Origin of the sequence: Acetobacter sp. DsW_54, from assembly GCF_002153575.1 — a bacterium.
Classification (GTDB): domain Bacteria; phylum Pseudomonadota; class Alphaproteobacteria; order Acetobacterales; family Acetobacteraceae; genus Acetobacter; species Acetobacter fabarum.
Map to the genome: position 1 here is coordinate 1 of NZ_JOPD01000024.1, position 57,671 is coordinate 57,671.

Below are 57,671 nucleotides of genomic sequence, written 5' to 3' on the forward strand. Positions count from 1 at the left end.
GGCGGCGGCGGCGGAGGGGGTGGCGGCGGCAGAACGCGCGTCTGAATGGGCGGTCTGGCCGGCGGGGGCGGGCTGTCACCATTCCCCATCCCGTAGATCAGTCCCCATATGCCCAGCACATGCATGATCAGCACAAGCAGGAACGCAATCACACCAACAGCAGCACTTGCCCGAAAGGCATACTTTGCCGAACCTGGCTGCTGCTCAGGGTTACTCATTCTGGCCCTCCCTCTTCAAGCCGCCAAACAAAACATCTCTGTTTCGCTTTCAGCCACGAAAAACACTCAGGAATTTTAATCTGGCCATATGGCTCAGAACCGGCACGCCTGCTGACATACCTTTATCCATTGGGCTGATTGGGCAATCTGGCACGGCAGATGTCAAGCAGGTTATATGAGAAAAGTTTGCATATGAACTTTATGAAGTTAAGTACTTTATAAACACGAAAAAAGGCGGGCCCCTGCAAGGAGCCCGCCTTTTTTACCATCCCGCGTAACGGACCGGACCAAACAGCCCCGGCCTACTGCGCGCTGGCACTTGCCTCCGAGCGGGTTGCCCCTACGCGCATGGCCAGTGCTGCCGCCATAAATGCGTCCAGCTCCCCATCCAGAACGGCATCGGGGTTGCCGGTTTCAACACTTGTGCGCAGGTCCTTGACCATCTGGTAAGGGGCCAGAACATACGACCGTATCTGGTGCCCCCAGCCAATATCGGTCTTGGCGGCTTCAGCTTCAGCCGCTGCCGCCTCACGCCGTTGCAGTTCGGCTTCGTACATCCGTGCACGCAGCATCTGCATGGCCGTAGCGCGGTTCCTGTGCTGGGAACGGTCTGTCTGGCACGCAACCACAATCCCGGTAGGAATATGGGTGATACGGATAGCGGAATCCGTCTTGTTCACGTGCTGACCACCCGCGCCGGAAGCACGGAAAGTGTCCACCTTCAGGTCCGCGTCATTGATTTCAATTTCAATTGAATCATCAATAACCGGGTAAACCCAGACCGATGCAAAGGACGTCTGGCGGCGGGCGGCTGCATCAAAAGGAGAAATGCGCACAAGCCGGTGCACACCTGCTTCGGTCTTCAGCCAGCCATAGGCATTGGGGCCGGAAACCAGAATGGTTGCGGATTTAAGCCCGGCCTGTTCGCCCTCCGAGCTTTCAATCAGCGTGACCTTGTAATCATGCGCTTCTGCCCAGCGGGTGTACATGCGCAGCATCATTTCGGCCCAGTCCTGCGCCTCCGTGCCACCAGCCCCTGCGTTGACTTCCAGATAGCAGTCATTGCTATCCGCCTCGCCAGAAAGCAGGCTTTCAATCTCACGCCGTTTGGCTTCTTCCGCCAAGGCGCGCAGGCTGGCCAGCCCCTCGGCCACCAGATCGGCATCCCCTTCGGCTTCGGCCATTTCAATCAGCTCGGAGGTGTCGTTCACGTTGGTTTCCAACGCCTGCACACCCTCGATCTGGTTGGCCAGAAGCGTACGCTCGCGCATCATTTTCTGCGCGGCTTCGGGGTTATTCCACAGGTCGGGGTCTTCGGCCTGGTTGTTCAGTTCCGCAAGGCGGGCTTCAGCGACATCCCAGTTAAAGATGCCTCCTCAGCAGTGCGACCGACTGCTTGATCTGTTCGTTAAGGGCTTCTGTCTCGGCGGACATCGGGCCTGTTCTCCATCTGCTTTGGGGGAATTATCGTCCCATTCCGTTCTCTGCGGCCTTCAATAAAGGCCACCCATGCCAATGTCACCCCCAGAAGGTGCGGGAGGGGGTGCGCTGTTGCCTTCGGCCGGGCTGGCCGCAGCCGCACCAGACGGGCCGGAACCATTGACGCTGGCCGCCATATCGCTTTCCGAATCCGGCATGTTCTCGGCCCCTGTATCGGCGGCACTCAGCTCCTGGGCATCCACGTTGCTCAGCAGGTTGGCACTCACACCGGGGAGCTGACCGTCCTTGAACGCATCTATCGCAACACCACGGCCCGTGTCGTAGCTGACCAGTGTCACGCCATCGGGGGCGGCAAAGTCGAGCTTGGGCTGGTCCTTGAGGGCCGCCTTCATCACCTTGTTCCACAACGGGCCGGCAATGGCGCCCCCCGTCTCGTTCCGTCCAAGGGACTGGGGTGTATCAAACCCGACCCACACGACTGTCACCAGTTCAGGCGTGTAACCTGCGAACCAGGCATCGTTAAAGTTCTGGCTGGTGCCGGTTTTGCCTGCGATGGGCGTATCTATGCCCTCACCCGCACGCACACCCGTACCGCGCCGGATAACGTCCTGCAGCATGGTCGTGATCTGGAACGCACTCTGCTCGGATGCCGCCACGGGCCTGTCATCACGCAAAGCAGGAAGATCCTGCGGCGTGAGCACCACAACCGACGGCTGGGAGGAAGGCTGACCAGAGCCCGCACCACCGGCATTCGCCTGCGGTGCATCCGGGTGTATGGCGTCCACCCCATTGGCTGCGCCAGCCCCCGCGGCAGGCAGGGAAGACGCCGCAACCAGAGACAACCCGCTGGCAGGCCGCCAGATGACATGCCCATCACGGTCCTGCACATCATCAATCAGGGTCGGGGTAATCCTGCGCCCTCCGGCGGCAAGGGCGGCGTAGGCTCCGGCCTCCTTGAGAACCGTGGTTTCCACAGCCCCCAGCGCTGCGGGCAGCACGTGGGGCATGCTATCCACCAGCCCGAGCTTGATGGCCGTATCCGCAACCGTGTTCATGCCCAGATGGGCGGCAAGGCGAATGGTCACAAGGTTGCGCGATTCACGCAGCGCGTCATGCAGGGACGTGGGGCCCCAGAAGTCTTTTTCGTAGTTATTGGGGTGCCATGTGCCGTAGGACACGGGGGAGTCATCAAACTCCTGAGAGGGCGATATACCCTGCTCCATGGCCTGTAGATAGACAAATGGCTTGAAGGAGGAGCCCGGCTGGCGCAGCGCCTGCGTGGCCCGGTCAAACTGCGAGGCCTGAAAAGACCACCCCCCCACCAGAGCAAGAACACGCCCCGTGCGGGCGTTCATGGTGACAATAGCGCCTTCCACAACCGGTATCTGCATCAGCGCAACACCGGACTGCCCGCTCTGGGGTTCGACCATCACAATGTCACCCGTGCGGAGGGGGCGGGCCCGGCGGACCCATGCCATATCCTTGGGCTGGATCTGCCCTGTATGGGGTTCACCCCCCTGCGCAACATTGCGGCGGACCACGCTACCTTCCAGCCAGCCGACCTGCCCCTTGTTGCCATCCAGCACAATGGCCAGACGCCACTGGTCCAGCATGCCGGCCGGAGCACTGACCGTGCGCAGGGCGCGCACCCACTCGTCCTGCGTGAGCGGCACAGGGGTATTCAGGTGCGTAACAGGGCCATGCCAGCCACGGTGCTGGCGGTCATACGCCATAAGCCCCTGCTGCAAAATGGTCTGGGCAGCACGCTGGAGAGGCAGGTCCAGACTGGTATGAACATCCAGCCCCCCCTGCATGGTGACATCCTGACCATATTTTTCCAGCAGCTCACGCCGGACTTCCTCGGCAAACCATTCGGAGCCGGGAGCAGGGCCGGGGCGGGAATAGCTGACGCTGACAAGCGGCTCTGCCTCGGCCATACGGGCCTCGGCCTGCGTAATGGCGCCAATATCGGCCATGCGCTCCAGCACCCAGTTGCGGCGGCCCCGCGCTGCATCGGGGAAGCGGGCAGGGTTGTAATTGGTGGGCGACTTGGGCAGCGCCGCCAGAAACGCGACCTCCGCGTTATCCAGCTGGTCCAGAGGTTTGTTAAAATACGTCTGGGCAGCAGCACCAATGCCATAGGCACCGTTACCCAGATAAATTTCGTTCAGGTAAATCTCGAGGATTTTTTCCTTGGGCAGAACCTGCTCGATACGCATGGCCAGAAATGCTTCCTTGGCCTTGCGCTTGAACGAGACAGCATTGCTCCCCAGCAGCATGACGCGGGCAACCTGCTGCGTAATGGTGGACGCACCAATAGGCCTGCGCCCGCGTCCACGTGTCAGGTCGGTCAGGCCCGCGCGGATAATCGCGGCGGGGTCCACACCCTTATGGGTCCAGAACTTCTGGTCTTCCGCCGCGATAAACGCACTTTTCACCCGGTCGGGAATGGCGTTGGAGGGCACAAACACCCGCCGCTCGTCCGCCAGTTCGGCGACAAGCTGGTCATCCGATGCGTACAGGCGGCTCATGACCGGCGGCTGATAGGAGCGCAGGCCATCCACTGTTGGCAGGTCGGCCACAATACTCTGGTATTGCGACCACACCACCACGGCCCCGCCAGCACTGCCCACCAGCAGCACGGCCGCAGCCGTGCCCAGCAGCATACGCCATTGGCGAAAGCGCGGCCTGCCTAACAAAAAGGACCGTGTTGTATCCCGGTCATGGGGGGGGGAAGAATCCGGATCACCAGAAGGTGGAGTGCGTGTCATACCGGTCCTTTATCATTCCCATATTCTGTCGTCTCCTCGCCATTGCCATTCTCTTTACAATCGTGGCGGAATTCCGACCTGTGCTCCAAACCCTGACAGACCCGGCTTTTACGCCTGACCCAGCAGTTCGCCCAATATGCGCGCTGTATAGTCCACCACGGGCACAACACGCCCGTAATTTATGCGCGTCGGGCCAATAACGCCTATGGCCCCGACAATTCTGTTGGCCTCGTTTCTGGCGGGCGCCATGACAACGGACATGCCAGTGGTACCAAACAGACCACTTTCCGCGCCAATAAAGATGCGCACCCCTTCCGAACTTTCAACCAGTTCCAGCAGACGCAGCATTGTCTCCTGCGCTTCCAGCCGGTCAAACAGGGTCTGGATGGCAACAAGGCGCTCCTGCCCGTCCACATCAGCCAGCAGGCGGGACTGGCCACGCACGATCAGCGTGCCGCCACTTTCCCCCCGCTCGGTGTTCCAGATCGCCAGACCACTCTCCACCACCTCGGCAGTCAGGCTGTTCAGCACCGTGCGGTTTTCGCTCATTTCCGCCCCTACGCGGTGGCGCAGGTCGGGCAGGGATGCCCCCATGGCGCGCGCGTTCAGGTAATTGGCAGCCTCCACCAGCGCAGAGGGAGGAGTCCCGGCCGGGATTTCGATCACCCGGTTTTCCACATGTCCATCCGCTCCCACCAGCACCACAAGGGCACGGTTACCACCCAGCGCCACGAACTCTATGTGCTTGATCCCGCCCTCACCCTTGGGGGCCACCACCAGCCCCGCCGCATCGGACATACCTGCGAGCAGGGAGGATGCCTCGGTCAACGTATCCTGCAAGGAGCGTCCGCGCGCTTCCAGCGAATGGCCGATGACCTTCTGCTCATCTTCGGAGAGCGCACCAAACTGGAGCAGCCCATCCACAAACAGACGCAGCCCTTTTTCCGTTGGCAGGCGGCCTGCCGATGTATGCGGGGAAAACAGCAGACCCGCCTCGGTCAGGGAGACCATGACATTGCGGATTGTTGCGGGGGAAAGCGGCTGCCCCAACCGGCGTGAAAGAGTGCGCGACCCCACGGGTTCGCCACTGGCCATGTATTCTTCCACAATCTCGCGCAGGATGTTGGCGGAGCGTCCATCCAGTTCGGGAGGTAGCATTGCTTGGGCGGGCAACAGGCCACGCTTCATGGCTCTCAGGCTCCTTTGGGCGGTCTGATAAGCGATTATAACGGCTTATTTCCGGTTTTACTCCTGCCAAAAGCATTTTATGTGCAGGCGCAACCCTTTGTTATTGTTTTGCAGGAGCAGCAGCATGCGTCCATCAGGCCGACAGGCCGGGCAGATGCGCCCGATTATTATAGAAACCGGCTTTTCCCGCCATGCGGAAGGCTCTGCCCTTATCCGCATTGGTGGCACAGAGGTCCTGTGCACCGCCAGTGTGGAAAACCGTGTTCCCCCCTTCCTGCGCGGCAAGGGCAGCGGGTGGGTTACGGCGGAATATGGCATGCTGCCCCGCGCCACCCATGCCCGCGGCAACCGTGAGGCCGCACGGGGCAAGCAATCCGGCCGCACGCAGGAAATCCAGCGCCTGATCGGCCGCTCCCTGCGCGCAGTTACGGACCTTAAAGCCCTTGGCGAACTCTGCATTACACTGGATTGCGATGTGCTGAACGCCGATGGCGGCACGCGCTGTGCCTCCATTACCGGCGCGTGGGTGGCCCTCCGTCTGGCCCTTGGCAAGCTGGTTGCCAACCGCGTGCTGCAACGCATGCCACTAACCGGGCAGGTCGCTGCCGTATCCTGCGGGCTGACCAGTGCCGGCGCCGTGCTGGACCTTGATTACACGGAAGACAGCGCCGCACTGGCCGACACCAACTTTGTGCTCAGCGCTGATAACCGTATTGTGGAAATTCAGGCCTCGGCCGAACATGCACCCTTTAGCGAGGATGCCTTTAACTCCCTGTTCGCCCTTGCCCGCAAAGGTGCAGGCGAACTGTTTGAAGCCCAGTTGACTGCCGTCAACACAGCAGAGCAGCCCTGAACATGACCAACCCCACCCTTAAATCCGGCGACAGGCTGGTGCTTGCCACGCATAACGCAGGCAAGCTGGCCGAATTTTCCGCCCTTATGGCGGAGTTTGGCATTACCGTACTCTCCGCCGGGGAATTGAACCTGCCCGAACCGGAGGAAACCGCCACAACCTTTGCCGGTAATGCCGCCATCAAGGCGCTGGCAGCCGCCCGGGCCGCCAACCTGCCAGCACTGGCCGATGATTCGGGCCTGTGCGTGAGTGCTCTGGGGGGTGCGCCGGGTATTTACTCCGCCCGCTGGGCTGGCCCGGACAAGGACTTTAACGCCGCCATGGCCCGGATTGAGGAAGGCATCGGGCAGGACGAACGCAATGCGTGGTTTATCTGCGTGCTCTGCCTTGCCTTCCCCGATGGGCGCACATTCAGCTTTGAAGGGCGGATTGACGGGCAGATTGTCTGGCCCCCACGTGGCGCCAACGGCCACGGATATGACCCGATTTTTGAACCCGAAAACCAGACCCGCAGCTTTGCAGAAATGACGGATGAGCAGAAAAACGCCATCAGCCACCGTGCCCGCGCATTTGCGGCCTTCCGCAAGGCCTGTCTGGACTAAAGCATAGCCCATAAAAAAATAGCGCCCTTGTGGGGCGCTATTTTTTGCATGGCAAATGATTCTGCCAAACCGGGATGGCGCAAACCACCCCGGTTTTTTTATGCTCAGTCTTCGGTGTTACGACGACGGATCGCTGCACCCAGAATATCACCGAGCGATGCACCGCTATCTGCGGAGCCGTATTCGTTGATAGCCTGCTTGTCTTCTTCCACTTCGCGGCCCTTGATGGTCAGGGCAACTTTGCGGGATGCACGGTCAACGGACACAACCTTGGCGTCCACACGTTCGCCAACGGCGAAGCGTTCGGGGCGCTGTTCGGCTTTGTCACGAGCCAGTTCCGCACGACGGATGAAGCCGCTCAGAACGTCGTCAACCTTCACTTCAATGCCGTTGGTCTGCACAGCGGTCACGATGCAGGTAACGATCGTGCCCTTCTGGATGCTGGCCAGCGCATCGGCTGCCGGATCTTCCTGAAGCTGCTTGATGCCCAGGGAGATACGTTCTTTTTCCACGTCCACATCCAGAACCTTGGCTTTTACAACCTGGCCCTTTTCGTAGTTCTTCATGGCTTCTTCGCCAGCTTCGTCCCAGGACAGGTCGGACATGTGAACCATGCCGTCGATGTCTGCGGACAGGCCGATGAACAGGCCGAATTCCGTAATGTTGCGGATTTCGCCTTCCACGGTGGAGCCAACCTTGTGTTCTTCGGCGAACTGTTCCCAAGGATTGCGCTGAACCTGCTTCAGACCCAGAGAGATGCGGCGCTTGGAGCTGTCCACATCCAGAACCATCACGTCCACTTCCTGAGAGGTCGCAACGATTTTGCCGGGGTGGACGTTCTTTTTCGTCCAGGACATTTCGGAAACGTGCACCAGACCTTCAACACCGGGTTCCAGCTCAACGAATGCGCCGTAATCGGTAATGTTGGTCACGCGGCCCGTAAAGCGAGCGCCCGGCGGGTACTTAAGTGCCACATTTTCCCACGGATCAGCTTCAAGCTGCTTCATGCCAAGGGAGATGCGCTGCGTTTCGGGGTTGAAGCGGATCACCTGCACGCGTACCGGCTGGCCGATCTGCAGTGCTTCGGAGGGGTGGTTGATGCGCTTCCATGCGATGTCGGTCACATGCAGCAGGCCGTCAACGCCGCCCAGATCAACGAACGCACCGTAATCGGTGATGTTCTTGACCACGCCATCAAGGATCATGCCTTCGGTCAGGCCCTGGATCAGTTCGCTGCGCTGTTCAGCACGCGTTTCTTCCAGAACGGCACGACGGGAGACAACGATGTTGCCACGTGCACGGTCCATCTTCAGAATCTGGAACGGCTGGGGCACACCCATCAGCGGGCCGACGTCACGCACGGGGCGGATGTCCACCTGGCTGCCGGGAAGGAACGCCATGGCGCCGCCCAGATCAACCGTAAAGCCACCTTTAACGCGGCCATAGATGGTGCCGTTAACGCGCTGGTTGGCTTCGAAAGCTTTTTCGAGGCTGGTCCAGGCTTCTTCACGGCGTGCTTTTTCGCGGGAGAGAACGATGCTGCCGTCGCGGTCTTCGTAACGCTCGACGTACAGTTCGATCACATCGCCCGGCTGCACTTCAGGCTTGACGCCCGGAGGTGCGAATTCACGCAGGGAAACGCGGCCTTCGCTCTTCAGGCCGACGTCAACAATGGCGTAGTCGTCGGTCAGACGAACAACGCGACCGCGAACAACGGACCCGTCAAAGCCGGAATCGCGGCCAAGGGTCTCATCAAGAAGGGCGGCAAAATCTTCGCCACGGAAGTGATCCGTGGTCTGGGTGGTGGCTGAAGCCATGTGGTACCGTAAATCCTGAGCCCGCCAGCAACATGCGTGCAGGCTGTTCCTGCGCACCGCAAACTGCGGCACGACTTGCCCGACGGAACGAATGGGTAGCAATACCCCCCGCTTTTTGGGTCAGGCCAGACTGTTATCCAGAAAAACCCGCCATCGGGGCGGATTTCTGTTTGCACAGAGAACACCTGACCCCGGTTTGTCAACTTAAAGCGCCATCCATCACGCAAATGGGGGCAAAAAATGCGTAACCATGGCTTGCGCCCCCTGTACGGGGGGCCTGCACTCAGCCCCGTGCGGCCACGAGTCGTTCCCGCGTAAACCGCAAGGCTTCGGCCAGAACGGCCTGTGCATCCAGCGTGTCCGTCTCAATCACGTATGCGTCATCCGCAACCCGCATGGGTGCGGAATCCCGGCTTGCATCGGCTTCGTCACGCGCGCGCAGGGCGTCTTCCATGGCCTGAAGCTGCGTTTGCGCATCAGGGGCGGCCGGGTCCCCTCCGCTTTGCAAAAAGCGCCTGAGCGTGCGGGTGGCGGGGGATGCGGTAATGAACAGTTTGACATCCGCATCGGGGAAAATGGCCGTGCCAATATCCCGCCCGTCCAGCACGGCCCCCTGCCGGGCAGCAAACCGGCGCTGGGTTTCCACCAGAGCGGCCCGTACCGCAGGCTGGGCCGCCACCTTGCTGGCTGCCAGAGCCGCATCTGGCAGGCGCAGGTCCTTGCGCAGCATGTCCTCTGGCGTCAGGGCCTGAGCAAACCGTTCGGCGGGTTGTGCGGGGTCCTGCCCGGCATCAAGGGCCAGCCGCCCGACTGCACGGTAGAGCAACCCTGTATCCAGATACGGCAGGCCCAGTGCTTCGGCCAGCTTGCGGGCCAGAGTGCCCTTGCCGGCAGCCGCGGGACCATCCACGGCAATAACGGGTCCGCCGCGCGTCATAGTACAAACCCCGCGCCAAGGCTGTTCATGAGATGCAAATAGCCGGGGAAGCTGGTGTCTATGAACGCGGTATCATCTATTTCCACCGGGTTCTGGGCCACCAGCCCCAGCACGGACGCGCTCATGGCCAGCCGGTGGTCCATATGGGTCTGCACCACGCCACCGCCGGGAATGGCGTTGCCGGTGCCGTACACAACCAGATCATCCCCCTCCACTGCGGTTTTAACGCCGTTGTTTTCCAGCAGCGCCACGGTTGCGGCCAGACGGTCGCTTTCCTTCACGCGCAGTTCTTCCACTCCGCAAAAGCGCGATACGCCAGAAGCATGCGCCGCCGCCACAGCCAGAATGGGGTATTCATCAATCATGGACGGAGCACGGTCGGCAGGTACAGTCACGCCTTTGAGGCTGGATGCACGCACATGCAAATCCCCCACCAGTTCGCCCCCTTCGGTGCGGATATTGGTGACCTCAAGCTGTGCGCCCATTTCCTGCAAGGTAATGAACAGGCCGGTGCGCAGGGGGTTCAGCCCCACGGTGGAAATTGTAATATCCGCCCCCGGCACCAGCAGTGCCGCAACAATAGGGAAGGCGGCGGAGGACGGGTCCCCCGGCACCACCACATCACGCGCAACAAGGTCCGGGCGGCCCTGCAGCAGAATAACCCGGCCACCCTGTGGGGTTTCCTCCACCTTAACGTGCGCACCAAAGTGGCGGAGCATGTTTTCGGTATGGTCCCGGGTGGCTACGGGTTCTTCCACCCGTGTCTGCCCCTGTGCGTTCAGCCCGGCCAGCAGCACGGCGGATTTGACCTGCGCAGAGGCCACGGGCAGGCGGTAATCCAGCGGTTTGGGGTCCGCCAGACCATGAATGGCCATGGGCAGGCGTCCGCCCTCACGCGCCATAAAGGTGGCCCCGGTACCTGCCAGTGGGTCCATAACGCGCTTCATGGGCCTACGGCGCAGGCTGGCGTCCCCCGTCATGACCGACACCATGCCGTGGCTGGCCAGAATACCGGACAAAAGACGGGCCGCCGTGCCGGAATTGCCCATATCCAGCACATCCTCAGGCTCACGCAGCTTGCCAATGCCCAGACCACTCACGCGCCAGTCCCCCGGTGCGTGCTGCGCTACCTGTGCACCCAGCGCGCGCATGGCCGCCGCTGTGCGCAGAACGTCCTCCCCTTCCAAAAGCCCGGTAATATGGGTTTCCCCCCGTGCGAGGGAGGCAAACATAAGGGCGCGGTGGCTGATGGATTTATCACCCGGCACACGGATGGAACCGGAAAGAGGGGCCTGCGCGCGCGTAACCCGCAGCGGACGGGCGGAGGGGGAGGATACGTGTGTCATGCTCTTTTCATTCCGGCGGGACGGCCTGCAAGTCAATCCGGGCAGGGGCAGAAAAAGAGGGGTGGGGATGCAGAAAATACCACCTTTTGCAAACTCCGGGTTTGACACGACCCGAAACACAGTGGCATTGGGCATCGCCTTAACAGTCTGGTTCGAGTCCTGTCCCAGCACTCCGGTGCTGTTCGGGGTTCGTTCGTGTTCCGGGGCGTTGGCCCCAATATCTGCTCAGGATTGACAGGTAGCAAGATGTCCCAGCCCGATCTCGGCACCAAACGCGTCTGCGTGTCCTGTGGTGCCCGTTTTTATGACCTGAACCGCGCACCCGCCATTTGCCCCAAATGCGGAACGGAACAGCCTGCTCTGGTGCCGCGCCTGCGCCGCAACTCTGACAGCCTGTCCCCCGTTCCAGCGAGTGCTGCCCCCATCAAGAAGGCCGATGAAGATATCGATATCGACACCGATGACGATACGGACGACGATGATGTGATGGAAGACACCGCTGATCTGGATGATGATGACGACGACATCAGCTCAGACATCGATGTCAACACGGATTCGGAAGACCACGAATCCTGACCCCTCAGGGGGTTCTGAACATCTGTGTTTCAGACCAAAAAAAAAGCCCGCTGGCATACAGCGGGCTTTTTTTATGCCGCCAGCCCCGGCTGGCAGGCCGGGGCCAGAAATCAGCTTGCAGGGCGGCGCTCTATTTCCACGCCCACACCTTCTATTTCTGCAAACACATCCAGTTTTTCTATGCGCACACGCACAACACGCACGCGGTCATCGCTCAGCACGCCGGAGGCTATGCGTTCGGCCAGTGTTTCCACCAGCCGCACATGCCCTTCACGCACAATACGGTGCACAAGCTGGACCACCCGCTCGTACGAGACCGTACGGCTCAGGTCATCCGGCCCGACCTCCAGATCCGTGCGGTCATCCACCCCATAATGGACCGACACCCGAATACGCTGGGTTACACCCTGCTCATGCGGGAACACGCCAATATGGGCATCAAGCACCATGTTCTTCAAAAACAGGCAACGCAGCGGCGGCTGGTCGGCCCACGGAGCAAAAACGGCCATTCTTTTATTCTTCCACGGCATGTCCGGCCAACAGGGCCGGGGACCATTGCAGGTGTTGCCCACTGTTCAGGGTCAGCATCTGCCCGGTCACAAAGGGCTGGGCCAAAAGGGCAAGGGTTGCCCGCGCAGCCTGATCAGGCAAAGCGTCCTGGCCGGGGGGCACAGACGCGCATTGCCGTGCAGACTGCTCCTGCATCGGCCCGGAGCCGGGCAGGGCAGGACCGGGAGCAGAACCCAAGGCGTTAACCCTGATCCCTTTGGGGGCAAGGGCCTGCGCCATGGTCTGTGTGAGTGTCCACAGCGCAGTTTTGGATACGGTATGGCTGACAAAGTACGGCGATAGGGGCCACACATGCTCATCCAGCATATTCAGCACCATGCCCTGTGCCCCTTGGGGCAACCCCTTGGCAAAGGCCTGAATCAGCACAAAGGGCGCACGCAGGTTGGGCTTCATGTGCAGCATCCAGCTTTCCAGCGAGGCACTGTCCCATTCATCCTGCTCACAGGTGGAGGTATTGTTGACCAGCACACCCAAAGGGCCGCCAAGAGCCTGCGCAGCCTGCCCATACAGGGCCTGCACCTGCTCCTCCCGCATGAAGTCGGCCTGTAGCACACAGCCGGTGCGGCCTAGCGCGCGCACGGCATGCAATATGCCCTCCGCCCCGGCCCTGTTGGCGCGGTCATGGATGGCCACATCAAACCCGGCCTGCGCAAGACCAAGCGCAATGGCCTGACCAAACCGCTCGCTACCCCCGGTTACCAGAGCGCGGCGTGGTATGGCCGGGCTGATCGGCTGCATGTCCACGGGTATGTTTCTTCCCTTAATGGTTGGCGCCACTCTGTCAGGCAGGGCGACGAGCACCCAGAGCCGCGGCTAGAGTGCCATCGTCCAGCACATCCAGAGCGCCCCCCATGGGCACGCCTTGCGCCACACGGCTGATGGTCAGCCCCTCATATGCTTCCAGCTGATCCATCAGCCAGTGCATGGTGGTGGCTCCTTCCACCGTGGCGCCCAGAGCCAGAATAACCTCGCGCACGGTGCCTTCATGCAGGCGGGTCATCAGGGCGGATACGTTAAGGTCTTCCGGCCCAACCCCAGCCAGAGGGGACAGGGTACCCCCCAGAACCTGATAAACACCCCTATGGACCCCCGCACGTTCAAGCGCCCACAGGTCCCCCACTGTTTCCACCACACACACCAGCCCCCTGTCACGCAGCGGGTCGGTGCAGATGTGGCACGGGTCCGATGTATCCAGATTCCCGCAGGAGGAGCAGGTGCGAATGGCCTCCCCCGCCCGTTCCATGGCGCGGGCCAGCGGGGCCAGCCGTGTATGGGGCTCGCGGAGCAGGTACAGCGCCACACGCCGGGCCGAGCGCGGGCCAAAACCCGGCAGGCGCCCCAGCAGGCGAATAAGCTGCTCTATTTCCTGACCACCCATGCCCGCCTGCTTTCCCCCGCGCTCAAGGTCGGTTGTATCTGCGGTTCAGAACGGCAGTTTCATGCCTGCGGGCAGGTTAAGCCCACCGGTGACCTTCTGCATTTCTTCGGCTGCTTTTTCGTCCAGCTTCTTGCGGGCATCTGCACAGGCCGCAACAATCAGGTCCTGCAACATTTCCATTTCGGTCGGGTCTGCCAGCTTGGGGTCGATTTTAATGGAGCGCATGTCCCCCTTGCCGCTCAGCACAACGCTGACCATGCCTGCACCGGCCGAACCATCAATGTTCATGGCTTCCAGTGTGCTCTGCATGGCTTCCATCTTGGACTGCATCTGCGTAGCCTGCTTCATCAGTGAGGCAAGGTTCTTCATGGTCATCCCCTTAGCTTGTCTGTCTGCCGCGTGGTGCGGCTATGGCGCACCCCTGCGGCGCATCACCTGTTCCCTATCTGGCCCAGAACGTGCTGTTTTGCCAGCCCGGCCCGCTCACTTCAGTCCTGCGAGGCGCCGGGGTCGTATGGTCGGTCGTCTTCATCCAGCGGCTGCGCATCCAGAGGAGCAAACAGCAGTTCGGGCGGCTCCTCCGGGGGGAGGCCGTAATCATCCAGCCCGTGGTCATTCACCTCACCCAGTTGCGCATCGGGAAAAGCGTTCAGAATAGCCCGGACCAGCGGGTGCGCCTCTGCCTCGCGCCGGCGGAACTGGATAACCTCCGCGCCCTGCGCGTCCAGCGTGGGCTCACCGTCCTCCTGCCCGGCTTCAATCTGCCAGCTTATGCCCGTTGCGCGGTCCAGCACGCGGCGGAGCTGCGGCACAATATCGCTCGGCACCCCACGCTCAAACCGCAGGACAATCCGCCCGGGGGCAAAAGAAATCAGATGCGCGGCATGCCGTAACTGCCCGTGCAGAATTGCCTCGCGCTGCTCCCTGACCAACGCCACAGCCTCCCGCCATGTCCGCGGGACCGGCGGAGGGGCCGGCTCAGCCGGGGCCACGGGCTGCACAACAGGGGCTGCTGCCTGTACGGGCGCGGCCACGGCCATACCGCCGGAGCTAACCATGCGCAGGCGCGGCGGCTCATGCCCACCTGCTGCATCACCCTGTGGAGCCACAAAAGCGCCGGTCCCGTTCGGGCCAGCACTCCCCACAGGTGCACCAGCCAGCCCGGACGGGCCACTGGCCTGTGGCGCGGAAGGGGGGGCAGATGATCCGCCACGCCCGGTATCGTCCTGTGTAGCGCTCAGGCGTTTGACCAGATCCTCGGGCGAGGGCAGATCGGCCACGTAACACAGGCGGATCAGCACCATATCTGCTGCAGCGCGGCGGTCTGGTGCACTCTCCACCTCCCGCACACCCTTGACCAGCATCTGCCATGCCCGCATGAGCACGGGCACGGTAAAGGCGCTGGCCATATGTGTGCCCCGCACCCGCTCGGCCTCTGGCATATCTGCCGAGTCCCCCAGACCGGGCACAGCCCGCAGGCGGGAGACAATATGCACAAGCTCCAGCATATCCCCCAGCACAAGGCCGGGGTCAGCCCCACGGGCATAGGCTGCATCCAGCAGGGCAAGGGCTTTGTCGGGCTTGCCGGTCAGCACCGCGTCGAGCAGGTCGAACACCACCTCGCGGTCCGCCAGCCCCAGCATGTCGCTCACAATGCCTGCACCAATAACCCCGCCTTCATCCGTCACACCACTGCCCTGGGCAATGGCCTGATCCAGCAGGGAGAGGCCATCCCGCACCGAGCCGTCTGCCGCGCGGGCGATCAGGGCCAATGCATCGTCGGAGAGGGCAACGTGTTCCTTTTGTGCAATCCGGGCGAACAGGCCGGCCAGTTCGGCCTGTGGCACGCGCCGCAGGTCAAACCGCTGGCAGCGCGACAGAACCGTGACCGGCACCTTGCGCAGTTCGGTCGTGGCAAAAATGAACGTTACCTGCGCAGGCGGTTCTTCCAGCGTTTTGAGCAGGGCGTTAAAGGCATTGCGCGAGAGCATATGCACTTCGTCGATGATAAAGACCTTCATACGCCCCTGCATGGGGCGGAAGCGCGTGGCCTCTATAATCTCGCGCACATCATCCACCCCTGTGCGGGAGGCGGCGTCCATTTCCAGCACATCGGGGTGGCGGTCAGCCAGAATGGCCACGCAGTTGGGGCATACACCACACGGGTCAGCCGTGGGGCCACCGTTGCCATCCGGCCCGGTGCAGTTAAGGGCACGGGCAATAATGCGTGCGGTCGTGGTTTTGCCCACCCCGCGCACCCCGGTCAGCATAAAGGCATGGGCCACACGCCCCAGCGCAAACGCATTGCGCAGGGTGCGGACCATGGCCTCCTGGCCGATCAGGTCATCAAATGTTGTGGGGCGGTATTTGCGGGCAAGCACCCTGTAGGGAGGGGCTGCGGCATCGGGCGCTGGCGGGGGAGGCGCGGAGGGGGCGGGAGCCGGATCGGCATCACCAAACAGGCCGGGGCCTTCCGGTTCCGGACTGGGAAGCCCCTCATCGTGAGGGAACTGCTCGTCAGTCGTATCACTCATGCCATGCCCGCAGACTGTGTAAGGTCACGCCCTGCATGCGCGGTTTGACCGGCGCAGAATGGTCTGATCCACAAGGGCGGAAAATTAGGGTGGAAAGCCGAACAATGACCCGGACGAAACTCACCATGGCTGCTTCCTTCCGGACCTGACCGGTTTAGCAAGGTGTCCGTCCACCGCCGACTTTCCGAGGTCACACCTAGCACCAAATCCAAGTCCATGCCAAGCCTGCTGGCAGCTTTTCCGGGTTGTTTCTTTACCTATCCGACACAGACAGGCTAGAAAACAGGGTAATTGGTGCGCAGTGTCGCAGACTCAGGAGAATTGTGCTCGTGTCCGGTTTTCGTTTGTATCATGCCGCTATGGCATCCGTTCTTCTGGCCGGTGGCCTGAGCGCAGGCTCCCTTGCCATGGCCGATGATGAGACAGCCCCGCGCAACAACGTCAACAACGTCCAGTTGCAAAAGGAACTTGCGGTTCTGCACCTCAAGCCCGACGCGGCGGGGCCTGCCTGTATTGAATCGCTCAAGGAACTGCACAAAACGCAGGATCTTTTGCAAAAGGATGAAGAAAACACCCGCAACCAGGACCTGACGGTTGCCGAGGACGTGCTTGAATCCGACTTTGAAAATTCGATCGAGGCCTGCGCCGCCGATGTGGAAAAACTGTGCGAGACGCATAACCCCTCCACCGAGCTGCGTCAGGCCTGCGAAAAAATAGACAGCCTGCCGTCCAAGGATGCACAGGCAGCCGACTAGGCCCCACACCCCAAACCCTGAAAACCCTACAGCGGGCCATAGCCGGACATGCCACAGCCGCCCACCCAGCCCACAGCCGCCGCACGCATACCCTGCCCGGCTGGGCCTTATGGGTGGCGGCCACTGGTGCTTAGCGCGGCGCTGTTTTTCATCATCGGGTTTGTCACATGGCTGAATGGCCCGCTGATCTCTTTTGTGCGGGTCGCCTTTACCCTGAATGATCTGGCAGCATTTATGGTGCCGCTTGTTTTTTACTTTTCCTATTTTGTCTTTTCCATCCCCGCGAGCCTGAGTGTCACACGCACCGGTTTTAAAAACGGGCTGGTTTATGCCCTGCTGGTCATGGCGGGCGGCATGGGGCTGACTGGCCAGTGCCTGCATGCGCGCTCCTACCCCGGTGCGCTGGGGGGCTTTTTGGTACTGGGCATGGGGCTGGCCCTGCTGCAGGTGGCCATTAACCCATATGTCAGCTTTCTCGGCCCTGAAAACCGCAGTGCACAGCGCATTGCCATTATGGGCATCTGCAACAAGCTGGGGGGCATTGTGGCCCCCGTTGCGCTGGCCACACTGGCCATGCGTCACATGGCCGATATATCCGCGGCTCTGCCTGCCCTGACCGACCCGGTTCAACGCCTGTCTGTACAACAGGATTTTCTGAACAGTGTTTACTGGCCCTATATGGGCATGGCGTTTTTTCTGGCCCTGACAGCCCTGTGGGTTTTGCGGTCATCCCTGCCGGAAATTCGTACAGATATTTGCAAAAATAGTTCTTCAAAAACAAGTTTTATAAAAATACTTCTCTCCTCCCTCAATACCCGAACCCTGCTGGGTGCCGGGGCGATGTTTTTTTATGTAGGAGTAGAAGTACTTTCCGGTGATGCTGTGGGAACCTATGCACAGGGTTTTGGCATATCCCTTGATCAGACAAAGTTTTTTACATCCCTTACTCTTTTTTTCATGCTCTGCGGGTATGTGGCGGGGCTTGTCCTGTCCCCCCGCCTGATCACACAGGAACGCTATCTCCCCCTCTCCTGCCTGTGTGGGGGGCTGCTCAGCGTGGGAGCATGGGTTACGCACGGCTACATGTCCGTTGCCTGCGTTACCCTGCTAGGTTTTGCAAACTCCATGATATTTCCATCCCTGTTTCCATTGGCTCTTAAAGGTTCCGGCCAACATACGGCGCAGGTTTCGGCTTTTCTGGTCATGGCATATTGCGGGGGTGGGGTTGTGCCCCAGCTTTTTGTTCTTTTAAAACCCGTCATGGGTTTTCAGGCAGCATTCACATGCCTTGCCCTTTTAGCCTACGCTCTCATCACCCTGTACGCGTTCCACTTCATGAACAGGGATTTACGCAAAACCCCGCCTATGGTGAAGGAAATCTGAAGCATGACCGAACTCAGAGGGCATCTTGTTCTGCCCGAACGCATTGTTCCAGGCCATGTAACCTTTGCGGAGCAGATACAGGCCGTAACGCCAGATAACACCGCTATTCCCGACCGTTATATTTTACCCGGCTTTATTGATGGCCATGTGCATGGCGGCAATGGAGCGGATACCATGGACGGCGTACAGGCCATTCACACACTTGCCCGCTTCCATGCCCGCCATGGCACCACCACCATACTGCCCACCACCATTACCAGCCCTTGGGCAGACGTGCTTGGCGCACTTGCCGCCATTGCCGAAGTTTGCGGCACCACCATGCCAGACGGCCCCAACATACATGGTGCACACTTGGAAGGCCCGTTTGTAAGCCCGCACAAGCTGGGTGCGCAGCCTCCCCACGCCTTGGCGCCAACCCCCGAACGCGTGGCGGAAGTTCTGGCGTTTGGCTGCGTGCGCGTTGTAACGCTCGCCCCTGAACTCCCCCATGCGCAGGAAGCCATGCAGCTTTTTGCGCAGGCTGGTGTGCGGGTCAGCCTTGGGCACACCCTTGCCGGGTATGAAGAAACCGAGCAGGCCATATGCCGCATCTGCTCCGCAGGGGGCGTAACAGGCGCCACCCACCTGTTTAACGCCATGGCTGGCATAGAAAGCCGCAAGCCCGGCCCCGCGACGGCCCTGATGTGCAGCGATGCCTACGCCGAACTGATTTTTGATACGCACCACGTCCACCCCGCCACCTTCCGGCTGGCCCAGCGCGTTATGCCCGAACGCCTGCTGTTTGTAACAGACGCCATGCGGGCCACCGGGCTACCCGATGGTCCAAGCCTTTTGGGCGGGCAGCAGGTTATGGTGAAGCACGGCGCGGTCCGCCTGCCCGGCGGCAATCTGGCCGGGAGTGTGCTGACACTGGATACCGCGTTGCGCAACGCGGTGCAGGCAGGCCTGCCATTGCATCAGGCCGCCGTGCTGCTCACACGCAACCCGGCCCAGTATCTGGGCCTGCATGACCGGGGCACCCTGCACGCAGGCAAACGCGCCGATTTTGTTGTTATGGATAAGGCACTCACCGTGCAGGAAGTTTGGGTGGCTGGCCAGCGCATTGCCTGAGCAGGCCGCACACCCATCGGCCCCATAACAGGGCCACCACCCCGCGCCGTTTTGTTACGACTCGGGGAGGTGCAAAATCAGGTCCACACCTTTGCGGCTGCCCAGAACGGCGGCTTTTTCCTTAACCGTCAGGCGGCGTTCCGCATCCGGCAGGGAGGGCGCTTCCGCCAGCTTGACCAGACCGACAAGCTGATCGGCGTTAATGGGGTCCCCCACACGGCGCTCGGCTGGCAGCATGGCAATATGCGCCTGACACAATGCGGGATCAGCCCGCAGGGCGCGCAGGGCATCGTCGGGCAGGGTTGGGGTTTGGTCCTGCGCCTCCTCATGCTCAAGCTTTTGCAGGACATCGGGGGTCTGTGTTTCTTCGGGCACCAGCAAAAGCCCTGCCCGCCTGAAACCCAGCCCCACATTCCGGCTGCTGGTAAAGGCAACCAGAGGAATGGAAAACACCAGCCCAAGCAGAACCGGCGTCATCCAGAAAAACAGGGAGGGAGAAACAACCCATGCCCCAGCCCCCAGCACCAGCCCAAACAAGGTAAAGCGCGCGTACTGGCGCACCACTTCCATGAAGGGAATACCGCCATCATCACGCCGCTGGGTATTCCAGCCGGAATCATGCCCACTCAGGATCGAGATAACGCCCGATGTCTGGATAAGCATGGCAATGGGTGCGATCAGGCCGCCAATCAGCGTTTCCACCAGCACGGACACAGCCGCACGGACCGGCCCACCACTGCCGCGCCGTGCCTCGGGGTCCAGCAGCAGGGCAATATAGGCCAGCAGCTTGGGGGCAAGCAGCACAACCATTGTGCCAATAAACACGTATTTGGCCTGCACCGGGTCCACATGGGGCCAATGCGGGTACAGGAGCTTGGTATCCCCAAAATATTCAGGACGCTGAAAATGCGCCTGAAGCGAAATTAAAATCCCGGTCAGCAGGAACACCAGCCACAGGGGGGAGGTCACATACGCGCCAATGCCCACAACCATGTGCATGCGGCTGACCCAGTGCAGCCCCTTGGTGGGCAGCACCTTGACGTGTTGCAGGTTACCCTGACACCAGCGCCGGTCACGAATGGCGACATCGGTCAGCGAGGGCGGGCTTTCCTCATACGATCCATCCAGTGCGGGGATCATGTGAATGGCCCAGCCACCACGGCGCATCAGCGCGGCTTCCACAAAGTCGTGGCTAAGAATATGCCCGCCAAAAGGCGGCTTGCCGGGCACATGGGGCAACCCCGCCTGACTGGCAAAGGCGCGGGTGCGAATAATGGCGTTGTGCCCCCAGTAATTGCCTTCCGAGCCATGCCACCAGGCAATGCCATACGCAATAATGGGGCCATACACACGCCCGGCAAACTGCTGCAAGCGGGCGAACAGGGTCGTGCCCCCCACAATAACCGGGAGTGTCTGGATCAGCCCCACGCCGGGGTTGCGCTCCATGGCATCCGCCATACGCACCAGCGTTTGGCCGGACATGACGGAATCCGCATCCAGCGTAACCATGTGGTCGTATGCTGCCCCAAAGCGGCGCACCCATTCCCCCACATTGCCCGCCTTGCGCTCTACATTGTTGTGCCTGCGGCGGTAAAAAATACGCTCATGCCCGCCAACCTGCTCCCGCAGGGCTAGAAAAGCGGCTTCTTCCTTGACCCATACATCCGGGTTGGTCGTGTCGGAGAGGATAAACAGGTCAAAACTGCCAAGCTGCCCCGTTTCCTCCAGACTGCTGTAAATGGCCCGCAGCCCGGCCATAACGCGGTGGGGGGGTTCGTTATAGGTGGGCAGCAACAGGGCGGTTCTGCGGGTCAGCTGGGGCAGGGGGCCTGCGCGGCGGATACCAAGCCCAAGGCCGCCATGCGTTACCAGCGAGCAGAACCCGGCCACCGAAGAGGTAAACGCAAGGGCAATCCACATAAACAAGGCAATGAACAGCACCAGCATGATAACGCCGAGGGCAGACACACCCGCCTCGTCCATAACCATGTGCGTGCGCCATGCCCCATACGCCGTGAGTGCGAGCGCGGACCCGATAACCGATAGGCGGCGCAGCACAATGCTGGAAGGCGATGTGGCAGGCGTGCGCCCGCGCCCTTCCATACTGGCGGGTTTTTGCAGGTTCTGGACCGGCATATCCAGCCGTGCTTCGGGGGGCAGGGCTTCAAAAGGTCGTTCAGAGGCGCCCGTATTCATATCCGGCATAATCAGGGCGTCCACCGGTACAGCCACTGTTCGGAAATGGGGCCAGAATCCGTTTCCAGCACCGCACTCAGGTCAGCGACCTTGGCATCCCCCGGAATAAACTCAAACGTGGTGCGGATTCCGTTAATAGCCGGATTAGGCTCGACAACCACATTCTGGATTGTGCCCGCCGATGTTTTGGGCGTGACATGGAAATGCGTATCCTTTGGCAGATGCTCAAAGGGAGTGCCCATAAAGTCTATGGCAAAGAAACGGGCATCATTATTATCCACCACCGAACCCACGCGGGTCGCGCCTATACGGGCAAGCGGTGTGGGGAAGGGCGCATCCCACCCCCAGTACATGCGGTAGGTAAAGTGGTATTCCTGCCCCGCGCGCAAGGGTTCCTTGGGCCGCCAGAAGGAGACGATGTTATCGTTCACTTCGTTGGGCGTGGGGATTTCCACCAGATCAACCCAGCCAGCACCCCAGTCCCCGATCGGTTCGATCCACAGGGAAGGGCGTTTTTCGTAATGCAGGGCAAGGTCTTCGTAATCATGGAAGGCGCGCCGGCGCTGCATTAGCCCGAACCCACGGGGGGATACATCCGAGAACGTGGAAAACTGGAGATCCAGCGGGTTGCGCAGCGGGCGGTAAAGCTGCTGGTCCGCACCGGTCCACATTTGCAGGGCTTCGCTGTCATGCGCTGCGGGGCGCCAGTCATCGACGTGGTTATGGTCGTTAACATCAAAATAGAACATGCCGGTCAGGGGAGCGATACCGGACTGCTCGATTTTGGCGCGCGGGAACAGGGTTGTCTGCACGTCAAACACAGTGTTGTCGCCCGGGCGGATGGTAAAGCGGAAGGCCCCTGTTACCGTCGGGCTGTCCAGCAGGGCATGCACAACAATGGACTGTACGCCCGGCTGCGGTTTTTCCAGCCAGAATGCGCGGAACAGTGCGAATTCTTCCCCTTTTGGATCCCCCGTGCCATTGGCGAACCCACGGGCGGAAAGCCCATAATCCTGCCCCTTGGCCACAGCCCGGAAGTAGGACGCCCCCAGAAATACGCAGAACTCCTCCATAACACCGGGGGTGTTAATGGCGGTACGCAGGCGGACACCGGCAAAACCCAGATCATCCGTAACCCGCAAGGCGGGGTCGGAATAAGTGAACAGGTCGGGGGAGTAGGGCACAGTGCCGGCCTGCCCGTCCCGGACCTCATAAATTTCTATGCGGGGGCGGTAGAGAAAACCGCGGGGGAAGAACTCCACGTCAAACGCAAGGTTATCCCCTGCCCACAAGGCGCGGTCGGGCCGGTAGGCAATGCCACGATACTGGTCAAACGTCAGATTATCCAACGCTTTGGGCAGGCTCTGCCCCGGCGGATGGTACTCCGCATTGGCCAGCCTGCGGGCAATCTGGATTACGGTGCTATCATCAAACTTGCCGGTGGCGCCACTCAGCCCCTCCGCCCGTGCCTTACGGGCGACTCCGCCAACGAGCGATGCCAAAGTCACGCCCGCCCCGGCCCGAATGACCCCGCGTCGCTGTACGTTTGATGACACTTTAATCTCCCGCTATGACCAATAAATCTCTGGCGCGATTGTACCTACGCCATGCATTTTGTCACTCAGATAAGGTTTTTTGGAGGCATTCGGCCGCAGGTGCCAGCAGGGCTTCCATCTGGCTGATACCAGAACGGGCCGCCTGCGCCGCGTCACGCTCGATCTGGCGATAAAGTGCCAGAACGGTTTTGCCTGTCTCGGTCAGGAATGCGCCACCACCCCCGCCAGGCCGGGTCATAACCAGCGGCTCCACAAAAAGCTGGTTCAGGTTATCCACCAAAAGCCACGTACGCCGGTAAGACATGCCCATGGCACGCCCTGCCGCAGAAATAGAGCCGGTTTCGGCCAACTGCTCCAGCAGGCGAACCTTGCCATGCCCCAGAGCGGCACGTCCATCGGCATCAACCCGCAATGTCAGTCTCAGTCGGCCTGTCATGATCTCTGCTTTTCAGTCATAAGTAGCTCCGTGCAACACCACGCATAAAGAGCGGAACCTTGGTATGAACACTTCGCGCGCAGATACCATCTGGCGTTTGATGACGCCAGATGATCTTGCCCACGTTACAGCACTGGCTGGCAGTGTGCACCCTGACTACCCCGAAGATACAGATATTTTTGCCGAACGCCTGCGCCTCGCCCCCACTGGCTGCCTGAGCCTGATGCTGGACGGAATGTTAGCGGGCTACCTGATCAGCCACCCGTGGCGGGGGCTGCTTTCCCCCCCATTGAACACCCTGCTCGGTGCCCTGCCCGCTCCGGCGGACCGCTGGTATATTCATGATGTGGCCATAGCGCCGGCCGGGCGCGGCAGGGGCTATGCACAAATGGCCATTGCCCGGGCCGAAGAGGCCGCGCGCACAGCGGGCCTGAACACACTGACCCTCACATCCACCCGCCATGCCCTTCAGTTCTGGGCGCGGCAGGGGTTTATACCCGATGTGATCAGTGCGGAAGAACAGGCCATTCTGGCATCATACGACCCACAGGCCTGCCTGCTCTCCCGCCGTATCGGGTAGTTAGTCTTCGCTCTCGGCATCATGCTCGGGGGCGACCATCATGGCTTCAGCCACAACGCCTGCGTGTTCACGCACCTTGCGCTCAATATCCGCCGCCATTTCGGGGTGATCGCGCAGGAACTGCTTGGCGTTCTCGCGCCCCTGACCAATACGCTGGCTGTCGTAGGAGAACCATGCGCCGGATTTTTCCACCACGCCGGCCTTCACACCAAGGTCGATGAGTTCCCCCACCTTGCTGATGCCTTCACCGTACATGATGTCAAACTCGACCTGACGGAAGGGCGGGGCCATCTTGTTCTTGACGACCTTGACGCGCGTCTGGTTGCCCGTGACCTCGTCCTTGTCCTTGATCGAGCCAATGCGGCGGATATCCAGACGGACAGAAGAATAGAACTTGAGCGCATTCCCGCCCGTTGTGGTTTCGGGGTTGCCGAACATCACACCGATTTTAAGGCGGATCTGGTTCAAAAAGATCATCAGCGTATTGGAGCGTGCGACTGTGCCGGTCAGCTTGCGCAGGGCCTGGCTCATCAGGCGGGCATGCAGGCCCACATGGCTGTCGCCCATATCGCCTTCAAGTTCGGCACGGGGCACAAGGGCGGCCACACTGTCCACCACCAGCACGTCAATCGCCCCTGACCGCACCAGAGTGTCAGCAATTTCGAGCGCCTGTTCACCCGCATCGGGCTGGCTGATCAGCAGGTTATCAACATCCACGCCCAGTTTTTTGGCGTAGCCGGGGTCCAGCGCGTGTTCGGCATCAATAAATGCGCAGGTGCCGCCCCGTTTTTGCGCCTCTGCAATGGCGTGCAGCGCCAGTGTGGTTTTACCCGAGCTTTCCGGCCCGTAAATTTCCACCACACGGCCACGGGGCAGACCACCAATGCCCAGAGCAATATCCAGCCCGAGCGAGCCGGTGGAGATGACATCCGACTGTTCCTTGGGCCGCTGGCCCAGCCGCATGACGGACCCTTTGCCAAAAGCCCGTTCAATCTGCCCAAGAGCGCCTTCCAGCGCCTTTGCCTTATCCATTCTCTACCATTCCCTCAGCTTATGAGCCGAACAACCAGACCGGGCCCCCGCGTGACCCCGAGCCTGAAACCTGTTGGTTCAGGTTTAAAACCCCTGCCACAAACATTTTTGCTCCGCAACGCGCCGCCACGAAGGCTCAGGCTCCGGCACAAACCCCGTTAAGAATTTGGACCCGTTTTGTTCCATTATAGAACAAAAGAAAAACATAGCAAGGGCGGCATGCTGCTCCAGCACGCCACCCCTGATTTTTATAACGCCAGACCTAGTGCGCGACAGGGGTGCTCCCCACCGCAAGGCCAGCTCCTCTGGGGTCCGTCCAGCCAAAGCACCGGCCAGCCCCACCAGAAAGCCCACCGGGGCAGGACACAAAATTGGCCCGTCCGTTGCCATTGGTCACCTGCGGACGCACGCCTGCAACTGCTGCCTGCAAGGCAATGGCCGCTGTATCAGCCGCCACATTCTGCCCCGAGGCCGTAGCAGCCGCGCGGAAATCCGTGCCCTGATGCACAATACCCGCTGCCAGCAGGGGGAGCGGCCTTTGTGCGGGAGAGGCCCCCAGCACAATGCCGGTCGAACCTGCAATACGCCCTGTGCCGAACAGATTGTTCATGCTCAGTGCGCAGGCCACGGTCTGGCCCTGCCGGTCGGTCACAACAAAGGAGGTGGAGGCTGGCAGCGCAGGCAGCGCCCCGCCGGAGGAGAGGCTGCCAGAATTAAGCAGTGCCTGTGCATCGGCCACCATGGTCGCACTGCCCTTGCCGCTCTGGCGCGCCCGCCATGCCGCTACAACACGCTCCCCACCACGGCCACCGGCCATATAGGCCGCAGCCATGCCAACCCCGCCATCGGCCGGGGGAGGAAGAAAACTGATGTCCAGCCCACGGGCATGCACCGTAAGCGGGGGCTCGGCCACGGGAACATCCCCTCGCAGGTCTGCAGAGGACAGGCCACCACCCGCAGCCTGCGCCCCTTCAATAAAGGTCTGGGCCAGAGCGCCTGTGTACAGGTCACCCACCCCGGCAATGCGCATGCGCTCAAGCGCCCCCGCCAGACGGGTCTGCACCAGTATGTCATCTGCTGCCAGCACATGCCCGCTGTCGTTACCAAAAACGGCACGTGCCTTGTCATCCGCCAAAAGGGAGGACTGAACAGCCGCCAGATCCGCTGCCAGCAGCCCCCCGACGGGCACCCCGCGGGAGGCCAGATTCCGCGCAGGCACAATAAGGTCTGCAAAATCCACGCTGCCATAACGCATCTGCATCAGGAACAGCCCACGCGCGAGCAGGGGCACGGATGCAGGCCGGTCTGCCTGTGCGTTGGTCTGGGCGGCACCCTGAGGCACAAAAACAAACGCCTGTCCCGCAGGCTCACCCGGGCGCCATGCAAGGCAGGCCCCTCCCCCACCAAGGGAGGCGCGCGATGGCAGGGAAACCGAAAGCGCAAGCCCCAGTGCCGCAGCCGCGTCCGCCGCATTGCCACCCTTGGCCAGAATGTCCCGCGCGACCAGAGCCGCGCGCGGTTCATCCGCCGCCACAGCCCCGACAAACCCGCTGACAACCGGCTGGTTCACGTGGTCATCCGCCCCCCCACAGGCCGCCAGTGTGCTGGTCAGGGCAAGAGCAAGCGCTGCCGCGCGGGCACGACCGGGCAAGCCGGTGCGGGGCAGGACAGAACGGTGTTTGTTGAATCGGGCAGCCACGCCTAGCGCTCTCCACTTCTGGGCCCGTCCGGCGGGCAGACGTTTTTGTACTTTAATCTCATAGCTGGATTACCCTGCTTTGGGGCTATCAGCAACACAACTTGCGTGGCACCTTTGTTGCAGAACACTCTGTGTATTCCCTTGCCCCAAGCGGGCGGGCACCGTAGCGTCCTGTTTTACGGATAAGGACACCATGCAAAAACTGATCTCATCTTTCTATCGTCTGACAGCCTCAGGCGCTCTGGCAACCCTGCTTGCACTGGGCGGCCAGACAGCCGCACATGCTGCAACCGATGGCAGCTTTACCCCCGCCCAGCGGGCCGAGATTGTCTCGATCGTACGCAATGCGCTTAAAACCGACCCAACAATCCTGACCGATGCCGTGGCGGCCATGCAGAGCAAGGCATCAGAGCAGAAGGCGACATCCGCGCTGGATGTTGTCCGCCACAACAAGGCGCAGTTTGGCAACAGCACAAGCGACATTGTTCTGGGCAACCCCCACGGCAAGCTGAGCATTGTCGAGTTTTATGACCCGCGCTGCCCTTACTGCCGCAAGGTACTGCCAGACCTTGATGCACTGGTTGCCGCTGAACCGGACCTGAAGCTGGTGGAAAAGGTCATTCCCGTACTGGGGCCGAACAGTGTGCTGGATTCTCAGGCCATTGTGGCCGCCGGTTTACAGAATGCCTACAAGCCGTTCCAGCAGGCTCTTATGGCCGACACCTCCGCCCCCGGCATGGAACGTATCCGCCATGCAGCGGCACTGGCCGGGCTGGATGCGGACCGGCTGGTAAAGGACATGAAAAGCCCCGCCGTAGCCACAGCACTGGCACAGAACGTAGCCCTTGCCCGCTCGATTGATCTGGATGGCACGCCTACCTTTATTATTGGCGAACAGCAGATTATTCCCGGCGCGGTCTCTCTGGACGACCTGAAAGCTGCGGTTGAAAAGCTGAAGCAGGCGCACTAACCGCCACAGGCACACCATCCGGGCACAGGTATGCCCGGATGGTGATACCGCCTTTTTATGACACAGATTTTTTACCAAACTTTCATATTAATTTTACAGACTTCACTTTTTTAAAACCTGTTTGAAATGGACGGATTTGCAGTTCTCTCCCGCAATCCGTCAACACGGCGGCCAGCGGAGCGACACAAAACTGTCACTTTACCCTTCGCAAAAACTGGCACTACGCTCAAAAACCCTTTTATTTTAACCAAAAAATAGACAAATGACCCTGCCGCAAACATTCGACCAGCACAGCATGGGTTCCCTCGCGCAAGACGGATTCAGACTCAGCCCGACAGAATCCGGAAGTGCCGTCATGGAGATTTTTAAAAATCATCCAGACACCCATCATATTTGCATTATCAACGCCAGGAATATTCCCGTTGGCGTGGTGGAAAGGCAAAAGTTCCTTTCCCTTATGTCCAGTCCGTTTTCATACGCCCTGTATCACAAACGCCCTGTTACACTGCTGATGGATGATAGCCCACTTATGGTGGAGGCCAGAACGCCCATTCTGGATTTTACAAAAAAGATTCTGAACAACAAAATATCCGACATTAACAAATCTTTTATAATTACACATAACCAGTGCTACGTTGGCACGGCCACTCCGTTTGACCTTATGCGGATGTCCTACCTCCACAGCAATCGTATTTCAGATACACTCCAGACCAGAACCATAACGCTGCATGAAACACTGCATAAAATCCAGACCGCAACCCATTCGATCAGTGCGGAATCCCGCAGCCTGAGGGATGAGTCCGAAAACCTTTCGGAGCGGAACCGCACGCAAAACCAGCATTTGCAGGAATCTGACAAACGCATAAAATCAACCATAGAAAAAACCCAAGACCAGAATATAAAAATGGAAGAATCCAGAAATTATATTCAGCATGCCTCCACCAGCATACGGGAATCATGCGTAAAAATTAACGACACCATAGAAAAATTCAAAAAAATATCGGAAGCATCAGAAGATATTGGTAAAATTCTTAATATCATGAAAAGCATTTCTTCCCAGATCAATATTCTGGGGATCAATGCCACCATAGAAGCCTCCAAGGCTGGCAGCTATGGTGCTGGCTTTGGTGTAGTTGCGCAGGAAATCCGTAGCCTGTCACACATGACATCGGAATCCCTACTCCGCACCAGAACACTTATCTCCTACTTGCAGGATTCCATACATACCTGCTCCGGCTCCATGTGCGACAACTCCCAGACACTGGCCGGCATTATTCACCACGTTGAAAAAATAAAGCGTTCCTTTAAAGAGTTTGAAGAAACAGCACTGGTACAAAAAGAAGAAATTAACCAACTGCACCAGATCATGCAGAAACTTAATGTTTCCACCGCCCAGAATAACGAAACAGTGCACAACACCAATGCGATCTGCGACAATCTGTTCATCAATGTTTCAGAACTGGCGCAAATGACAAGTAACATGCACAGCCTGCCAGCACATTATAACCTGCAATAAAAAACCCTCCATTTTCATGGAGGGTTTTTAAACAGACCAGAACAGGGCCGGTTCTGCCTCAGGCTACGTTTTCGACCTTTTGCGCAACCGGCTGGGGAATAACCCCTTCCTCGCGCAGCAGATGCGCAAGTGCGCGCACCATATCGTCCATCATCTCATCCGTATGGAAGGGTCCGGGCGTCAGGCGCAGGCGCTCGGTGCCTTCGGGCACGGTCGGGTAGTTGATCGGCGTTGCATAATGGCCAAACTCCACCAGAAGACGACGGCAGATCCGCTTGCAGCGCTCGGCATCCCCAATGGGAATAGGCACAATATGGCTTGGCGTCATGGTAAAGGGCACACCGGCAGCCCGCAGGCGCTGGCGCATGGTATGCACACGCTCAAACAGGGACTCGCGCCGCCAGTTTTCTGCCCGCACCTTGCGCACGCTGGCCAGCGCCGCCCCCACCACGGATGGCGGCAGGGCTGTGGTGAAAATAAACCCCGATGCCGTTGAGCGCAGGAAGTCCACAATTTCGGCCGAAGCGGTAATGTAGCCCCCATGCACGCCAAAGCCCTTGGCCAGCGTGCCTTCAATAATATCCACCTGATCGGCCACACCATCGCGCTGCGACACGCCGCCCCCTTCCTGCCCGTACAGCCCTACGGCATGCACTTCGTCCAGATAGGTCAGGGCATTGTATTTTCTGGCCAGAGCACAGATCGCGCCAATGTCGGACATGTCTCCATCCATGGAGTACACGCTCTCAAACGCAATCAGCTTGGGGGCATCGGCCGGGGCTGCGGCCAGCTTGGCTTCAAGGTCCTGCAGGTCGTTATGTTCAAAAATAACGGTCTGGGAGCCACGCGCGCCCTTGATGCCCGCAATCATGGAGGCATGGTTCAGGCGGTCGGAAAAACAGATCCAGCCGGGCATCGACGTCAGGATTGTCTGTAGGCTGGCCTGATTGGACACATAGCCCGAAATAAAGAGCAGCCCGGCTTCCTTGCCATGCAGGGCGGCCAGTTCGGCTTCCAGCTGGTTATGCAGCGGGCTGGTGCCAGCAATATTGCGCGTGCCCCCCGCTCCTGCGCCATGCTCGCGAATGGCGGCAATGGCGGCATCCTGCACTTCGGGCACTACGCCCATGCCCAGATAGTCGTTTGTGGACCAGACGATAACCTCACGCCCTTCGGGCATGTTGGCCACGTATTCCTCATACAGGGGAAAGCGTTCTGCCTGACGCGCAAGTGGCGTAAAGGTTCTGTAACGCCCCTGCTGCTTGATCCGCCCCAGCGCTTCCTCACAGTGTTCGTAAAATGGATGCCGGGCGTTCTTGATCGCTCCCACGCTTGTTTTCTCCTCGCTTCTCGTCAGAAACGGTCGGGGCATGGGCTTACCCATCGGCCGTCTGGCCTTTTGTCTTCGTACTTTTGCGTTTCGGTTCGGTAACCTATCGCACATACACCCGTATGGTGGGCTTCGTCACCGACGAATCCGGCATAGCGGACATTTCCACCTGTGCTTCGGGCGCGCCTGCGTCCACCAGTTCCTGCATAATGGCGTGTCCGTCATGCTGGACAAGCTCCTGCAAGGCGGTCTGTTCCGCCTCCTGCCCGGCCTGTGGTGGCACCAGACAGCTTACAACAAAGAGCACTTCCTTTTTACGCGCAAGAGCCTTGTGCGCAATCTGGTCCACCGGCGCCTTCCACTCCGCCTGTGGCGTGCCCGCCACCAGCTCAATCAGGGGCGGCACGGGTGGCGGACCGGGAGGGGGAGGGGGAATATACGGTTTGGGCTCAACGCTGGCGGAAGGGTCAAACGTTCTCTGGTCCAGCGGTTTGCACCCGACCATGCCCGCCAGCAGGCAGACCGAGAGCGCCGCCCCAACAGCGCGCCCCCCTTTTGCGGCATGAAAAACAGACAGCATGACCGGACCACTCTCCACTTGAAACAAGGCAGCGCACCAGACGCACGTATTTACAAGGTATCCGCCCCTTCTTTCGCGCTCCCACGCGCCCGGCGCAAGCCCTTACACCTGTAACCCGGCTGCAAAACACGTATTCGACCGCCAAACTGCCTCTTGCGGGTACCGTTTGCTCTCTGGTTAACTACCCAGCGGCACCGGGCGGGTTGCGCGGGGCACTTCTGTACTGCACTCCCTTGGGCAAAACACAGGGCTGATGGCCGGCACATCTTCCACAGACCACACCATACCACACGCCTCCCACACGCAGGACGCCCTTGTGCTGCGTATGGACAAGGCAGCCCGCGCGCTTCTGGCCTCCGCCACCACGGAAGAGGACACCCGGACCGAACTCCAGACCATGTGCCTGCCCATGACAGCGCTATGGTGCCGCATTCTCCGCTTTGACCCCGCAATGCCCACATGGCCGGACAGGGACCGCTGCGTAGTACCCTCTTCCGCCATGCTGCCCCTGCTGGCCGCCATGTTACGCCTGACTGCCCCGGCCGGCGCGCAGGAATTAAGCCCAACGCTGGAATATGGCCAGCACCCGGCCGTGGAAATTGCCACAGGCCCAGCGGGGCAGGGCATGGCTGCGGCGGCCGGCATGGCGCTAGCCGAACAGCATCTGGCCAAACGCTATGGCCGCTCCCTTGTAAACCACCGCACATGGGTGCTGGCGCGTGACAGTGATCTGGCCACAGGTGTTGCGCTGGAAGCCGCACAACTAGCCAGCCGCTTTGGCCTGAACCGCATGGCCGTACTTGTCTGCCCCTCCCCCCTGACCGACCCGGCTGATTTTTCGGACTCACTGGCCCGGTTTGGGGCATCGGGGTGGAGCGTGCGCAAAGTGCGTGCCCATGACCTTGGTGGCATTATGGCAGCGCTACAGGCCACGCTGCGGGCCAGAAAGCCCACCCTTGTTGCCTGTATGCCCGAATGCTGCGCCACCCTGCCCGACCTGCCGGCCGAGGAGGAGCTGACCGGCCCGTGGAGCCCCACCGCCCGGCGTGGTGGCTCCATCCGCCGCTCGTGGCTGCGCAGGCTGGCCCAGCACCGCGCCCGTGCGGATTTTGAGCGCGAACAGTCCGGCAAGGCCCGCCAGACCATGCGGGAGGACTGGGGGCGGCTCTGGCGCCAGACCATGCGCGCAGCCCCCGACGGCTCATCCCAGCAGGCAGCCTTTGCCGGGCTGCGCGCACTGGCAATACTCCGGCAGGATGTGGCCATTCTGGCCGCCACCTCCAGCACCAGAAGTTCGCGCCGGGCCAACCTGCCCATCCCCTTCAGCAATACCGCGCAGCCTTGTGGCATACAGGAGCATGGCATGGCGGGCATGCTCAACGGCATGGCCCGCCACGGGGGTATTCTGCCCTGCGGCGTAGCCGGGATGATGACCATTGACCGCATGCGCTCGGCCTTGCGCATGACGGCACTCATGCGCAGCAAGGTGCTTTACCTGCTAACCGATGACGGGCTGGCCCTGAGCGATAACGGCGGCGGCTGGCAACCTGTGGAACAGCTGGCCAGCCTGCGCGCCATGCCGCATCTGGCCGTTTTCCGCCCGGCCTGTGCCGATGAAACCTTTGCCTGCTGGCAGGCTGCCCTGAACTGGCCGCAAGGTCCGGCCCTGCTGATCCTGTGCCCACATCCCCCACCGCCACGCGCAGCCCGGCGGGCCGGGCATTACGGCGGCCCATCCCATGGCGGCTACCTTATAAGCTGCGGTGCGGGGGAGCGGCACGTCACGCTCATGGCATCCGGCCCCGAGGTTGCCATTGCCACGCAGGCAGGGCAGCATCTGGCCGAGCAGGGGCTGAACGTGGCTGTTGTTTCCATCCCCTGCTGGGAGGTTTTTGCACAGCAGCCAGCCGCCTACCGCACGGCCGTGCTGGGGCAGGAGGGTTTGCGCGTGGGAATAGAAGCCGCAAGCAGCTTTGGCTGGGAACGCTGGCTGGGAGCAGATGGAATTTTCGTTGGCATGGATGATTTTGGCATATCCGCCCCTGCCAACGCGGTGTATGAACGCTTTGGCATTACAGCTGGAGCGATCTGCGAGAAAGTGCTTGCACGTTTTCTTGCATCTGGAGCGCAAAAGGACTCGTCCCCTACCGCCCCACCCCCGTCCCGGCTGGAAGCCCTGGACATGTCACTAACGATAACAAGATCATAAAAAGTACGGAGACACATCCCATGGCAGTCAAAATCGCCATCAATGGCTTTGGTCGTATCGGTCGCCTTGTGCTGCGCGGCATTATTGAAAGCGGACGCACCGACGTTGTGCCCGTAGCCATTAACGATCTGGGCAGCGTTGAAGATAACGCCCACCTCCTGAGCTATGACAGCGTGCACGGCCGCCTGCCTGCGGACGTTCGGGTGGAAAACGGCAAGCTGGTCATTTCCGCCAATGGCCGCACATGGGACCCGATTACCGTTTCCGCCGAGCGTGACCCCTCCAAGGTACCGTTTGCAGGCGTAGACGTGGCCATGGAATGTACCGGGCTGTTCACCACCAAGGAAAAAGCAGGCCTGCTGCTGGCTGCTGGCGCACGCAAGGTTATTGTTTCCGCCCCGGCAACGGATGTGGATGCAACCATCGTCTTCGGCGTGAATGAAGATGTGCTGACATCGGATATGACCGTCATCTCCAATGCCTCGTGCACCACCAACTGCCTGGCCCCCATTGCCAAGGTGATGGAAGACGCCTTTGGCATTGAACGTGGCTACATGGTGACCATCCACTCCTACACCGGTGACCAGCGCACGGTGGACACGCTGCACAAGGACCTGCGCCGCGCCCGTGCCGCAGGCATGAACATGATCCCCACCTCCACAGGGGCAGCCCGCGCCGTGGGGCTGGTTCTGCCGCAGCTCAAGGGTAAGCTGGATGGCACGGCCATCCGTGTGCCTACGGCCAATGTTTCCGTTGTCTCGCTCGACTTCGTGCCCAAAACGGCTCCCGGCAGCGTGGAAGAGGTCAACAACGCGATCAAGGCCGTTGTGGACTCCGGCAAAATGAAGAACGCACTGGCCTATAACGAAGCCCCTCTGGTCAGCTCCGACTTCAACCACGCCATTGCCTCCTCCACCTTTGATGCCACGCAGACCGCTCTGGTCGATGGCGGCAAGCTGGTGCGCGTGTGCTCCTGGTATGACAACGAGTGGGGCTTCTCCAACCGTATGTCCGATACGGCAGCCCTGTTTGGATCGCTCTAATGGCTACCAATCTCCCCTTTGCCACGCTGGATACGCTGGACCCCAAGGGCAAGCGCATCCTGCTCCGCGTGGATCTGAACGTCCCCATGAAGGACGGACAGGTTACCGATCAGACCCGCATTGAGCGGGTCGTTCCCACCATTCGGGAACTGGCGGAAAAAGGCGGGCGGGTTATTCTGCTCAGCCATTTTGACCGGCCCAAGGGCCAGGTTGTACCGGCCATGTCGCTCAAACCCATTGCCACGGCACTGGCCACGGCACTGGGGCGTCCGGTCAGTTTTGCCCATGACTGCATTGGGCCTGAAACAGAAGCCGCAACCCGCACCATGAATGACGGGGACGTTCTGCTGCTGGAAAACACCCGCTTCCAGCCCGGTGAAGAACGTAATGACGCAGAACTTTCCGCAGCACTCGCCAATCTGGGCGATGTGTATGTGAACGATGCGTTCTCCGCCGCACACCGCGCCCATGCCTCCACGGCCGGGATTGCCACCCATCTGCCATCCTTTGGTGGCCGACTGATGGAAGCGGAGCTGCAGGCCCTGTACGCAGCACTGGAAAACCCCGAACGCCCCGTGGGGGCCATTGTGGGCGGAGCCAAGATTTCCACCAAGCTCCAGCTGCTTGAAAACCTGCTGGACAAGGTGGACATGCTGGCTATTGGCGGTGCCATGGCCAACACGTTTCTGGCGGCTCAGGGCCTGAGCGTTGGCAAATCGCTCAAGGAAGAGGACATGCTGGACACGGCCCGCCTGATTATGGCGCAGGCCAAAGCCAAGAACTGCGACCTGATCCTGCCGGTTGACATGGTCATCTCCGAAGACTTCATGGCAGGTGCCCCCACCAGCACCGTGCCATCCAACGCCATTCCCGATGGCTGGATGGCGCTTGATGTGGGGCCGGAAACGGTCAAGCTGCTCAACAGCAAGCTGGCAGGGCTTAAAACGCTGGTCTGGAACGGCCCGCTGGGCGTGTTTGAACTGCCTCCGTTTGATGAGGGCACAAACGCGGTAGCGCAGGAAGCAGGCCGACTGACCAAGGCTGGCCAGCTAAAAACCGTTGCCGGTGGGGGGGATACCGTATCCGCCCTGCGCCATGCGGGTGTGCTGCATGACATGACCTATGTCTCGACCGCTGGTGGCGCTTTTCTGGAATGGCTTGAAGGCAAGATTCTGCCGGGCCTGACCGCAATCAGCACCACGTTGGAAAAAACCCTGCCGATCTAACGCGCAGGACCAGACCATATCAGGCGCTTGTGGCTTACTCTGTAACCCGCAAGCGCCTGATCTCATTTTAAAACCCACAGATAACCCTAATGCGGCAAAGCCTCGCCAGCGTTGCCGTGCGTCTGGCCAAACAGCGACATGTTTTTCGCCAGAAAAACCGAACCCTCGGCTGTAAAATGGTCCGCATCGAATAAAACCGGCACGTTGTTGTTGACCGTTGTCAGGCACACAGTGCCGGGGCAGAGAATGTTGTAAACAGATACATATTCAATACCTGTTCCCTTCAGCCGGGCGGCAAGCATCTGGTCCCGTTTTTTCCGGTCTTGCAAGATGTGGTTGAAAACCAGATCCATATTGTTTTTTACCATTGCCCGCACAAGCAGCAATGGCAGAGGTTGGTCGTATTCCGGGCTTGGGCCAAGCACAATAACGCGATCTGTATACTTCCTGAGCATCTGTGCTGTTTTAACAATGTTGTTAAAATCGTGCTCCAGCCAGTTTGCTGAAAGAATAATGCCATCCAGATGATGCGATGGCACAAAATCTTCAAAAATATAGCGCAGGAGTGCACCGCACTGGCCGCCATTTTTGCCCAGAACAGGCTCACAGCTTGGCGCTGTTGCCTGCAGAAAATGGATGTTGGGGTAACTCTGCTGCAACCCGTACCAGCGGTCTGCCGCATGGCTATCCCCCAGAACCAGATAGTTTGGCTGACCTGCCTGTACATCCAAGCAATGTGTGGCCTTATATGCTTCAATATCTTCGGTCTTCCGGTCAATAAAGCATGTGCCAGTCCGCATTGTAGTCGGCTTGTATGCCATATAGGACATGACCTTCTGCTCAGCAGGGCTGTAATGCCATAGTGTTGCATTAAGCCTGCTGCTTGCAAAAGCCAGAAGTACCATGAGCACCATAACGCCTCCCATGACGCCTATTGTGCTTTTGGCGGATAAGCGGAATGGCCTTGTGCGGAACGGCTGTTCAATAAACCGCCATGACAGAACAGAGACCCCAAAAGCCGCCCCCAACAGCAACGGAATTGTCCAGAAACCGGGCCTGTCATACATGGAAAAAAAGACCCATATCGGCCAGTGCCATAGGTATAACGAATAGGAAACAAGGCCAATAAACCGCAACGGCCTGTAGGAAAGGGCGGAGGCAACAACCGTGCGCTGCTGGCTACCAGAATACAGGACTAAAGCCGCCCCCAAACACGGCCCCAAAGCCCCCGGTCCGGGAAAGAGCGATTTGTTGTTAAGCGCGAACAGACTGGCCAGAATAAAAACAAGACCAACAGCCCCAGAACTTTCCAACACAGGCTTTGTCACCCGGCTTCTGGCCAGAACGGCTGGCTGCGTGGCAAGCATGACAACAGACCCCAGTAGAAACTCCCACGCCCTGTATTGCGGCAGGTAGAATGCTGCTGATTTATCGCAAAAAACCTCGACCAGGCAGGCAGAAAAACTTAACGCCAGAAGAAAGAAAATTATGAATTTTAAAGGTATTTTTAGAACTTTTTTTGAAAAATAGATCAAAAAAGGAATAACTATATAAAACTGCTCCTCAACAGAGAGTGACCACGTATGCAAAAGGGGATTAGCCTGTAAAGCAGAATCAAAATAGCTGCTCTGGCTATAGAAAAAAATGTTCGATGCAAAAAGTATGGACCACAGGATTCCACGGCTTGTATTATAAACCTCCGGTGGCGTTTGCGTGAGTGTGGACACACCAAAGCAGACCACCAGAACTGAAAACAGCGCAGGCAATATTCTGCGAATTCTACGGTTATAGAAATCAAGAATATCAAACCGGCCCTGCTCCACCGCATCGTTGATGTGCCGGGTAATCAAAAAACCGGAAATAACAAAAAAAACATCAACCCCGGCAAATCCGCCGTTAAAGGGATGCTTAAGTCCATAATGGAAGAAAACAACAGGAAGAATTGCAAGCGCGCGCAGGCCGTCAATATCACTTCTGTAACGCATCATACGACGTTCATATTCCTCAGCCATGCGTAAAAAGGAGGGTTTTTATGCTCGCTTCCTGCACCCTCCCTCTCCTTACAACAAAAATCCGGTTTTATTCGGTGCCGGCATAACCCTGATGCCCAGCAGCCTTAATCCGAGCCGTCTGGCAGGGTAAGCGGAGTAGATCGGGGGCGGCCATATGTTTGCATGAGCAACACGCCAGCCATAACCACCGCCCCACCCACCAGTGTTGTCAGGGCGGGCACTTCATGCGTCATGACATAAGCCAGAATCAGCGTTGTTGGAGCCAGCAGAAACAAAAAGCCCGAAGAACGCGCAACACCGACCGCACCCACAACATGCGCCCATGCCGCATACCCCAGAACAGCGGGGAAAACACCAAGCAGAATGACCAGAAACCACGGCCAGCCCCCTTGCCCCTGCAAGGCCGTAAGGCCTGCGGACAACCAGGGGACCAGCACAACAGCACCAATCAGCAATATCCATGCCGTGGATGCCAGTGCGCCATAGCGTGCCACAAGCGGCCTTTGCAGCAGAAGGTACAGGGCCGAACAAAACGCAGCCGCCAGCACATCGGTCGCCCCCGAACCAAAGGTAAAACCGCCCGGCAGGCCACTGCCAATCAGCACAATCCCGCTAAAACTTATAACGGAACCAACCCACCCCCATAACGGCAGGGATTCCCCCAGAAACACCACAGCCACAAAGGCAGACATAAACGGCGCAAAATTAACCAAAAGGCTTGTTGCCCCAGCAGAAACACTCTGCTCGCCCGTGTTGAACAAAATATTATACAGGGCAATACCCACAGCCCCGCACAGTAAAAAACGCGGGACATCACGCAGCTGGGGCCGCACCGGCCGCTGCACACACAACCACCCAGCCACAATAACGGCTGCTACAGCGTACCGTAATGCGGCAAGTGGTATGGGGGGCACGTAAACAAGCGCCATTCGCACAAGCGGATATGCGCTTGCCCAAGACAAAATAGCCGCACACACCGCCAGAAAAGGCACCTTGCGCGTTGCGTATCCTCCATGTGTCATGCACGGCTCTTTTTTTAATGATGCAGGGCTACTCCCTGCGCAAAACCTGATCGGTCAGGAACGCGGCAATCCGCCCTGCAACAAAATCCTGTTTAAGGGCGGCTTCATCATACTCGGTGTTCAACCATTCCATGAATGGGATGCGCCCCTCCGCCTGTGCCTGATAACGCAGGAAAAACGCATCCAGAATTCCCGTGCGAGAACCACGGAAATGCCCGAACCGCCACGAAAGCTCGCGCAGGGCCTGTGCCGCACTCCCGCCTTCAAACATCACCACCAGAGCAGAGGCCAACCCGGCCCGGTCGGCACCGGACTTGCAGTGCATCAGCATAGGGAACTGCAATGTGCTGTACATCTGTGCAAAGCGCAGAATACGGTCCTTGTGCGGAGCCCCCCTGCTCTCAAACGCCATATCCAGATGGGTCAGGCCGATCTGTGCAGCCGCATTGCGGGAGAGGGCATCCGAGCCACACTGCCTGTGCCCGCGCAGGTTGACCAGCGTGCGCAGGCCCAGCCTGCTGACAGCCCGCCGTAAACGGGCAGGGGTGGGGTGGTTACACCGGTACACCTTGCCCGGAATAACCGCATGAAAATTGGTCCAGACCAGACGGAGGATAGCATGATCAACAAACAGGCTATCCGTCCATGCTCTGGCACGGCCGGTCTGGGAAGAAAGATGGCCGTTAAACACAAAACCCCCTCATGTCTCATGCAGCAGCATGCTGGCTTTCCATGTTCCACCTCCGGCCCCACACGTCAATAATCCCCCACCACCCCGCGCATGCGCCCTGAACAGAAAAACCCCGGCAGGGGTTACTCCTGCCGGGGTTTCATTTATTCCTGCCAGACCAAACCAAGCAGGCCGAACCTGTAGGATCAGATCTTGCGTTCGATCTGCAATTCCTTGATCCGGCCAATGGCCTTGGCCGGGTTCAGCCCCTTGGGGCAGGTCTGGGTGCAGTTCATGATCGTACGGCAGGCGTAGAGCTTGAACGTATCTTCCAGTGAATCAAGGCGTTCACCGGTATGTTCGTCGCGGCTGTCTGCAATCCAGCGATATGCGGCAAGCAGCACGGCCGGGCCAAGATACTTGTCCCCATTCCACCAGTAGGACGGGCAGGACGTGGTGCAGCAGAAGCACAGAATGCATTCCCACATACCGTCCAGCTTGCCGCGTTCCTCAATGCTCTGGCGGCGTTCACCATCCGGCGGAGGAGCGCTGTCTGCCTGCATCCAGGGCTGGATGGAGCGCAACTGCGCATAAGCCCCGTCCAGGTTGGACACCAGATCCTTGACAATGGGCATATGGGGCAGCGGGTAAATCCGCACGTCACCCTCAATGCTTTTGATCGGCTTCAGGCATGCCAGTGTGTTTTCGCCATCAATATTCATGGCGCAGGACCCACAGATCCCTTCGCGGCAGGAGCGCCGGAATGTCAGTGTGGGGTCCACTTCGTTCTTGATGTGGATAATGGCATCAAGCACCATTGGCCCAAAGGTATCCAGATCAAGCTCGTAAGAGTCTATGACCGGGTTTTTACCGTCATCAGGGGACCAGCGGTACACCTTGAAGGTTTTGACATTTTTTGCGCCGGCCGGAGCGGGAAAGGTTTTGCCTTTCCCTACGGTGCTGTTACGCGGCAGTCTGAGTTCGACCATGTTCGCCTCCCTTTGCCCTGCGGATCAGTAAACGCGCTTTTTGGGTGGGAAAACCTCGACATCGTCGGTCAGGGTTTTCATATGTACCGGACGGTAGGTCAGCTTAACGCCGCCCTTATCATCCAGCCACGAAACGGAATGTTTGAGCCATTCCTTGTCATCACGATCGGGGAAGTCATCGCGGGCATGCGCGCCACGGCTTTCGTGCCGGGCCAGACCACTTTCCAGCGTGGCTGTTGCATTGGCCAGCAGGTTTTCAAACTCCAGCGCTTCCATCAGGTCACTGTTCCAGATCAGTGAGCTGTCGGAAACGGAGATGTCACCCAGACCACTCCAGATATCACGGATCTTGTCCACGCCTTCCTGCAGGCTTTCCTGCGTACGGAACACGGCGGCATGGGCCTGCATATCCCGCTGGAGGCGATCACGCATGGCGGAAACCTTGGTCCCGCCCTTGGCGTAACGCAGCTTGTCCAGACGGTCGAGAGCAAACTCGCCAGCCCCAGCGGGGAGCGGGCGCACAAAGTCGCTCGGCTTGACGACCTCTGCCGCACGGCGGGCCGCCGCACGACCAAACACGATCAGGTCGAGCAGGGAGTTGGTGCCAAGGCGGTTTGCACCATGCACGGACACACACGCGGCCTCGCCCACAGCCATCAGGCCCGGCACCACCGCATCGGGGTTGTCCGCTGTGGGGCGCACCACTTCGCCGTGAATATTGGTGGGAATACCACCCATATTGTAATGCACGGTCGGCAGAACCGGCACGGGCTCCTTGGTTACGTCCACACCGGCAAAAATACGCGATGTTTCCAGAATACCCGGCAGGCGTTCATGCAGCAGGTCGGAGCCCAGATGCTCCAGATGCATCATGATGTGGTCTTTTTTGGGACCACAGCCACGCCCTTCCTTGATCTCGATCGTCATGGCGCGGGACACCACATCGCGCGAGGCCAGATCCTTGGCGGTAGGAGCATAACGCTCCATAAAGCGCTCACCCTCGGAGTTGGTCAGGTAGCCACCTTCACCACGGCACCCTTCGGTCAGCAGGCAGCCTGCGGGGTAGATACCCGTGGGGTGGAACTGCACAAACTCCATATCCTGCGTAGGCAGGCCCGCACGCATGACCATGCCGTTACCATCGCCCGTACAGGTATGGGCGGATGTGCAGGACTGGTAGGCACGGCCATAACCGCCCGTAGCCAGCACCACCATTTTGGCATTGAAGCGATGGATCGTGCCGTCGTCCTGGCACCAGGCCATAACGCCACGGCAGGCGCCTTCATCATCCATAATCAGGTCGATGGCGAAGTATTCGACAAAGAACTCAACATTATGTTTGAGGCACTGCTGGTACAGCGTGTGCAGAATGGCATGGCCCGTACGGTCGGCGGCAGCGCATGCGCGGGGCACCGGTGCCTTGCCAAAGTCGCTCATATGGCCACCAAAGGGGCGCTGGTAGATCTTGCCTTCTTCCGTGCGGGAGAAGGGAACACCAAAATGTTCCAGTTCCTGCACGGCGGGCACGGCCTCACGCACCATGAACTCAATGGCGTCCTGGTCGCCCAGCCAGTCAGACCCCTTTACGGTGTCATACATATGCCAGCGCCAGTTATCCTCGGCCATGTTGCCAAGGGAGGCACCAATACCACCCTGTGCGGCCACCGTGTGGCTGCGGGTGGGGAAAACCTTGGTAATGCACGCAGTACTCAGGCCCGCGGCCCCCATACCCAGCGTTGCACGCAGGCCCGAACCACCTGCACCCACGACCACAACATCGTATGCGTGATCAACAATCCGGTAAGCTCCCCGAGAAGGAGAGGAATTGGCATTCATCGTGACGGCGCTCCCATATGCGTTCGGCCTGTCAGTCGTTCAGGTTCATGCCGCCGCGTATCCGACCTGTTCCGTCGGCGGCACAAGGCTCTTTAATCTGTGTGGCAGGTGCCCGGCTTACTTGCCGGAACCGCTCCGCACCACCAGCTTGATCACGGCAAATACGCCAAGCAGCCCCATAAGGGACGTGCCAATCTTGACCAGCAGGCGGGTAGGCAGGTGCGCCTTGCCGTGCACGTAGTCATCCACAATAACCTGCAGGCCAACCTGCGCATGGTAGAAGGTGGTAATGATCAGTGCTGCCAGCATGGTGGCGTTAACGGGCTTGCCGCCCCACTTAACCACCTCGGCGTGGTCTGCCCCGCCAAGGCGGAACATCTGCACAACAAACCATGTGGAAAGCGGCAGCAGGCTGGCGGCGGAAACACGCTCGGCCCACCAGTGGCTTACACCCGAATGCCCCGCACCCAGACCGCGCGCACGGCCAAGCTGGGAGCGCATGACTTCAATATGTGGAACAGAAGCGTTCATGTCAGGATACCTTCCCGGCTTTGGCGCGTTTGCTTCTGCGGCAACCCGCCACAGCAAGCAGGGCGACGGCCAGCACGGTGCTTACACCGGCTGTAACACCCACCGCCACTGGGCCATCCTTGTTCAGCTCTTCCTTGTCGTAGCGGTATCCTGCATCCCAGATGAGATGCCGGATGCCACCGACCGTGTGGTAAACGACCGAAGCCAGCCACCCTACCAGCACAAGCTGGCCTAGCGGGTTGCCCGTTACCTTACGCGCCGTAGCATAGGCTTTTGGCCCCTTGGCCGCAGCGCCAAGCCAAAAAACGCCAAGCGCGGCACCGGCCGTGGCGACCACTCCCGTGATTCGATTTGAAATGGAAAGAACCATGGAAAGCCGGTAACGGTACACCTGCAAGTGCGGCGACATGGGCCGCTGGATCAGTGTGCCGTCACTTCGGCTCCCTACATAGAGGGCCTTACGGATATCCTGCATTGTCAGCCTCGTACCCCGTGTCTATCCCTGAGCGCTGGTTGCATCCAGCGTTTTGCATCGTTTTTGTCCTACGCCCCGTGCCTCGGCCCGGTCAATTCAACGGATCAACACGAGACCGAGAGGGGCAGGATTCTCACTCAGGCGTGTCTGGGCAGCAGATCAAGTGCGATCATGGTTTCCGCGATCTGAACCGCGTTCAAAGCCGCACCTTTCCGCAGATTATCGGACACGCACCAGAACGCCAGACCATGCGGCACGGTCGGGTCGACACGAAGGCGTGACACATAGGTTGCATCTTCCCCTACGCACTCGAGCGGGGTCACGTACCCGCCATCTTCGCGCTGGTCGAGCAGGACAACCCCTTCGGACTCCCGCAGGGCCGCACGGGCGCGCTCAAGGTCCACAGGCTCGGCAAACTCGGCAATAACGGCTTCGGAATGACCGACAAACACCGGAACACGCACGCAGGTTGCCAGCACTTCCACGTCCGGATCGAGAATTTTTTTGGTCTCGACTCGCATCTTCCATTCTTCCTTGGTCGCACCGTCATCCATAAAACGGTCGATCTGGGGAATGCAGTTGAACGCGATCTGCTTCTGGAACTGCTCGATCTTGGGCGGGTCGTTCACAAAGCTGCCACGGGTCTGGGAGAACAGCTCGTCCATGCCATCCTTCCCCGCGCCGGATACGGCCTGATACGTGGAGACCACCACCCGCTTGAGGGTAAACAGGTCATGCAGGGGCTTGAGAGCCACCACCATCTGAATGGTCGAGCAGTTGGGGTTGGCAATAATGTTGCGCTTCATGTCCTTGAGCGCCAGCGGGTTAACCTCGGGCACCACCAGCGGCACATCCGGCTCCATGCGGAAGTGGGATGTGTTGTCAATCACAACGCAGCCAGCCTTGGCGGCAATGGGCGCATATTTGGCGGACACAGACCCACCGGGGGAGAACAGCCCGACATCCCAGCCCTTGAAATCAAAGGTTTCAAGGTTCTGGACTTTCAGAACGCGATCCCCGAACGAGACTTCACGCCCAGCAGAACGCGGGGAGGCCAGTGCGACAATCTCATCCACCGGGAATTCCCGTTCGGCCAGTGTCTTGAGGATTTCCCGCCCCACCGCACCTGTCGCGCCTACAACAGCAACCCGATAACCCATAATCCACCTTTGATTCAGAGCACGTTAGAAACCAGAAAAACGCACCCCCACACGGGGGCCGTTCAATCGCGCGAACCCTAGACCATTCCGGCAGCAAATGGAATTGCTCGCCCCAAAGCTTTCCCACCCACCACTCCGGCAAATGGCGGGCAGGGCGGAATACGGCCCGCGCGGACGACAAGCCGCTCAGGACATTACGAGAAATGACACCTGAGACTTATTTATAAAGTGCAATAATGAAAAAAATATTTTTATATCCTGCGGGAAAGGTTTCTTTGACGCATATCAATGCAACCTTTTTCAGATATGGTTGTCATATCAAACAGAAGAAGTTGTGGAGGACGACCGTTTTTCTACCCTGCCATCCCGGTCCCTCCTCACCCCATACAGAATGCATTGGGAAAAGAACGTGACCGTTAAAATTGCCATCCTGAAGGAAACGCAGCCCGACGAACGCCGGGTTGCCATGATTCCCGCGGTAGCACAGCGCATAGCCAAGCTTGGGGCAAATCTTGTTCTGGAGCAGGGAGCGGGCAGTGCTGCAACCTACACGGACGATGCCTATACAAAGGCAGAAGTAACGCAGGAGCCCGATACCGGGAAACTGGTTGCCGATGCGGATATTGTGCTCTCCGTCCAGCCCCCATCGGTCGAGACCGTCAAACAGATGAAGCCCGGCGCCCTGCTGGTTTCCTTCATTTACGCCCAGACACAGCCTGATCTGGTCAAGGCGCTGCGCGATGGCAAGATCACCACGTTTGCCATGGAGCTTATTCCGCGCATCAGCCGTGCGCAGGCCATGGATGCGCTGTCCAGCCAGGCAGCTCTTGCAGGGTACTATGCGCCCCTGCTGGGCAGCGTGCATATGCAGAAAATCCTGCCCATGATGACCACCGCCGTTGGCTCGCTACGTGCGGCCCGCGTGCTGGTCATGGGGCTGGGGGTTGCGGGCCTGCAGGCACTGGCCACCGCACACCGCCTTGGCGCTGTGTGCGAAGGCTACGACGTACGCCCCGAAACCAAGGAAGAAGCGGAATCCGTTGGCGCCAAGTTCGTGGATACGGGCATTGATGCACGCGGCGCAGGCGGTTACGCCCGTGAGCTGACAGCAGATGAAAAAGCCAAGGTCCGGGCGACCCTTTCGCAGCATATTGCACAGGCCGACCTGATCATTACCACAGCAGCCGTCCCCGGCCGCAAGGCCCCCCGCCTGATTGACGCCGAACAGCTTGCCGGCATGAAGGAAGGCTCCGTTGTGGTGGACATGGGCGCCCCCAACGGTGGGAACTGTGAAGGCACCAAAGCGGGCGAAACCATTAAGGTTGGTCCCGTGGTCATGGTTGGGCCAACCAACCTGCCCTCCAGCCTGGCAGCACAGGCGAGCGAGCTCTACGCCAAGAACATTTACAACCTGCTCGAGCAGGTTCTGCATGATGGTGTGCTCAAGCCCGATTTTACAGACGAAGTCATAACCGGCACCACCCTGACCCATGATGGCAAGATTACCAATGCCGCCATCCAGAAGGTCATCGAAGGCACACCAGCGGAGAAAGCATGATGGATTCCGTAACATCCATGACCTTCATTATCGCCCTCTACATCTTCATGCTGGCCGCGTTTACCGGCTACGTGGTGATTAGCCGGGTGCCCTCCATCCTGCATACGCCCCTTATGTCCGGCTCCAACTTCATTCACGGTATTGTGGTGGTTGGTGCGCTTGATGCGCTGTTCAATGCCACCACGCTCACCGGGCAGATCATCGGGTTTGTTGGCGTTTTTCTGGGCGCAGGGAACGTTATGGGCGGCTACGTCGTGACCGACCGCATGCTGGCCATGTTCCGCCCGAGCCAGAAGCAGACAACAGAGAAAAAAGGCCAGCAGTAACATGTTTATCGAATACATTGTTGGCCTGAGCGGACTGATTGCCGCAGGCCTGTTCATTTACGGGCTGAAGGCCATGTCCTCCCCCGTAACCGCCGTATCGGGCATTGTAACCGCAGGCTACGGTATGGTGTTTGTGGTTGGGGCCACATTCCTCAACCTGTTCAATGTCAGCCCCGATGCGCGCCCGCACCTTCTGGTCAATGTTGCGCTGGCTGTTGTGGCCCTGCTGCTGGGCTGCCTGTGGACCGGCTGGCGTGGCCGCACGGTGCAGATGACCGCCATGCCGCAGATGGTCGCCATCTTTAACGGCATGGGGGGTGGCTCCGCGGCATCCCTTGCTGCGGTCAGCCTTCTGTCCGACCATGCCACGTCCGGCCTGCACCTGAGCGTTACCATCGTGGGTGCGCTTATTGGCTGTATCTCCTTTACCGGTTCGATCATTGCATGGGCCAAGCTTGACGGGCGTATGAGGAAACCCGTGCGCTTTGGCGGACAGCGGATTTTCAACGCCGCCCTGTTCCTGATCTCGCTCGTCCTCGGTGCGCTGACAGTCATGCAGTATGGCACGCCCGAAGGTGTGCTACCCGGTATTCTGTTCTTTGGTGCGGCCCTGCTGTTTGGTGTCTGCATGACCCTGCCCATTGGTGGGGCAGACATGCCGGTTGTGATCTCGCTCTACAACGCCTTTACCGGTCTGGCCGTGGGCCTTGAAGGCTACGTGATGGGCAACCCCGCCCTGATGATTGCCGGCATGGTTGTTGGCTCGGCTGGCACGCTGCTGACCGCCCTGATGGCAAAAGCCATGAACCGCTCGCTCACCAACGTGCTGTTCAGCAACTTTGGGGATACGGCAAGCTCCGCCAAAGGCCCCGAAGGGGAAATGAAGTCCGCCGACCCGTCGGATGCAGCCACCTCCATGCGCTACGCATCCAGCGTGATTATTGTGCCCGGCTATGGTCTGGCCGTGGCACAGGCACAGCAGAAGCTGTACGAGTTTGTTAAAATGCTTGTGGCTGATGGTGTGGATGTCAAATTTGCCATTCACCCCGTGGCAGGCCGCATGCCGGGGCACATGAACGTGCTGCTGGCCGAAGCTGGCGTTCCATACGACATGATTTACGATATGGACGATATTAACGACAGCTTTGCCACCACCGACGTTGCCCTGATTATTGGTGCGAACGACGTGGTCAACCCCGAAGCCCTGACCGACAAATCCTCCCCCATTTATGGCATGCCTATCCTGAACGCTTACAAATCGCGTCAGGTCTTTGTCATCAAACGTGGGTCCGGCACGGGGTATTCCGGGGTGCAGAACCCGCTCTTCTTCCAGAAGAACTGCACCATGGTCTTTGGGGATGCACAGGCCGTGCTCTCCAAAATGGTCGAAGCCGTCAAGGCGCTCGGCACCGCCTAACGGCAAACGGGAGGGAACCAGACGGTCCCTCCCGTTTTTTTTGTTTGCAACAAAAGGCGTAGATTATGTCAGGCAAGATGAAAGCCGCTGTTGTCCATGAATTTGGCAAGCCGCTCACGCTTGAGGAACTGGACATTCCCTCCATCAACTCCAACCAGATCCTGGTCAAGATGATCGCCTGCGGCGTCTGCCATACGGACCTGCACGCAGCCAGCGGGGACTGGCCCAAAAAGCCGACCCTGCCCTTTATTCCCGGGCATGAGGGCGTGGGCACGGTTGTGGAAGTTGGCAGCAATGTTGACTGGATTAAAAAGGGGGACATCGTTGGTGTGCCCTTCCTGTATTCCGCCTGTGGTCATTGTGAGCACTGTTATGCAGGCTGGGAAACCCTTTGCCAGAAACAGGAAGAAACCGGCTACTCCGTTAATGGCTGCTTTGCGGAATACGTTGTGGCGGACCCGGGCTATGTGGCTCATATTCCCCCCGGCGTGGACCCCATTAAAATTGCGCCGGTCCTGTGCGCAGGGCTGACCGTTTACAAGGGTCTGAAAATGACCGACACGCGCGCAGGTGACTGGGTTGCGGTGTCCGGTGCCGGCGGGCTGGGGCAAATGGCCATCCAGTACGGTGTGGCCATGGGCCTGAACATGATCGCGGTTGATATTGACGACGCCAAACTTGAAACCGCACGGAAACTTGGCGCCGCACACACCGTTAACGCCAAGACAACCGACCCGGCAGCCTTTATCCAGAAGGAAGTCGGGGGCGCTCATGGGGGGTTGATCACGGCTGTTTCCACCAAGGCGTTCTCTCAGGCCATGGGGTATGTGCGCGCTGGTGGCACACTGGTCCTGAACGGGCTGCCGCCGGGGGACTTCCCCATTTCCATTTTTGATATGGTCATGAACGCCATTACCGTCCGCGGTTCCATTGTGGGTACCCGGCTGGACATGATCGAAGCTCTCTCCTTCTTTGCTGAAGGAAAAGTGACCTCGGTTACCAAGACTGATCGGCTTGAAAACATCAATCAGATATTTGATGATCTCGAGCATGGTCGTGTTGAAGGGCGTGTTGTTCTGGATTTCAGAAACTAACCCCCTTCAATATTGACGAACCAGAAGGATTTTTTCCATGGCTTACGCAACGACAAACCCTTTTACCGAAGAACAGGTCAAGGTTTTTCCCAGCCCGACCGATGCTCAGGTCGATGCCGCACTGGACAAGGGCCATGCGGCCTTCAAAAAATGGAAAAACACAACTTTTGCTGAACGTGCACGCGTTTTGCAAAAAGCGGCTGATCTGCTGCGCGCCAATGTGGACGAATACTCCAAGCTGCTGACGCTGGAAATGGGCAAGCTCTACGCCGAAGCAAAGGCAGAAACCGAGCTTTCCGCTGCAATTTTTGAATATTATGCCGTCAATGCCGAGCGCCTTCTGGCACCCGAAGTGCTTCCCCTTGCCTCCGTCAAGGAAGGTCGCGCCAAGATCGTGTTCGAAGCGCAGGGCATTCTGCTGGCTATCGAACCTTGGAACTTCCCCTACTATCAGGTCGCCCGCATTATTGCGCCGCAGCTTTCTGCTGGTAACGTGGTTATTCTCAAGCACGCATCCAACGTGCCGCAGTGTGCCGCCGCCATGGAAAAACTGATGCATGATGCCGGTCTGCTTGAAGGTGGGTTCCAGAACCTCTACCCAACGCGTGACCAGCTTGCCAAGATTATTGCCGATATCCGCGTGCGTGGTGTGGCCCTGACCGGCTCCGAAGGTGCTGGCGCCAAGGTTGCTTCCGAAGCGGGGCTTGCACTTAAAAAATGCACCATGGAACTCGGCGGATCCGATGCCCTGATCGTGCTGAACGATGCTGATATTGAAAAAGCCGCCAAGTGGGCCGTTTATGGCCGCCACTGGAACGGTGGGCAGGTTTGCGTTAACGCCAAGCGCATGATTGTGGAAGACGGCGTTTACGACAAATTTGTTGAGCTGTACCGCAAAGGTATTTCCGAACTGCGTATGGGCGACCCGATGGACCCCGCCACCACGCTGCCGCCCCTGTCCTCTCGCGGGGCGGTAGATGGGCTGAAGCAGCAGGTTGCCGATGCCGTGGCACAGGGTGCCAAAGCGGAAGAAATCCCGCTGGAAATGCCCAACAAAGGCTGCTTCTTCCGCCCGGTTATCCTGAGCCATCTGGAAGAAGGCAACCCGGCCCGCCACACGGAATTCTTTGGCCCGGTGACCATGCTGTTCCGTGCGAAAGATGCTGACCACGCCATTGAAATTGCCAATGACTCCCCCTACGGGCTTGGTGGTTCCATCTTTACCAAAAACGAAGAGCGTGGTGCAGAACTGGCCCGCCGGATTGATACCGGCATGGTCTACATCAACCACCCGACCATGGTTAAGGCCGATCTGCCGTTTGGTGGCGTCAAGCGCTCGGGCTTTGGCCGCGAACTTCTGGGTCTGGGCCTGAAAGAGTTCGTCAATGCCAAGCTGATTGATATTGTGGACATTGACGCACCGTTCTGATGCTTTCTGAACAGCGTTAACCAGAAAGGGCGGAAGGATCACTCCTTCCGCCCTTTTTTTATCCGGATGTCAGACTAAAGGTTTTGAAATATCCCGCACAGATCATGCTTTTTTCGTGTGGCCTATATTTTCCGCACAAATCCCGCATAAAAAAAGACCGTGTGCTAGGCACACGGTCTTTTCACAATACTGGTCAGGGTTGCCCCTCTCCAGGCAGAATTATGCAGGCACAACCAGTGCAAACGCCCAGTCCAGCCAGGGCAGCAAGGCCGCAATATCGGCTGTTTCCACCGTAGCACCGCCCCATATGCGCAGGCCCACGGGCGCGTCACGGTAGCTGGCAAGGTCAAAGCCAATGCCTTCCTTATCCAGCACAGCCAGCATTGTTTTGACTGTTGCCATCTGCCGGTCCCGCTCCAGAGCCAGAAACCATGGTGCGACAATCCGCAGGCAAATGGCGGTAGAGGAACGCTCCTCCTCCTTTTCTGCCAGAAAGGAGACCCAATCCGTGGTTTTAACCCACGCAGCAACCGCCGCCAGATTGGCCTGAGACCGGGCCTTGAGCCCTTCCAGCCCTCCGACTGATTCTGCCCATTGCAGGCTGTCCAGCGCATCTTCCACACACAGCATGGAAGGGGTGTTGATGGTATCGCCCTTAAAAATACCTTCGATCAGCGCATCCTTGGCGGTCATGCGGAAAATCTTGGGGAGCGGGCGGGGTGCCTTAAAGGTTTGCAGCCGTTCCACAGCACGCGGCGAAAGCGCGATCATGCCATGTGCGGCCTCGCCCCCAAGAGCTTTCTGCCAAGACCATGTTACCACATCCAGCCGGTCCCATGGCAGGTCCATGGCAAAGGCGGCGGAAGTTGCATCGCAGATCACCAGCCCTTCATGCTCGGCGGGAATGGCATTAGCCGATGGCAGGCGCACGCCCGAGGTGGTGCCATTCCATGCCAGCACCACGTCATGCGCCCAGTTAACTTCGTTCAGGTCTGGCAACTGGCCGTAATCGGCCTTGAGCACGCGGGTATTGTCCAGCTTGAGCTGGGTTACAATATCCTGCGCCCACAGGGCGGAAAAACTCTCAAACGCCAGCACGTCCACCGGGCGTTCACCCAGCAGGGACCACAGGGCCATTTCCACCGCACCCGTGTCGGACGCAGGCACAATGCCCACCCGCCAGCCTTCGGGCACACCCAGAATTTTGCGGGAACGTACAATAACCTCGTTCAGCCGCGCACGCCCTTCTGGCGAACGGTGGGAGCGGCCAACCAGCGCCTTATCCAGCGCGGCAAGGCTCCACCCCGGGCGCTTGGCGCACGGTCCGGATGAAAAACAGGGATTGAGCGGGCGAATGGCCGGACGGGACGAAGCGGAAGGGGAAAGGGCGTTCATAACCTTGGCCGAGAAGAGGGAGGGACAAGTCTGGTGCGAGAGAGGGGACTCGAACCCCTAAGCCCGTAAGGGCGGTCGATTTTGAGTCGACTACGTCTACCAGTTCCGTCACTCTCGCGAACTGCTTTTTCCCCTACCAGCAAATTGCCGCCCGGAAAAGGGTTTGTTGGCGGCATTTGTCGCACAAAGCGCTTCACCCCAGCCTAACGGCAGACCCGCTGGGTGCCGTCTGCAGCAATGTAGGTGCCGGTCTGTGTATTGTAGCACGCATTGCGCACGCAACTGCCCCCTACAGCCAGTGGCTGAGGATAGTTTTGCACCGCCATGGCTATGGCCTCCCGCGCGGCGGCCCCGCACAGCGGCGTATTGGTGGGGGCGGAGGGGTCATTCACCAACTGGCTTTCATTTGCGGGGGGCGGTGTTGGCGCGCTCAGCCCCGGTGCAAAGCTCTGCGGGGGAATACGGGTGGGCTGGCTGGCGCACCCGGCCAGCAGCCCAAGCACAAGGACAGACCCCAAAGCCGGAATACGAACAGGAATGAACATGCGCTCTTCAGTCTTTCAGCACGCGGTGGCTTGTTGCCCACACAGTTGCAGGGAGGCCAGCATAACCCGGTTACCCGCCTGAACCCAACATCAGGCTTACAGGTCCAGCAGGCCCTGCGCGGGTTGGCCACCAATAATGGCACGGCAGGAGCCATCGCCAAAAGTCAGGTCAACCTGCTGCCCGCTCCTTAGCCCTGCGGCTTTTGTCACGGGGTGGCCATCTGCTGTGACCAGCGCATAACCGCGTGCCAGCACGGCCTGGGGAGATACTGCCTCCAGTTGCCCGGCGGCCCCTGCCAGCGCAATCCGCCGCTCACGCAAAAGCGCCATCAGGGGGGCGGGGGACACGCGGCAGCGGCCCAGCCGCACTTCCTGCCGTTGCAGGGTGTGCTGCATGCCCCCCACAAACGCGCCACCCAGTACGGCAAGCCGTGTTCTGCGGCCGGACAGAAGTGTTTCCACCGCAGGCATATGCCGCTCCACCGCCACAAGGTCCGCCTTACGGCGGCGGACAAGGGCGGGCAGGGCCACGTCCAGCCTGCGGGCGCGGTCATCCAGCTGCATGCGCGCGGTCTGTACCAAGCCGGGCAGGTCCGGTAGCGCGGCGGCTGCCCTGTCCAGCCGCAGGCGGGCGGTTTGCATCTGCCGGGCCAGTGCGCCTGTGGCACGGGCGGCGCGGTGTTCAATTTCGGCCAGCAGTTCGCTCCGCACAGGCACGGCCATTTCTGCCGCTGCTGTGGGGGTGGGCGCTCTGCGGTCGGATGCAAAGTCGATCAGGGTTGTATCGGTCTCATGCCCTACGGCCGAGATCAGGGGGATGGAACAGGCGGCAGCAGCTCTCACCACGCCTTCATCGTTAAAGGCCATCAGGTCTTCAAGCGAGCCGCCACCGCGTGCGACTATCAGCACATCGGGCCGAGGCACGGCCCCTGTGCCATCCAGCGCGGAAAAACCGTTAATGGCAGCCACAATCTGGGCGGCAGCACCCTCACCCTGCACGGGCACGGGCCACACCACCACAGGCCGGGGGAAGCGCCGCCGGAGCGTTGTGCAGATGTCATGCAACACAGCCCCCTGCGGGGATGTAACAAGCCCGATCACACGCGGCAGAAGGGGAATGGGCCGTTTGCGGGCGGGGTCAAACAGCCCCTCTTCCCCCAGCCTTATCCGCAGGCGCTCAATACGGGCGAGCAATGCGCCCTCGCCCGCATATTCCATGCGTTCCACAATAAGCTGGTAGCTTGAGCGCTCGCCGTAGGCGGAGACCTTGCCAGTTGCAATAATTTCCAGCCCGTTTTCAGGCACCAACCCAAGGCGGCTGACACTGCCACGCCAGACCACGCCGGAAATCTTGCCCTGCTCATCCTTGAGCGAAAAATAGATGTGCCCGGAGGGGTAGCGTTTGAATTCCGTAATTTCGCCGCGCACGCGCACGCGGCTGAACGACCCCTCCAGCGTACGCCGGATTGCGCCGGAAATTTCCGAAACCGTATATTCAGGGACATTGCCGCCAGATGGGGAGGCGGCTCCAAACTCTTCGTGCATCCGCACAACCTATGCTACAGACGCTCGCCCTGAAAGAGCAGACATGAACAGCAGGAGAAAAGAATTGCGCGTACTTCTGGTAGGCTCAGGCGGCCGCGAACATGCCATGGCCGAAACACTGGCCAAATCCCCAGCACTTTCCGCGCTGTTCATTGCCCCCGGCAACCCCGGCACGGCCCGTTGCGGAACCAACGTGCCCATTGGCGCGCATGATGTGGCAGCCCTTGTAACCTTTGCCCGCGAGCAGAAGATTGATCTGGTGGTGCCCGGCCCCGAAGCGCCACTGGTCGCAGGGCTGGCCGATGCCTGCGCACTGGCGGGCCTGCCCTGTGCCGGCCCCACGCAGGCCGCCGCCCAGCTTGAAGGCAGCAAGAGCTTTACCAAGGAAGTCTGCGATGCGGCGGGTATTCCCACCGCGGCATGGGAACGCTTTACGGATGCGCCCTCCGCCATTGCCTATGTGCGCCGCAAAGGAGCGCCCATCGTGGTCAAGGCCGACGGGCTGGCCGCGGGCAAGGGCGTTGTTGTTGCCACAACCGTAGCCGAAGCCGAAGCCGCCATTACGGACATGATGACAGGTGGCGCACTGGGCGATGCCGGGCGCAGCGTGGTGATCGAAGATTGCCTTGTAGGGGAGGAGGTCTCTCTCTTTGCCTTCTGTGCGGGGGAAACCGCCTGCCTGATTGGTGCGGCACAGGACCACAAACGCATTGGAGATGGGGATACAGGCCCCAATACCGGGGGCATGGGTGCCGTATCCCCCCCAAAAGGCTTTGGCCGGGCAGAGCAGGAAGCCGCGCTGGACCTGCTGGTGCGCCCCATGCTGCGCGAAATGGTACGCCGGGGCACGCCATTCCGGGGCGTCATTTTTGCCGGGCTGATGCTGACCGAAAACGGGCCATCGCTGATTGAATACAATGTGCGCTTTGGCGACCCCGAGGCCGAAGCCCTGCTCCCACGCCTGACATCGGACCTGCTGCCTGCCTTGCAGGCACTGGCCGAGGACCGGCTGGACGTGGCCCCCATTACATTTTCCAACCAGGCATCGGTCTGCGTGATCATGGCGGCACGGGGTTACCCCGGCAGCCCGGAAAAAGGGGCCGTGATCCATGGGGTGGACACAGCCAATGCTCTGGAAGGGGTGCGGGTTTTTCAGGCAGGCACCACACAGAACATGGCCGGAGAACTGGTGGTTTCAGGCGGGCGTGTGCTGGCTGTCTGCGCTCTGGCAGACACGGTGCAAGAAGCCCAGAAGCGCGCTTATGCCGGTGTTAAGGCCATTACGTGGGATGGTGCGGTATGGCGGACGGATATTGGCAACCGCGCCCTGTAAGCAACCGGGTAAAAACGGGGTCAATCTGGCCCCGTAAACCAGCATGCCCCATGCCGCAGGGCACCCCCAGCGGCATAGGCCTTACCCACCACACTCCAGAACATGCCCAAGCACAAGGGCATCGGACCCATCGGGGTAATAGGCCCGGCGCAGGCCTTTTTGTTCAAACCCTGCCTGTGCATACAGCTTTTGTGCCGCAGGGTTCCCGACCGAGACTTCCAGAAAAACCATTTCGGCCTTTTGCGCTCTGCCGTGGGCAAGGCTCCATGCCACCAACTGCGCGGCCAGCCCCTGCCGTCTGTATGCAGGCAGCACGCACAGGGTCAGAATTTCTGCCTCCCCCGCCACGCAACGCAGCATGACAAACCCTGCGGGCTGCTCCCCCACCAGCACCAACCCGGCGCAAACACCGGCTGAGCCGAGCAGGCTGAGCATGGCGGCTGTGTCCCACTGCTCCTGCGGGGTAAAACACTGCGTATGCAGGCAGGCCAGCACAGCCGCGTGCCCCACCCCCACAGACTGCATTTGCGGCAGACCCATTAGACCGGAGCAGCCCGCAACCCATTGGCTGGCAGTTTGGCCTCCGGCGGGTCCACGTAAACGGGGAGTGCGCCACGCGGTAGCAAGTCCCCACGCATCCGGCGCAGGGCCGTAGCCGCAACCTGCTCTACATCAGGGTGGGTAATCGGGCATAGGATCGCGGAGGGAAAAGCCAGATCAGCCCGGGATTCCCCCGCAACCAGCCACCGCCCTTGCGGGGCGGACCAGTCTGCTATGGTTACGGCCCGCGCCCCCTGCCTGTCTTCCACAAAAACGCGGCCACGCCGGGCGGCGGTCACCACCAGCCAGCCAGCCATGGGGTCTGGCTGAGCGGCAAGGGCGGCATCCAGTTCCGGGGCCAGAGCCTCTGCCCGCGTAACCCCCACAACCGGGCACCCCACACCTACGGCATACCCTGCCGCCGCCGCACAGGACGCCCGCAGGCCGGTAAAAGACCCCGGCCCCACCACAACCGCGACCAGATCCGGCGCACTCCCCTGTGCGCGTGACCAACCAGCCTGCTGCAAAACCTGTGCTGCCAGCAGGCTAAGCCCTTCCGCCGCCTGCTTGCCAGCCTCCTGCCTGAAGGCAAGCACCTGCAACACGCCATCTGTATTGGTAACGCAGGCCGCCGTGCCACAGGCATGGTCGCCTGCGGGGCTCCCGTCGAGCACCAGAATACGCTGCACCACTACTCTACAATCCGGCAGGCCTGATCGAACTCAAGCCGGGGAGCCCGCTCGGGCTGGCCGGCGAAGTCCCCATACCCCAGACAGAGCAGGAAGTTGGCGCGCCAGCCCCATTCGGCCAGAAAAGCGTCTTCCACCACGGACTGGTCAAACCCTGAAACGGGCAGAACATCCAGCCCAAGGGCGCGGGCTGCCATGATCATATACCCGCCCTGCAAGGTGCCATTACGAAAAGCAGTTTCCTCAGACAGGCCGACATCGGCGGCAAACCAGGAGCGGAGTTCTTCCCCCGGGCTCAGCTTGGGGAGCTGTTCAAAAAACAGCGGGTCATGGGCAAGCACAGCAATAACCGGTGCCCCCATAACGCGGTTGACGTTCCCTGCGGACAGGGCAGGGCGCAGTTTTTCGCGCCCATTGGAGCCTGTAATAAAAACAATGCGGGCAGGGCAGCAATTGCCCGAGGTCGGCCCCATGCGCACCAGATCATATATCTGGCGCAACAAAGCCTCCTCCACAGGGCGGGTCGTCCAGCGCAGGGGGGTTCGCGCCTTTGTAAACAGCAGTTCTAACCCACTTGCGTCCAACATGTTCTGTCCTGCCTCCTGCTGCGCCAGCTTGCTCCGGCGCGTGACTTCCCTCTTTTAAGGCAAGCATCCCGCGCCGAAAAGAGCCACCATTGCAGGGGCTGCTCAGTCTACCTGTTCGACCGAGACAACCTCTGGCACGTAATGCTTGAGCATGTTTTCCACCCCATGCTTGAGCGTTGCGCGGGAGGAGGGGCAGCCGGAGCACGCACCCTGCATGGTCAGGCGCACAACCCCGTTGCGATACCCACGAAAAACAATATCCCCGCCATCGCCCGCAACGGCAGGGCGTACGCGCGTATCCAGCAGTTCCTTGATCTGGACAACAATCTCCGCATCTTCTGGGGCAATGTCGTCTTCAAGAACAGCAACGCCTTCGGCAACAACCGGCAGGCCCGCCACAAAATGATCCATCAGGGTGGACAGCACCAGTGGGCGCAGTTCCTCCCAGTCCGCGCTATCGGACTTGGTGACGGAGACAAAGTCATTCCCCAAAAACACGCGGGCAACACCGGGCAGGGCAAACAGCGCATCGGCCAGAACCGAACGGCCAACCACGGCGTCGGCATCAATAAAGTCTATGGTGCCCGCATCCCCTACCACGGCCTGACCGGGCAGGAACTTGAGCGTTGCGGGGTTGGGGGTGCCTTCGGTTTCGATAAACATGGCG

Annotated in this window: 51 protein-coding genes, 1 tRNA gene, 1 other RNA gene and 1 pseudogene; 18 read left to right on the plus strand and 36 right to left on the minus strand. The window is 59.8% G+C overall.

The features are described 5' to 3' along the window. The 4 genes and pseudogenes from HK20_RS13110 to hrcA form a co-directional block, all read right to left on the minus strand. Positions 1-218, minus strand: a pseudogene (locus tag HK20_RS13110) (energy transducer TonB); the annotation flags it as partial. 302 nt (positions 219-520) lie between these two features. Further along, positions 521-1,652 (minus strand): peptide chain release factor 2 gene (gene prfB / locus HK20_RS09760; protein WP_098123136.1). Its coding sequence is split into 2 segments (ribosomal slippage): positions 521-1,582 and positions 1,584-1,652, totalling 1,131 coding nucleotides; the frame shifts between segments, so codons are not numbered across the junction. Between the two features lie 59 nt (positions 1,653-1,711). Beyond that, positions 1,712-4,429 (minus strand): penicillin-binding protein 1A, encoded by a 2,718-nt coding sequence (locus tag HK20_RS09765; protein WP_086646883.1) that lies wholly within the window; start codon positions 4,427-4,429, stop codon positions 1,712-1,714. Between the two features lie 108 nt (positions 4,430-4,537). After that, positions 4,538-5,617 carry a heat-inducible transcriptional repressor HrcA gene (hrcA, locus tag HK20_RS09770; RefSeq protein WP_086646884.1) on the minus strand — a complete coding sequence of 360 codons (1,080 nt, stop codon included), beginning with the start codon at positions 5,615-5,617 and terminating at the stop codon, positions 4,538-4,540. A 124-nt stretch (positions 5,618-5,741) separates the two neighbouring features. Here hrcA and rph point away from each other — a divergent pair, with 124 nt between their 5' ends. Next, the gene (gene rph, locus HK20_RS09775; RefSeq protein ID WP_086646885.1) at positions 5,742-6,470 is read left to right on the plus strand and encodes a ribonuclease PH; all 729 of its coding nucleotides are present in this window, start codon (positions 5,742-5,744) and stop codon (positions 6,468-6,470) included. 2 nt (positions 6,471-6,472) lie between these two features. Next, on the plus strand, positions 6,473-7,072 hold the full coding sequence (gene rdgB / locus HK20_RS09780; RefSeq protein WP_086646886.1) for an RdgB/HAM1 family non-canonical purine NTP pyrophosphatase: 600 nt from the start codon (positions 6,473-6,475) through the stop codon (positions 7,070-7,072). Positions 7,073-7,176: 104 nt separating this feature from the next. Here rdgB and rpsA read toward each other — a convergent pair whose 3' ends face one another. From rpsA to aroA, 3 genes are all read right to left on the minus strand, one after another. Next, positions 7,177-8,889 carry a 30S ribosomal protein S1 gene (gene rpsA, locus HK20_RS09785; protein WP_086646887.1) on the minus strand — a complete coding sequence of 571 codons (1,713 nt, stop codon included), beginning with the start codon at positions 8,887-8,889 and terminating at the stop codon, positions 7,177-7,179. Between the two features lie 283 nt (positions 8,890-9,172). After that, positions 9,173-9,826 carry a (d)CMP kinase gene (gene cmk, locus HK20_RS09790; protein WP_086646888.1) on the minus strand — a complete coding sequence of 218 codons (654 nt, stop codon included), beginning with the start codon at positions 9,824-9,826 and terminating at the stop codon, positions 9,173-9,175. Next, entirely contained in the window at positions 9,823-11,172 is a 1,350-nt protein-coding gene (aroA, locus tag HK20_RS09795; RefSeq protein WP_086646943.1) for a 3-phosphoshikimate 1-carboxyvinyltransferase, read from the minus strand. The genes cmk and aroA overlap by 4 nt, the downstream gene beginning before the upstream one ends. Positions 11,173-11,418: 246 nt before the next feature. Here aroA and HK20_RS09800 point away from each other — a divergent pair, with 246 nt between their 5' ends. Continuing rightward, entirely contained in the window at positions 11,419-11,748 is a 330-nt protein-coding gene (locus tag HK20_RS09800) for a TIGR02300 family protein (protein ID WP_086646889.1), read from the plus strand. A gap of 110 nt (positions 11,749-11,858) precedes the next feature. Here HK20_RS09800 and folB read toward each other — a convergent pair whose 3' ends face one another. From folB to ffs, 6 genes are all read right to left on the minus strand, one after another. Further along, complete coding sequence (gene folB, locus HK20_RS09805; RefSeq protein WP_086646890.1) at positions 11,859-12,257, minus strand: dihydroneopterin aldolase; 399 nt, start codon at positions 12,255-12,257, stop codon at positions 11,859-11,861. A gap of 4 nt (positions 12,258-12,261) precedes the next feature. Continuing rightward, positions 12,262-13,068: an SDR family oxidoreductase gene (locus tag HK20_RS09810; protein WP_086646944.1), complete on the minus strand. Its 807-nt coding sequence runs from the start codon at positions 13,066-13,068 to the stop codon at positions 12,262-12,264. Positions 13,069-13,099: 31 nt separating this feature from the next. After that, on the minus strand, positions 13,100-13,696 hold the full coding sequence (gene recR / locus HK20_RS09815) for a recombination mediator RecR (RefSeq protein ID WP_086646891.1): 597 nt from the start codon (positions 13,694-13,696) through the stop codon (positions 13,100-13,102). A 45-nt stretch (positions 13,697-13,741) separates the two neighbouring features. Next, positions 13,742-14,065 carry a YbaB/EbfC family nucleoid-associated protein gene (locus HK20_RS09820; RefSeq protein ID WP_086646945.1) on the minus strand — a complete coding sequence of 108 codons (324 nt, stop codon included), beginning with the start codon at positions 14,063-14,065 and terminating at the stop codon, positions 13,742-13,744. 119 nt (positions 14,066-14,184) lie between these two features. Further along, positions 14,185-16,230, minus strand: a complete 2,046-nt coding sequence (locus HK20_RS09825; RefSeq protein ID WP_086646892.1) for a DNA polymerase III subunit gamma/tau — start codon at positions 16,228-16,230, stop codon at positions 14,185-14,187. Between the two features lie 88 nt (positions 16,231-16,318). After that, positions 16,319-16,416, minus strand: an RNA gene (ffs, locus tag HK20_RS09830) — signal recognition particle sRNA small type. Positions 16,417-16,559: 143 nt separating this feature from the next. Between ffs and HK20_RS09835 the strand changes: the two genes are divergently transcribed. From HK20_RS09835 to HK20_RS09845, 3 genes are read left to right on the plus strand one after another with little or no spacing between them, the layout of a single operon-like run. Beyond that, positions 16,560-16,985: a hypothetical protein gene (locus HK20_RS09835; RefSeq protein WP_095349512.1), complete on the plus strand. Its 426-nt coding sequence runs from the start codon at positions 16,560-16,562 to the stop codon at positions 16,983-16,985. A gap of 48 nt (positions 16,986-17,033) precedes the next feature. Further along, positions 17,034-18,368 carry a glucose/galactose MFS transporter gene (gene gluP, locus HK20_RS09840; RefSeq protein ID WP_086646894.1) on the plus strand — a complete coding sequence of 445 codons (1,335 nt, stop codon included), beginning with the start codon at positions 17,034-17,036 and terminating at the stop codon, positions 18,366-18,368. Between the two features lie 3 nt (positions 18,369-18,371). Beyond that, positions 18,372-19,478 carry an N-acetylglucosamine-6-phosphate deacetylase gene (locus HK20_RS09845; RefSeq protein WP_086646895.1) on the plus strand — a complete coding sequence of 369 codons (1,107 nt, stop codon included), beginning with the start codon at positions 18,372-18,374 and terminating at the stop codon, positions 19,476-19,478. 54 nt (positions 19,479-19,532) lie between these two features. On the opposite strand, the gene mdoH is transcribed toward HK20_RS09845, so the two are convergent. The 3 genes from mdoH to HK20_RS09860 all read right to left on the minus strand — a co-directional run bounded on the left by mdoH (position 19,533) and on the right by HK20_RS09860 (position 23,666). Next, positions 19,533-21,683 (minus strand): glucans biosynthesis glucosyltransferase MdoH, encoded by a 2,151-nt coding sequence (gene mdoH / locus HK20_RS09850; protein WP_086646946.1) that lies wholly within the window; start codon positions 21,681-21,683, stop codon positions 19,533-19,535. 2 nt (positions 21,684-21,685) lie between these two features. Then, complete coding sequence (locus HK20_RS09855; protein WP_086646896.1) at positions 21,686-23,230, minus strand: glucan biosynthesis protein; 1,545 nt, start codon at positions 23,228-23,230, stop codon at positions 21,686-21,688. A gap of 61 nt (positions 23,231-23,291) precedes the next feature. Next, entirely contained in the window at positions 23,292-23,666 is a 375-nt protein-coding gene (locus HK20_RS09860; protein ID WP_086646897.1) for a winged helix-turn-helix domain-containing protein, read from the minus strand. Positions 23,667-23,730: 64 nt separating this feature from the next. Here HK20_RS09860 and HK20_RS09865 point away from each other — a divergent pair, with 64 nt between their 5' ends. After that, on the plus strand, positions 23,731-24,246 hold the full coding sequence (locus tag HK20_RS09865; RefSeq protein WP_086646898.1) for a GNAT family N-acetyltransferase: 516 nt from the start codon (positions 23,731-23,733) through the stop codon (positions 24,244-24,246). Here HK20_RS09865 and recA read toward each other — a convergent pair whose 3' ends face one another. Both recA and HK20_RS09875 read right to left on the minus strand, forming a co-directional pair. Then, entirely contained in the window at positions 24,247-25,278 is a 1,032-nt protein-coding gene (gene recA / locus HK20_RS09870; protein WP_086646899.1) for a recombinase RecA, read from the minus strand. A 262-nt stretch (positions 25,279-25,540) separates the two neighbouring features. Next, positions 25,541-26,977 carry a gamma-glutamyltransferase gene (locus HK20_RS09875; RefSeq protein ID WP_086646900.1) on the minus strand — a complete coding sequence of 479 codons (1,437 nt, stop codon included), beginning with the start codon at positions 26,975-26,977 and terminating at the stop codon, positions 25,541-25,543. 193 nt (positions 26,978-27,170) lie between these two features. Between HK20_RS09875 and HK20_RS09880 the strand changes: the two genes are divergently transcribed. Continuing rightward, the gene (locus HK20_RS09880; protein WP_086646901.1) at positions 27,171-27,947 is read left to right on the plus strand and encodes a DsbA family protein; all 777 of its coding nucleotides are present in this window, start codon (positions 27,171-27,173) and stop codon (positions 27,945-27,947) included. Between the two features lie 457 nt (positions 27,948-28,404). Continuing rightward, positions 28,405-29,463 (plus strand): methyl-accepting chemotaxis protein, encoded by a 1,059-nt coding sequence (locus HK20_RS09885; RefSeq protein ID WP_158093051.1) that lies wholly within the window; start codon positions 28,405-28,407, stop codon positions 29,461-29,463. A gap of 58 nt (positions 29,464-29,521) precedes the next feature. Here the strand turns inward: HK20_RS09885 and hemA are convergent, their stop codons facing one another. Both hemA and HK20_RS09895 read right to left on the minus strand, forming a co-directional pair. Beyond that, positions 29,522-30,835, minus strand: a complete 1,314-nt coding sequence (gene hemA / locus HK20_RS09890; RefSeq protein ID WP_086646947.1) for a 5-aminolevulinate synthase — start codon at positions 30,833-30,835, stop codon at positions 29,522-29,524. Between the two features lie 61 nt (positions 30,836-30,896). Then, positions 30,897-31,373 (minus strand): hypothetical protein, encoded by a 477-nt coding sequence (locus HK20_RS09895; RefSeq protein WP_086646903.1) that lies wholly within the window; start codon positions 31,371-31,373, stop codon positions 30,897-30,899. Positions 31,374-31,626: 253 nt separating this feature from the next. On the opposite strand from HK20_RS09895, the gene HK20_RS09900 reads away from it, so the two are divergent. Genes HK20_RS09900 through HK20_RS09910 form a run of 3 tightly spaced genes read left to right on the plus strand, consistent with a single transcriptional unit; the run spans position 31,627 to position 35,851 of the window. Beyond that, complete coding sequence (locus HK20_RS09900) at positions 31,627-33,582, plus strand: transketolase-like TK C-terminal-containing protein (RefSeq protein WP_086646904.1); 1,956 nt, start codon at positions 31,627-31,629, stop codon at positions 33,580-33,582. 20 nt (positions 33,583-33,602) lie between these two features. After that, complete coding sequence (gap, locus tag HK20_RS09905) at positions 33,603-34,625, plus strand: type I glyceraldehyde-3-phosphate dehydrogenase (protein WP_086646905.1); 1,023 nt, start codon at positions 33,603-33,605, stop codon at positions 34,623-34,625. Next, positions 34,625-35,851: a phosphoglycerate kinase gene (locus HK20_RS09910; RefSeq protein WP_086646906.1), complete on the plus strand. Its 1,227-nt coding sequence runs from the start codon at positions 34,625-34,627 to the stop codon at positions 35,849-35,851. Before gap ends, HK20_RS09910 begins: the two co-directional genes overlap by 1 nt. Positions 35,852-35,937: 86 nt before the next feature. Here the strand turns inward: HK20_RS09910 and HK20_RS09915 are convergent, their stop codons facing one another. The 8 genes from HK20_RS09915 to HK20_RS09950 all read right to left on the minus strand — a co-directional run bounded on the left by HK20_RS09915 (position 35,938) and on the right by HK20_RS09950 (position 44,546). Then, positions 35,938-37,863: an acyltransferase family protein gene (locus tag HK20_RS09915; protein WP_086646907.1), complete on the minus strand. Its 1,926-nt coding sequence runs from the start codon at positions 37,861-37,863 to the stop codon at positions 35,938-35,940. A gap of 104 nt (positions 37,864-37,967) precedes the next feature. Next, complete coding sequence (locus tag HK20_RS09920; protein WP_086646908.1) at positions 37,968-38,885, minus strand: DMT family transporter; 918 nt, start codon at positions 38,883-38,885, stop codon at positions 37,968-37,970. A 28-nt stretch (positions 38,886-38,913) separates the two neighbouring features. Further along, positions 38,914-39,576, minus strand: a complete 663-nt coding sequence (locus HK20_RS09925; RefSeq protein WP_086646909.1) for a tyrosine-protein phosphatase — start codon at positions 39,574-39,576, stop codon at positions 38,914-38,916. Positions 39,577-39,761: 185 nt separating this feature from the next. Continuing rightward, positions 39,762-40,544, minus strand: a complete 783-nt coding sequence (locus HK20_RS09930) for a succinate dehydrogenase iron-sulfur subunit (RefSeq protein WP_086646910.1) — start codon at positions 40,542-40,544, stop codon at positions 39,762-39,764. Between the two features lie 24 nt (positions 40,545-40,568). Then, entirely contained in the window at positions 40,569-42,380 is a 1,812-nt protein-coding gene (gene sdhA / locus HK20_RS09935) for a succinate dehydrogenase flavoprotein subunit (RefSeq protein WP_086646911.1), read from the minus strand. Positions 42,381-42,497: 117 nt separating this feature from the next. Continuing rightward, a complete protein-coding gene (sdhD, locus tag HK20_RS09940) occupies positions 42,498-42,911 on the minus strand; it encodes a succinate dehydrogenase, hydrophobic membrane anchor protein (RefSeq protein WP_086646912.1) in 414 nt (137 codons plus the stop codon). Position 42,912: 1 nt separating this feature from the next. Beyond that, positions 42,913-43,386 carry a succinate dehydrogenase, cytochrome b556 subunit gene (sdhC, locus tag HK20_RS09945; protein ID WP_086646913.1) on the minus strand — a complete coding sequence of 158 codons (474 nt, stop codon included), beginning with the start codon at positions 43,384-43,386 and terminating at the stop codon, positions 42,913-42,915. 137 nt (positions 43,387-43,523) lie between these two features. Next, positions 43,524-44,546, minus strand: a complete 1,023-nt coding sequence (locus HK20_RS09950; protein ID WP_086646914.1) for an aspartate-semialdehyde dehydrogenase — start codon at positions 44,544-44,546, stop codon at positions 43,524-43,526. A 409-nt stretch (positions 44,547-44,955) separates the two neighbouring features. Here HK20_RS09950 and HK20_RS09955 point away from each other — a divergent pair, with 409 nt between their 5' ends. From HK20_RS09955 to HK20_RS09975, 5 genes are all read left to right on the plus strand, one after another. Beyond that, the gene (locus tag HK20_RS09955; protein ID WP_086646948.1) at positions 44,956-46,104 is read left to right on the plus strand and encodes an NAD(P) transhydrogenase subunit alpha; all 1,149 of its coding nucleotides are present in this window, start codon (positions 44,956-44,958) and stop codon (positions 46,102-46,104) included. After that, positions 46,104-46,430, plus strand: a complete 327-nt coding sequence (locus HK20_RS09960) for an NAD(P) transhydrogenase subunit alpha (protein ID WP_086646949.1) — start codon at positions 46,104-46,106, stop codon at positions 46,428-46,430. The genes HK20_RS09955 and HK20_RS09960 overlap by 1 nt, the downstream gene beginning before the upstream one ends. 1 nt (position 46,431) lies before the next feature. Beyond that, complete coding sequence (locus HK20_RS09965) at positions 46,432-47,847, plus strand: NAD(P)(+) transhydrogenase (Re/Si-specific) subunit beta (RefSeq protein WP_086646915.1); 1,416 nt, start codon at positions 46,432-46,434, stop codon at positions 47,845-47,847. Positions 47,848-47,912: 65 nt separating this feature from the next. Continuing rightward, on the plus strand, positions 47,913-48,941 hold the full coding sequence (adhP, locus tag HK20_RS09970; protein WP_086646916.1) for an alcohol dehydrogenase AdhP: 1,029 nt from the start codon (positions 47,913-47,915) through the stop codon (positions 48,939-48,941). Between the two features lie 37 nt (positions 48,942-48,978). Further along, a complete protein-coding gene (locus HK20_RS09975) occupies positions 48,979-50,370 on the plus strand; it encodes an NAD-dependent succinate-semialdehyde dehydrogenase (RefSeq protein ID WP_086646917.1) in 1,392 nt (463 codons plus the stop codon). A gap of 219 nt (positions 50,371-50,589) precedes the next feature. On the opposite strand, the gene HK20_RS09980 is transcribed toward HK20_RS09975, so the two are convergent. The 4 genes from HK20_RS09980 to xseA form a co-directional block, all read right to left on the minus strand. After that, positions 50,590-51,765, minus strand: coding sequence for a phosphoserine transaminase (locus HK20_RS09980; RefSeq protein ID WP_086646918.1), 1,176 nt, complete (start codon positions 51,763-51,765; stop codon positions 50,590-50,592). A gap of 31 nt (positions 51,766-51,796) precedes the next feature. Next, positions 51,797-51,883, minus strand: a tRNA-Leu gene (locus HK20_RS09985). Between the two features lie 85 nt (positions 51,884-51,968). Next, positions 51,969-52,310 (minus strand): hypothetical protein, encoded by a 342-nt coding sequence (locus HK20_RS09990; RefSeq protein WP_086646919.1) that lies wholly within the window; start codon positions 52,308-52,310, stop codon positions 51,969-51,971. A gap of 96 nt (positions 52,311-52,406) precedes the next feature. Continuing rightward, positions 52,407-53,855, minus strand: a complete 1,449-nt coding sequence (gene xseA, locus HK20_RS09995) for an exodeoxyribonuclease VII large subunit (protein ID WP_086646920.1) — start codon at positions 53,853-53,855, stop codon at positions 52,407-52,409. 43 nt (positions 53,856-53,898) lie between these two features. Here xseA and purD point away from each other — a divergent pair, with 43 nt between their 5' ends. After that, positions 53,899-55,188: a phosphoribosylamine--glycine ligase gene (purD, locus tag HK20_RS10000; protein ID WP_194301340.1), complete on the plus strand. Its 1,290-nt coding sequence runs from the start codon at positions 53,899-53,901 to the stop codon at positions 55,186-55,188. Positions 55,189-55,269: 81 nt separating this feature from the next. Here the strand turns inward: purD and HK20_RS10005 are convergent, their stop codons facing one another. The 4 genes from HK20_RS10005 to HK20_RS10020 form a co-directional block, all read right to left on the minus strand. Then, positions 55,270-55,713: a GNAT family N-acetyltransferase gene (locus HK20_RS10005; protein WP_086646951.1), complete on the minus strand. Its 444-nt coding sequence runs from the start codon at positions 55,711-55,713 to the stop codon at positions 55,270-55,272. Positions 55,714-55,727: 14 nt separating this feature from the next. Continuing rightward, the gene (gene tsaB, locus HK20_RS10010; RefSeq protein ID WP_086646921.1) at positions 55,728-56,420 is read right to left on the minus strand and encodes a tRNA (adenosine(37)-N6)-threonylcarbamoyltransferase complex dimerization subunit type 1 TsaB; all 693 of its coding nucleotides are present in this window, start codon (positions 56,418-56,420) and stop codon (positions 55,728-55,730) included. Then, the gene (locus HK20_RS10015; protein WP_086646922.1) at positions 56,420-57,004 is read right to left on the minus strand and encodes a malonic semialdehyde reductase; all 585 of its coding nucleotides are present in this window, start codon (positions 57,002-57,004) and stop codon (positions 56,420-56,422) included. Before HK20_RS10015 ends, tsaB begins: the two co-directional genes overlap by 1 nt. Positions 57,005-57,106: 102 nt before the next feature. After that, on the minus strand, positions 57,107-57,667 hold the full coding sequence (locus tag HK20_RS10020; RefSeq protein ID WP_086646923.1) for a NifU family protein: 561 nt from the start codon (positions 57,665-57,667) through the stop codon (positions 57,107-57,109). Positions 57,668-57,671: the final 4 nt, after the last annotated feature.

Coding starts and splice junctions, on each gene's coding strand:
- HK20_RS09765 (WP_086646883.1), bottom strand. CDS start 4,429: ATGACACGCACTCCACCTTCTGGTGATCCGGATTCTTCCCCCCCCCAT.
- hrcA (WP_086646884.1), bottom strand. CDS start 5,617: ATGAAGCGTGGCCTGTTGCCCGCCCAAGCAATGCTACCTCCCGAACTG.
- rph (WP_086646885.1), top strand. CDS start 5,742: ATGCGTCCATCAGGCCGACAGGCCGGGCAGATGCGCCCGATTATTATA.
- rdgB (WP_086646886.1), top strand. CDS start 6,473: ATGACCAACCCCACCCTTAAATCCGGCGACAGGCTGGTGCTTGCCACG.
- rpsA (WP_086646887.1), bottom strand. CDS start 8,889: ATGGCTTCAGCCACCACCCAGACCACGGATCACTTCCGTGGCGAAGAT.
- cmk (WP_086646888.1), bottom strand. CDS start 9,826: ATGACGCGCGGCGGACCCGTTATTGCCGTGGATGGTCCCGCGGCTGCC.
- aroA (WP_086646943.1), bottom strand. CDS start 11,172: ATGACACACGTATCCTCCCCCTCCGCCCGTCCGCTGCGGGTTACGCGC.
- HK20_RS09800 (WP_086646889.1), top strand. CDS start 11,419: ATGTCCCAGCCCGATCTCGGCACCAAACGCGTCTGCGTGTCCTGTGGT.
- folB (WP_086646890.1), bottom strand. CDS start 12,257: ATGGCCGTTTTTGCTCCGTGGGCCGACCAGCCGCCGCTGCGTTGCCTG.
- recR (WP_086646891.1), bottom strand. CDS start 13,696: ATGGGTGGTCAGGAAATAGAGCAGCTTATTCGCCTGCTGGGGCGCCTG.
- HK20_RS09820 (WP_086646945.1), bottom strand. CDS start 14,065: ATGAAGAACCTTGCCTCACTGATGAAGCAGGCTACGCAGATGCAGTCC.
- HK20_RS09825 (WP_086646892.1), bottom strand. CDS start 16,230: ATGAGTGATACGACTGACGAGCAGTTCCCTCACGATGAGGGGCTTCCC.
- gluP (WP_086646894.1), top strand. CDS start 17,034: ATGCCACAGCCGCCCACCCAGCCCACAGCCGCCGCACGCATACCCTGC.
- HK20_RS09845 (WP_086646895.1), top strand. CDS start 18,372: ATGACCGAACTCAGAGGGCATCTTGTTCTGCCCGAACGCATTGTTCCA.
- mdoH (WP_086646946.1), bottom strand. CDS start 21,683: ATGCCGGATATGAATACGGGCGCCTCTGAACGACCTTTTGAAGCCCTG.
- HK20_RS09860 (WP_086646897.1), bottom strand. CDS start 23,666: ATGACAGGCCGACTGAGACTGACATTGCGGGTTGATGCCGATGGACGT.
- HK20_RS09865 (WP_086646898.1), top strand. CDS start 23,731: ATGAACACTTCGCGCGCAGATACCATCTGGCGTTTGATGACGCCAGAT.
- recA (WP_086646899.1), bottom strand. CDS start 25,278: ATGGATAAGGCAAAGGCGCTGGAAGGCGCTCTTGGGCAGATTGAACGG.
- HK20_RS09880 (WP_086646901.1), top strand. CDS start 27,171: ATGCAAAAACTGATCTCATCTTTCTATCGTCTGACAGCCTCAGGCGCT.
- HK20_RS09885 (WP_158093051.1), top strand. CDS start 28,405: ATGTCCAGTCCGTTTTCATACGCCCTGTATCACAAACGCCCTGTTACA.
- hemA (WP_086646947.1), bottom strand. CDS start 30,835: ATGCCCCGACCGTTTCTGACGAGAAGCGAGGAGAAAACAAGCGTGGGA.
- HK20_RS09895 (WP_086646903.1), bottom strand. CDS start 31,373: ATGCTGTCTGTTTTTCATGCCGCAAAAGGGGGGCGCGCTGTTGGGGCG.
- HK20_RS09900 (WP_086646904.1), top strand. CDS start 31,627: ATGGCCGGCACATCTTCCACAGACCACACCATACCACACGCCTCCCAC.
- gap (WP_086646905.1), top strand. CDS start 33,603: ATGGCAGTCAAAATCGCCATCAATGGCTTTGGTCGTATCGGTCGCCTT.
- HK20_RS09910 (WP_086646906.1), top strand. CDS start 34,625: ATGGCTACCAATCTCCCCTTTGCCACGCTGGATACGCTGGACCCCAAG.
- HK20_RS09915 (WP_086646907.1), bottom strand. CDS start 37,863: ATGGCTGAGGAATATGAACGTCGTATGATGCGTTACAGAAGTGATATT.
- HK20_RS09920 (WP_086646908.1), bottom strand. CDS start 38,885: ATGACACATGGAGGATACGCAACGCGCAAGGTGCCTTTTCTGGCGGTG.
- HK20_RS09930 (WP_086646910.1), bottom strand. CDS start 40,544: ATGGTCGAACTCAGACTGCCGCGTAACAGCACCGTAGGGAAAGGCAAA.
- sdhA (WP_086646911.1), bottom strand. CDS start 42,380: ATGAATGCCAATTCCTCTCCTTCTCGGGGAGCTTACCGGATTGTTGAT.
- sdhD (WP_086646912.1), bottom strand. CDS start 42,911: ATGAACGCTTCTGTTCCACATATTGAAGTCATGCGCTCCCAGCTTGGC.
- sdhC (WP_086646913.1), bottom strand. CDS start 43,386: ATGCAGGATATCCGTAAGGCCCTCTATGTAGGGAGCCGAAGTGACGGC.
- HK20_RS09950 (WP_086646914.1), bottom strand. CDS start 44,546: ATGGGTTATCGGGTTGCTGTTGTAGGCGCGACAGGTGCGGTGGGGCGG.
- HK20_RS09960 (WP_086646949.1), top strand. CDS start 46,104: ATGGATTCCGTAACATCCATGACCTTCATTATCGCCCTCTACATCTTC.
- HK20_RS09965 (WP_086646915.1), top strand. CDS start 46,432: ATGTTTATCGAATACATTGTTGGCCTGAGCGGACTGATTGCCGCAGGC.
- adhP (WP_086646916.1), top strand. CDS start 47,913: ATGTCAGGCAAGATGAAAGCCGCTGTTGTCCATGAATTTGGCAAGCCG.
- HK20_RS09975 (WP_086646917.1), top strand. CDS start 48,979: ATGGCTTACGCAACGACAAACCCTTTTACCGAAGAACAGGTCAAGGTT.
- HK20_RS09980 (WP_086646918.1), bottom strand. CDS start 51,765: ATGAACGCCCTTTCCCCTTCCGCTTCGTCCCGTCCGGCCATTCGCCCG.
- HK20_RS09990 (WP_086646919.1), bottom strand. CDS start 52,310: ATGTTCATTCCTGTTCGTATTCCGGCTTTGGGGTCTGTCCTTGTGCTT.
- xseA (WP_086646920.1), bottom strand. CDS start 53,855: ATGCACGAAGAGTTTGGAGCCGCCTCCCCATCTGGCGGCAATGTCCCT.
- purD (WP_194301340.1), top strand. CDS start 53,899: ATGAACAGCAGGAGAAAAGAATTGCGCGTACTTCTGGTAGGCTCAGGC.
- HK20_RS10005 (WP_086646951.1), bottom strand. CDS start 55,713: ATGCAGTCTGTGGGGGTGGGGCACGCGGCTGTGCTGGCCTGCCTGCAT.
- HK20_RS10015 (WP_086646922.1), bottom strand. CDS start 57,004: ATGTTGGACGCAAGTGGGTTAGAACTGCTGTTTACAAAGGCGCGAACC.
- HK20_RS10020 (WP_086646923.1), bottom strand. CDS start 57,667: ATGTTTATCGAAACCGAAGGCACCCCCAACCCCGCAACGCTCAAGTTC.